At 65.7% G+C, this 57,671-nt stretch carries 45 protein-coding genes and 1 pseudogene (1 of these 46 only partly in view); 22 read left to right on the top strand and 24 right to left on the bottom strand.

Going from position 1 to position 57,671, the window contains the following annotated elements; all coding sequences use genetic code 11:
• Positions 1-14: 14 nt before the first annotated feature.
• A complete protein-coding gene (locus CFB89_RS32365) occupies positions 15-248 on the top strand; it encodes a flagellar transcriptional regulator FlhD (RefSeq protein WP_089471507.1) in 234 nt (77 codons plus the stop codon).
• A gap of 139 nt (positions 249-387) precedes the next feature.
• Here the strand turns inward: CFB89_RS32365 and proP are convergent, their stop codons facing one another.
• Together proP and CFB89_RS32355 are read right to left on the bottom strand one after the other, a co-directional pair.
• Positions 388-1,857, bottom strand: coding sequence for a glycine betaine/L-proline transporter ProP (gene proP, locus CFB89_RS32360; protein WP_089471506.1), 1,470 nt, complete (start codon positions 1,855-1,857; stop codon positions 388-390).
• 271 nt (positions 1,858-2,128) lie between these two features.
• Positions 2,129-3,157 carry a DNA topoisomerase IB gene (locus tag CFB89_RS32355; protein WP_089471505.1) on the bottom strand — a complete coding sequence of 343 codons (1,029 nt, stop codon included), beginning with the start codon at positions 3,155-3,157 and terminating at the stop codon, positions 2,129-2,131.
• A 370-nt stretch (positions 3,158-3,527) separates the two neighbouring features.
• Here CFB89_RS32355 and CFB89_RS32350 point away from each other — a divergent pair, with 370 nt between their 5' ends.
• The 4 genes from CFB89_RS32350 to yjfF are packed head-to-tail and all read left to right on the top strand — an operon-like array spanning position 3,528 to position 8,186.
• The gene (locus CFB89_RS32350) at positions 3,528-4,490 is read left to right on the top strand and encodes an ABC transporter substrate-binding protein (protein WP_089471504.1); all 963 of its coding nucleotides are present in this window, start codon (positions 3,528-3,530) and stop codon (positions 4,488-4,490) included.
• Positions 4,491-4,546: 56 nt separating this feature from the next.
• Complete coding sequence (locus CFB89_RS32345; RefSeq protein ID WP_089471503.1) at positions 4,547-6,061, top strand: sugar ABC transporter ATP-binding protein; 1,515 nt, start codon at positions 4,547-4,549, stop codon at positions 6,059-6,061.
• A complete protein-coding gene (locus CFB89_RS32340) occupies positions 6,058-7,101 on the top strand; it encodes an ABC transporter permease (protein WP_089471502.1) in 1,044 nt (347 codons plus the stop codon). Before CFB89_RS32345 ends, CFB89_RS32340 begins: the two co-directional genes overlap by 4 nt.
• The gene (yjfF, locus tag CFB89_RS32335) at positions 7,098-8,186 is read left to right on the top strand and encodes a galactofuranose ABC transporter, permease protein YjfF (protein ID WP_089471501.1); all 1,089 of its coding nucleotides are present in this window, start codon (positions 7,098-7,100) and stop codon (positions 8,184-8,186) included. Before CFB89_RS32340 ends, yjfF begins: the two co-directional genes overlap by 4 nt.
• A 642-nt stretch (positions 8,187-8,828) precedes the next feature.
• On the opposite strand, the gene CFB89_RS32330 is transcribed toward yjfF, so the two are convergent.
• On the bottom strand, positions 8,829-9,017 hold the full coding sequence (locus CFB89_RS32330) for a hypothetical protein (RefSeq protein WP_089471500.1): 189 nt from the start codon (positions 9,015-9,017) through the stop codon (positions 8,829-8,831).
• Positions 9,018-9,229: 212 nt separating this feature from the next.
• Here CFB89_RS32330 and CFB89_RS32325 point away from each other — a divergent pair, with 212 nt between their 5' ends.
• Positions 9,230-9,445, top strand: a complete 216-nt coding sequence (locus CFB89_RS32325) for a DUF3820 family protein (protein ID WP_089471499.1) — start codon at positions 9,230-9,232, stop codon at positions 9,443-9,445.
• Positions 9,446-9,600: 155 nt separating this feature from the next.
• Here the strand turns inward: CFB89_RS32325 and CFB89_RS32320 are convergent, their stop codons facing one another.
• Together CFB89_RS32320 and CFB89_RS32315 are read right to left on the bottom strand one after the other, a co-directional pair.
• On the bottom strand, positions 9,601-10,071 hold the full coding sequence (locus tag CFB89_RS32320) for a MaoC family dehydratase (protein WP_089471498.1): 471 nt from the start codon (positions 10,069-10,071) through the stop codon (positions 9,601-9,603).
• A 57-nt stretch (positions 10,072-10,128) separates the two neighbouring features.
• Entirely contained in the window at positions 10,129-11,202 is a 1,074-nt protein-coding gene (locus tag CFB89_RS32315) for a carboxymuconolactone decarboxylase family protein (RefSeq protein ID WP_256979822.1), read from the bottom strand.
• Between the two features lie 173 nt (positions 11,203-11,375).
• On the opposite strand from CFB89_RS32315, the gene CFB89_RS32310 reads away from it, so the two are divergent.
• The 5 genes from CFB89_RS32310 to CFB89_RS32290 all read left to right on the top strand — a co-directional run bounded on the left by CFB89_RS32310 (position 11,376) and on the right by CFB89_RS32290 (position 18,890).
• Positions 11,376-12,179, top strand: coding sequence for an SDR family NAD(P)-dependent oxidoreductase (locus tag CFB89_RS32310; RefSeq protein ID WP_256979821.1), 804 nt, complete (start codon positions 11,376-11,378; stop codon positions 12,177-12,179).
• Positions 12,180-12,247: 68 nt separating this feature from the next.
• Positions 12,248-13,504 carry a crotonyl-CoA carboxylase/reductase gene (gene ccrA / locus CFB89_RS32305; RefSeq protein ID WP_256979840.1) on the top strand — a complete coding sequence of 419 codons (1,257 nt, stop codon included), beginning with the start codon at positions 12,248-12,250 and terminating at the stop codon, positions 13,502-13,504.
• Positions 13,505-13,581: 77 nt separating this feature from the next.
• On the top strand, positions 13,582-17,415 hold the full coding sequence (locus CFB89_RS32300; RefSeq protein WP_373559886.1) for a type I polyketide synthase: 3,834 nt from the start codon (positions 13,582-13,584) through the stop codon (positions 17,413-17,415).
• 88 nt (positions 17,416-17,503) lie between these two features.
• On the top strand, positions 17,504-17,833 hold the full coding sequence (locus tag CFB89_RS32295) for an acyl carrier protein (protein WP_089471494.1): 330 nt from the start codon (positions 17,504-17,506) through the stop codon (positions 17,831-17,833).
• A 64-nt stretch (positions 17,834-17,897) separates the two neighbouring features.
• On the top strand, positions 17,898-18,890 hold the full coding sequence (locus tag CFB89_RS32290; RefSeq protein ID WP_089471493.1) for a beta-ketoacyl-ACP synthase III: 993 nt from the start codon (positions 17,898-17,900) through the stop codon (positions 18,888-18,890).
• Positions 18,891-18,982: 92 nt separating this feature from the next.
• Here the strand turns inward: CFB89_RS32290 and CFB89_RS32285 are convergent, their stop codons facing one another.
• A complete protein-coding gene (locus CFB89_RS32285; RefSeq protein ID WP_256979820.1) occupies positions 18,983-19,753 on the bottom strand; it encodes an EAL domain-containing protein in 771 nt (256 codons plus the stop codon).
• Between the two features lie 668 nt (positions 19,754-20,421).
• Here CFB89_RS32285 and CFB89_RS32280 point away from each other — a divergent pair.
• Positions 20,422-22,050, top strand: a complete 1,629-nt coding sequence (locus CFB89_RS32280) for a HAMP domain-containing sensor histidine kinase (RefSeq protein WP_256979819.1) — start codon at positions 20,422-20,424, stop codon at positions 22,048-22,050.
• Between the two features lie 162 nt (positions 22,051-22,212).
• Here CFB89_RS32280 and CFB89_RS32275 read toward each other — a convergent pair whose 3' ends face one another.
• On the bottom strand, positions 22,213-22,953 hold the full coding sequence (locus CFB89_RS32275) for a response regulator transcription factor (RefSeq protein WP_256979818.1): 741 nt from the start codon (positions 22,951-22,953) through the stop codon (positions 22,213-22,215).
• Between the two features lie 467 nt (positions 22,954-23,420).
• On the opposite strand from CFB89_RS32275, the gene uvrA reads away from it, so the two are divergent.
• Entirely contained in the window at positions 23,421-29,315 is a 5,895-nt protein-coding gene (uvrA, locus tag CFB89_RS32265) for an excinuclease ABC subunit UvrA (protein WP_089471489.1), read from the top strand.
• Between the two features lie 90 nt (positions 29,316-29,405).
• On the opposite strand, the gene CFB89_RS32260 is transcribed toward uvrA, so the two are convergent.
• The 13 genes from CFB89_RS32260 to CFB89_RS32190 all read right to left on the bottom strand — a co-directional run bounded on the left by CFB89_RS32260 (position 29,406) and on the right by CFB89_RS32190 (position 45,814).
• Positions 29,406-30,347 carry an amino acid ABC transporter substrate-binding protein gene (locus CFB89_RS32260; protein WP_089471488.1) on the bottom strand — a complete coding sequence of 314 codons (942 nt, stop codon included), beginning with the start codon at positions 30,345-30,347 and terminating at the stop codon, positions 29,406-29,408.
• A gap of 13 nt (positions 30,348-30,360) precedes the next feature.
• Complete coding sequence (locus tag CFB89_RS32255) at positions 30,361-31,668, bottom strand: dicarboxylate/amino acid:cation symporter (protein WP_089471487.1); 1,308 nt, start codon at positions 31,666-31,668, stop codon at positions 30,361-30,363.
• 425 nt (positions 31,669-32,093) lie between these two features.
• Positions 32,094-32,753, bottom strand: a complete 660-nt coding sequence (locus CFB89_RS32245) for an OmpA family protein (protein ID WP_256979817.1) — start codon at positions 32,751-32,753, stop codon at positions 32,094-32,096.
• Positions 32,754-32,930: 177 nt separating this feature from the next.
• Positions 32,931-36,704, bottom strand: coding sequence for a YadA-like family protein (locus CFB89_RS32240; RefSeq protein WP_089471485.1), 3,774 nt, complete (start codon positions 36,702-36,704; stop codon positions 32,931-32,933).
• A gap of 565 nt (positions 36,705-37,269) precedes the next feature.
• Positions 37,270-39,630 carry a CHASE2 domain-containing protein gene (locus CFB89_RS32235; protein ID WP_089471484.1) on the bottom strand — a complete coding sequence of 787 codons (2,361 nt, stop codon included), beginning with the start codon at positions 39,628-39,630 and terminating at the stop codon, positions 37,270-37,272.
• 42 nt (positions 39,631-39,672) lie between these two features.
• The gene (locus CFB89_RS32230; protein WP_089471483.1) at positions 39,673-40,455 is read right to left on the bottom strand and encodes a response regulator transcription factor; all 783 of its coding nucleotides are present in this window, start codon (positions 40,453-40,455) and stop codon (positions 39,673-39,675) included.
• A gap of 922 nt (positions 40,456-41,377) precedes the next feature.
• Positions 41,378-42,112, bottom strand: a complete 735-nt coding sequence (locus CFB89_RS32225) for an ABC transporter substrate-binding protein (protein WP_089471482.1) — start codon at positions 42,110-42,112, stop codon at positions 41,378-41,380.
• A 384-nt stretch (positions 42,113-42,496) separates the two neighbouring features.
• On the bottom strand, positions 42,497-42,703 hold the full coding sequence (locus CFB89_RS32220; RefSeq protein WP_089471481.1) for a hypothetical protein: 207 nt from the start codon (positions 42,701-42,703) through the stop codon (positions 42,497-42,499).
• A gap of 9 nt (positions 42,704-42,712) precedes the next feature.
• Positions 42,713-42,925, bottom strand: a complete 213-nt coding sequence (gene rpsU / locus CFB89_RS32215) for a 30S ribosomal protein S21 (protein WP_089471480.1) — start codon at positions 42,923-42,925, stop codon at positions 42,713-42,715.
• A 33-nt stretch (positions 42,926-42,958) separates the two neighbouring features.
• Positions 42,959-43,168, bottom strand: coding sequence for a hypothetical protein (locus tag CFB89_RS32210; RefSeq protein WP_089471730.1), 210 nt, complete (start codon positions 43,166-43,168; stop codon positions 42,959-42,961).
• 47 nt (positions 43,169-43,215) lie between these two features.
• Positions 43,216-43,500: a hypothetical protein gene (locus CFB89_RS32205; protein WP_089471729.1), complete on the bottom strand. Its 285-nt coding sequence runs from the start codon at positions 43,498-43,500 to the stop codon at positions 43,216-43,218.
• Positions 43,501-43,761: 261 nt separating this feature from the next.
• Positions 43,762-44,046, bottom strand: a complete 285-nt coding sequence (locus CFB89_RS32200; RefSeq protein ID WP_179233573.1) for a hypothetical protein — start codon at positions 44,044-44,046, stop codon at positions 43,762-43,764.
• A gap of 610 nt (positions 44,047-44,656) precedes the next feature.
• Positions 44,657-45,814, bottom strand: a complete 1,158-nt coding sequence (locus tag CFB89_RS32190; RefSeq protein ID WP_089471478.1) for a DUF4382 domain-containing protein — start codon at positions 45,812-45,814, stop codon at positions 44,657-44,659.
• Positions 45,815-46,025: 211 nt separating this feature from the next.
• Here CFB89_RS32190 and CFB89_RS35590 point away from each other — a divergent pair.
• Positions 46,026-46,136, top strand: a pseudogene (locus CFB89_RS35590) (AraC family transcriptional regulator); the annotation flags it as partial.
• 12 nt (positions 46,137-46,148) lie between these two features.
• On the opposite strand, the gene CFB89_RS32180 reads toward CFB89_RS35590, so the two are convergent.
• Both CFB89_RS32180 and CFB89_RS32175 read right to left on the bottom strand, forming a co-directional pair.
• Complete coding sequence (locus CFB89_RS32180) at positions 46,149-47,045, bottom strand: oxidoreductase (RefSeq protein ID WP_089471476.1); 897 nt, start codon at positions 47,043-47,045, stop codon at positions 46,149-46,151.
• A complete protein-coding gene (locus CFB89_RS32175) occupies positions 47,032-48,261 on the bottom strand; it encodes an MFS transporter (RefSeq protein WP_089471475.1) in 1,230 nt (409 codons plus the stop codon). The genes CFB89_RS32180 and CFB89_RS32175 overlap by 14 nt, the downstream gene beginning before the upstream one ends.
• A 138-nt stretch (positions 48,262-48,399) precedes the next feature.
• On the opposite strand from CFB89_RS32175, the gene gcvA reads away from it, so the two are divergent.
• Entirely contained in the window at positions 48,400-49,332 is a 933-nt protein-coding gene (gcvA, locus tag CFB89_RS32170; protein WP_089471474.1) for a transcriptional regulator GcvA, read from the top strand.
• A gap of 70 nt (positions 49,333-49,402) precedes the next feature.
• Here gcvA and CFB89_RS32165 read toward each other — a convergent pair whose 3' ends face one another.
• On the bottom strand, positions 49,403-50,569 hold the full coding sequence (locus CFB89_RS32165; protein ID WP_089471728.1) for a porin: 1,167 nt from the start codon (positions 50,567-50,569) through the stop codon (positions 49,403-49,405).
• 735 nt (positions 50,570-51,304) lie between these two features.
• A complete protein-coding gene (locus CFB89_RS32160; protein WP_089471473.1) occupies positions 51,305-51,769 on the bottom strand; it encodes a GNAT family N-acetyltransferase in 465 nt (154 codons plus the stop codon).
• 149 nt (positions 51,770-51,918) lie between these two features.
• On the opposite strand from CFB89_RS32160, the gene CFB89_RS32155 reads away from it, so the two are divergent.
• From CFB89_RS32155 to CFB89_RS32125, 7 genes are all read left to right on the top strand, one after another.
• Positions 51,919-52,581, top strand: a complete 663-nt coding sequence (locus CFB89_RS32155; RefSeq protein ID WP_089471472.1) for a GntR family transcriptional regulator — start codon at positions 51,919-51,921, stop codon at positions 52,579-52,581.
• A complete protein-coding gene (locus CFB89_RS32150; protein WP_179233572.1) occupies positions 52,565-53,803 on the top strand; it encodes a dicarboxylate/amino acid:cation symporter in 1,239 nt (412 codons plus the stop codon). Before CFB89_RS32155 ends, CFB89_RS32150 begins: the two co-directional genes overlap by 17 nt.
• A 169-nt stretch (positions 53,804-53,972) precedes the next feature.
• Complete coding sequence (locus CFB89_RS32145; RefSeq protein WP_179233571.1) at positions 53,973-54,374, top strand: hypothetical protein; 402 nt, start codon at positions 53,973-53,975, stop codon at positions 54,372-54,374.
• Between the two features lie 478 nt (positions 54,375-54,852).
• The gene (locus CFB89_RS32140) at positions 54,853-55,290 is read left to right on the top strand and encodes a tol-pal system YbgF family protein (protein WP_089471469.1); all 438 of its coding nucleotides are present in this window, start codon (positions 54,853-54,855) and stop codon (positions 55,288-55,290) included.
• Between the two features lie 86 nt (positions 55,291-55,376).
• On the top strand, positions 55,377-55,826 hold the full coding sequence (locus tag CFB89_RS32135) for a GNAT family N-acetyltransferase (RefSeq protein WP_089471468.1): 450 nt from the start codon (positions 55,377-55,379) through the stop codon (positions 55,824-55,826).
• 121 nt (positions 55,827-55,947) lie between these two features.
• A complete protein-coding gene (locus tag CFB89_RS32130) occupies positions 55,948-57,360 on the top strand; it encodes an HD domain-containing phosphohydrolase (RefSeq protein ID WP_089471467.1) in 1,413 nt (470 codons plus the stop codon).
• 83 nt (positions 57,361-57,443) lie between these two features.
• Positions 57,444-57,671, top strand: the 5' portion of a protein-coding gene (locus CFB89_RS32125; RefSeq protein WP_089471727.1) for a histidine kinase. It continues 1,542 nt past the right edge of the window; 228 of the gene's 1,770 nt are visible here — the first part of the coding sequence; the start codon lies at positions 57,444-57,446; its stop codon lies beyond the right edge, outside the window.

Genomic DNA, 57,671 nt, shown 5'->3' with positions numbered 1-57,671 from the left:
GCTCAGGAGCGGTCATGACCGAACAGGGCGATATCTTCGACGAAATCGCGGAATTCAATCGCGCGTATCTCGTGCTGGCCCAGCGCATGCTGCGGGTCCACTTCGAGCAGGGCAAGCGGCAATTGGGCATCTCGGATGAAAGTGCCGCGACGATCGTCTCGCTCACCGCCGATCAGATCGACGAACTCGCGGTGGGCGGCGAACTCGTTTGCGAATTTCGCGCCGACAACGCGCCGGGCCGCGCATGACGCGTTGTCCGGTTTTCTCGAACGGGCGTTCGACTCGCGCCGTTCAAGCGGATGGCTCGCGGCAATGCCGTTGCCCGTTCGAACGGGTCGCGCGAACGGCGACGCCCGCGCAAGCCGCGCGGCGTCGCCTCGACCCGCGTTACGCGCGCTCGCTGACCGGCGTGAACTTGCGGTCGCGCACACGGGCTTCGTCGGCGCCACCGCGCACGAGGCTCAACGCTTCCGCGCGGCTCGAGACGCACGGCCCGGAGCCGGGTAGCGGCTGGCGGGCGGTCTCGCGCAGCGCGAGCACCGACACGATGCCGATGAACGACGCGCCCATCAGGTAGTACGCGGGCATCATCAGGTCGCCGGTGCGATCGACCAGCCACGCGGTGACGAGCGGCGTCGTGCCGCCGAACAGCGACACCGACACGTTGAAGCCGATCGCGAGCGCGCCGTAGCGGATTCGCGTGGGGAAGAGGGCGGGCAGCGCCGACGGCATCACGCCCGTGAACGTCGACAGCAGGATGCCGTAGATCAGCATTCCGCCAAAGATCGGCAGCATGCCGCCGGTGCGGATCAGCATCAGCGCCGGCACCGACAGCACGAGCAGGCCCACGCAGCCGGCCATCATCATCGGCTTGCGGCCGACCTTGTCGGACAGGTGCCCGGCGTACAGCGTCATCGGCATCATCAGCACCATCACGAGCAGCACCATGAAGAGGCCGTGCGATTCGCGCACGTGCAGCGTCGCCGACAGGTAGCTCGGCAGGTACGACAGCGCCATGTAGTCGGTCACGTTGAAGATCAGCACGAGGCCGACGCATTGCAGCAGCGGCTTCCACTGTTCGACGAGCAGCGTCGCGAAGCGCTGCTTCGGCCGCGCGCGCTCGTCCGCTTCGCGTGCTTCGGCCTCCTTCTTGAATGCCGGCGTTTCCTCGAGCTTGAGCCGCACATAGAGACCCACGAGGCCGAGCGGGCCGGCGATGAAGAACGGCACGCGCCAGCCCCACGACAGCAGTGCTTCCTGCGACAGCGTGGCCGTCAGCAGCGCGACCGTCGCCGCGCCGAGCGTATAGCCGATCAGCGTGCCGAATTCGAGGAAACTGCCCATGAAGCCGCGGCGCCTGTCGGTCGCGAACTCGGCAATGAAGGTGGCCGCGCCGCCGTATTCGCCGCCGGTCGAGAAGCCCTGCACGAGGCGGGCGACGAGCAGCAGGATCGGAGCCATGATGCCGATCGACGCATAGCTCGGGATCAGACCGATCGCGAAGGTGCCGACGGCCATCATGATCATCGTGGCGGCGAGCACGCGCTGGCGGCCGATGCGGTCGCCGAGCGGGCCGAACACCATGCCGCCGAGCGGGCGCACGAGGAACGCGGCGGCGAACGTGCCGAAGGTCGCGAGCAACTGCGCGGACGGGTTGCTGGACGGGAAGAACACCTTGCCGAGCGTGACGGCGATGTAGCTGTAGACGCCGAAGTCGAACCATTCCATCGCGTTGCCGAACGCCATCGCGCCGACCGCGCGCTTGAGGACGGCGGGGTCGACGATCGTGACGTCATCCAGCTTGATGGACTGGCGCGAAGACCGGGTTTTCGCGGGGCGCGCTTGCGATGAACTCAATGATCTCTCCTGGAATGGCCTTGGCGGCGCGGCCGGCGGGAATGCAACGGGGCGTGCGGGCCGATGGACAGCGAAGGCGGATATCTCGGGGGTGCCGCGATGCCGGTGGCGTGACGCGCGCAGCGGACGACACCGGGCAGGTGTGTTTTGCGAACCAGTTTAGAGAAACGAGCGCGAGCGGCTATCGGTCATGCGCCCGGAACCCGGTGGTAAACGACACGCGGGGAAGCGGCGCCGGTTGCGCCCCGGCGGGCGGAAGCGGTGTGGACAGTCACCGCGCCGTGCGCCGGCCCGCGGATACCAGCAACGCCACGAACGCTGCTTCATCCGCTCGCAAGCCCCGCGGCGTACGTCGGACCGCGAGCGCGGCGAGCGTGCCGGCCTCGAACGCGTCGAGCACGGCCGGATGGATGTAGCAGCGCCGGCACACGGCTGGCGTGTTGCGCAGCAGCTCGGCCACCGCGCGCACGGTCTCGACGATCTGCTTGCGCGCGTGCGTGACGCCGCGATGCTCGATGCGCCGCAGCAAACCGAGCGCATGCACGCTGCCGGCCCAGGTCCGATAATCCTTCGCGGTGAAATCGGCGCCGCCGGCCTCGCGCAGGTAGTCGTTCACGTCGGACGACCCGACCGGATGGCGTACGCCGTCGTCGTCCACATACTGGAACAGCTCATGCCCGGGCAGCTCCGCGCAGCGCCGTACGATCCGCGCGACCCGCGCGTCGTCGACCGTCACGTCGTGTTCGATCCCGCTCTTGCCGGCGAAGCGCAGCCGCACCTGGCCGGGCTGGATCTTCAAATGGCGCTTGCGTAGCGTCGTCAGCCCGTACGAGCCGTTTTCGCGCGCATATTCCGCGTTGCCGATCCGCGCGAGCGTCGTGTCGAGCAAGCGGACGATCGTCGCGACGACCTTGTCGCGCGGCATGCCGGGCAGCGCCAGATCGCGCGTGACGCGTGCGCGGATACGCGGCAGCGCCCGCGCGAACGCGGCCATCCGCGCGTACTTGTTCGCGTCGCGCGTTTCCCGCCACAGCGGGTGATAGCGATATTGCTTGCGGCCGCGCGCGTCGCGGCCCGTCGCCTGAAGATGACCGCGCGGGTCCATGCAGATCCACACGTCGGTGTACGCGGGGGGAATCGCCAGCGCGTCGATGCGGGCGATTTCGTCGGCATCGCGCAGTCGCGCGCCATCCGGCCCGTAATACGCGAAGCCGTTACGGAGCGGCCGGCGCGTATAGCCGGGGCGGCGGTCGTCGACGTGGCGCAGCGGCCCGGCGGCGCTCGAAGCGGGCCGCTTCATGTCGGGACGCGCCGGCCGGCGGCGGTGCGCGGCGACCCGCGCTCACGGGCAGCGATCATGCTTGTCTCCTTGGGTTCGCGTGAAGGGCGGGCGCCTGACATGGGGCGCGAACAGCCATTGCGACGGAGCAAGAACCGTGCGCTGCACCGCCCGGCTCGGTTCGCCCGTTTAGGTGTTTATACGTATGCCGATTCCGACATCGGCCGAATCCAATATTTCATTGGAAGGTTATCGGACTTGTTCCTAGACTGATGCGGGGCATGTATACCGCGCCGGCAGGACACGCCGGCCGGCGCAGCCCGATCCGCGCCAGCGCCACGCAGAAACACAACAGCGCCGCGGCACACAACGACATCATCGGAGACGGACCATGACATTCATCAGGAAGCTGGCGGCCGGCGCGATCGTCGCCGCGGCGACGGTGCTGGCAGGCGGCGCGCACGCGCAGCAAAAGCCGATCACGCTCGGGTTCTCGCAGGTCGGCGCGGAAAGCGCATGGCGCACCGCGAACACCGTATCGGTGAAGAGCGCGGCGAAGGACGCCGGCATCAACCTGAAATTCTCGGACGCGCAGCAGAAGCAGGAGAACCAGATTCGCGCGATCCGCTCGTTCATCGCGCAGAAGGTCGACGTGATCGCGTTCTCGCCGGTCGTCGAATCGGGCTGGGAGCCGGTGCTGACCGAAGCGAAGGCCGCGCATATCCCGGTGATCCTGACCGATCGCGGCGTCGACGTGAAGGATCCGTCGCTGTACGTGACGATGATCGGTTCCGACTTCCTCGAGGAAGGGCGGCGCGCGGGCCACTGGCTCGAAGAGCGCTACAAGAACGACGCCGGCCCGATCAACATCGTCGAGCTGCAGGGCACGGTCGGCTCCGCGCCGGCCAACGATCGCCGCGCGGGCCTGCTCGAAGTGATCAAGAACAATCCGAAATTCAAGGTGATCGCGTCGCAGAGCGGCGACTTCACGCTCGCCGGCGGCAAGCAGGTGATGGAAGCGTTCGCGAAGACCTACGGCAAGCAGATCAACGTCGTCTACGCGCACAACGACGACATGGCGCTCGGCGCGATCCAGGCGATGGAAGAGGCCGGCATCAAGCCCGGCAAGGACGTGAGCGTCGTGTCGTTCGACGCGACCAAGGGCGGCTTCGAGGCGATGGTCGCGGGCAAGATCAACGTCGACGTCGAATGCAGCCCGCTGCTCGGCCCGCAGCTGATGACCGCGGTGAAGGACGTGGTCGCCGGCAAGCAGTTGCCCAAGCGCATCGTGACCAACGAGACGGTGTTCCCGATGAACGTCGCGGCGCAGGTGCTGCCGACCCGCAAGTACTGACCCGTCCGCCGGGCGGCGGCCTCGCGGCCGCCCGGCGACGCTTCGAGGGAGGATGCATGCAGAGTCCGCCGGTGGTCGAGATGATCGGCATCGACAAGTCGTTTCCGGGCGTCAGCGCGTTGCAGCGCGTGGACTTCCGGTTGTTTCCGGGCGAGATCCACGCGCTGATGGGCCAGAACGGCGCGGGCAAGTCGACGCTGATCAACGTGCTCACCGGCGTGCACGCGCACGATGCGGGCGAGATTCGCGTCGGCGGCGCGCCGGTGAATTTCGCCGCGCCGCGCGAGGCCGAGGCGGCCGGGATCCAGACGCTCTACCAGGAAGTGAATCTGTGCGCGAACCTGTCGGTCGCGGAGAACATCTTCGCGGGCCGGCAGCCGATGCGGCGCGGCGCGATCGACTGGAAAACGATCCACGCACGGGCGCGTGACGCGCTCGCCGAACTCGATCTGGCGCTCGACGTCACGCGTTCGCTCGATTCGTATCCGATCGCGGTGCAGCAGATGGTCGCGATCGCGCGCGCGGTGTCGGTCGACGCACGCGTGCTGATTCTCGACGAACCGACCTCGAGCCTCGACGACGGCGAGGTCGCGCGGTTGTTCGACGTGCTGCGCCGGCTGAAGGCGTCGGGTATCGCGATCCTGTTCGTCACGCATTTTCTCGAGCAGACCTATGCGGTGTCCGACCGGATCACCGTGATGCGCAACGGCGAGCGCGAAGGCGAGTATCTCGCGCGCGACCTGCCGGTCGACGTGCTGGTCGCGAAGATGACCGGCCGCGAGCGCATGTCCGACACGCTGCAGGCGGGCGCCGCGGCGGTCGAGCATGACACCGCGACCACCGCGCCGTTCCTGTCGATGCAGCAGGTCGGCCGGCGCGGAATGATGAGCGCGCTCGATCTCGACGTGCGCCCCGGCGAGATCGTTGGGCTGGCCGGGCTGCTCGGCTCGGGCCGCACCGAAACCGCGCAACTGGCGTTCGCCGCGGCGCGCCCGGATACCGGCGCGATCGAGATCGACGGCGCGCGCAAGCGGCTCGCGTCGCCGCACGACGCGGTGCGCAACGGCATCGCGTACTGCCCGGAAGACCGCAAGAAGGAGGGCATCGTCGCCGCGCTGTCGATCCGCGAGAACGTCATTCTCGCGCTGCAGGCGCGGCGCGGCTGGTGGCGGCTGATCGGGCGGGCGCGACAGCGCGAGATCGCCGACACGTACATCGCCCGGCTCGGCATCAAGGCGCGCGACGCGGAGCAGCCGATCGGGCTGCTGTCGGGCGGCAACCAGCAGAAGGTGCTGCTCGCGCGCTGGCTCGCGACGGACCCGAAGCTGCTGATTCTCGACGAGCCGACGCGCGGCATCGACGTCGCGGCGAAGTTCGACATCATGGAGCGCGTGCTGGCGCTGTGCGCGCAGGGGCTCGCGATCCTGTTCATCTCGTCGGAGATCGGCGAGGTCGTGCGCGTGAGCCACCGGATCGCGGTGCTGCGCGACCGCCGCAAGGTCGCGGAGCTGAGCGGCGCCGATGCGTCCGAGGAGCAGGTTTACCGGTTGATCGCAGGAGGCCAGTCGTGACGTGGCTACGCACGCTGTTTCGTCATTCGCTCGCGTGGCCGGTGCTGACGCTCGCGCTGCTGTTCGCGCTGGACGTCGCGCATCGTCCGGGCTTCCTGTCGATCGTGCTGCTCGACGGCCATCTGTTCGGCGCGCCGATCGACATCCTGAACCGCGCGGCGCCGCTCGTGATCGTGTCGCTCGGCATGACGCTCGTGATCGCGACGCGCGGCATCGACATCTCGGTCGGCGCGATCGTCGCGATCGCCGGCGCGGCGGCCGCGAGCGTGCTCGCGGCGGATCCGTCGCAAGTCGGCACGGCGCTGGCCGCCGCGCTCGGCGTCGGGCTGCTGGCCGGTGCGTGGAACGGGCTGCTCGTCGCGTTCGTCGGAATGCAGCCGATCATCGCGACGCTGATCCTGATGGTGGCCGGGCGCGGCGTCGCGCAACTGCTGACGGGCGGCCAGATCATCCCGATCGGCGCGCCGGGCTACCTCGCGCTCGGCGGCGGCTATCTCGCGACCGTGCCGTGCGCGGTGTGGATCGCGCTTGCGACGATCGGCGCGATCGCGCTGCTGGTGAACCGCACGGCGCTCGGGCTGTTCATTCGCGCGATCGGCGTGAATCCGGTCGCGACGCGGCTCGTCGGGCTGCGCGCCGGCGCGGTCGTATTCGGCGTGTATCTGTGCTCGGGCGTGATGTCGGCGCTCGCGGGCATCCTCGCGAGTTCGAACGTGCGCAGCGCCGACGGCAACAACGCGGGGCTGCTGCTCGAACTCGACGCGATCCTCGCGGTCACGCTCGGCGGCACGTCGCTGCTCGGCGGCCGCTTCAGCCTCGCGGGCTCGGTGCTCGGCGCGCTGATCATCCAGACGCTCACCTACACGACCTATTCGATCGGCGTGCCGCCGGAGGCGACGCTCGTCGTCAAGGCGGTCGTCGTGATCGTCGTGACGCTGATCCAGTCGGACGCGGCGCGCGCGCTGCTGGTCCGGCACGCGTCGCGGCTGCTGCCTTCCGCGCGATCGCGCGCCACCACCACCGGAGCGACGCCGCGATGACCCGTTTCCTTGGCCGCCTCGCCGATCCGCGCACGCTGCCGATCGTCGTGACGATCGTGCTGTTCGCCGCGCTGTTCGGCTTCGGGTCCGTGATGTACACGGGCTTTTTCTCGATGCAGGTGCTGACCGGGCTGCTCGTCGACAACGCGTTCCTGCTGATCGTCGCGATCGGGATGACGTTCGTGATCGTGTCGGGCGGCATCGACCTGTCGGTCGGCTCGGTCGTTGCGTTGACAACGATATTCTGCGCGGTCGGCGCCGAACGGCTGCACTGGCCCGTGTGGGTGATCGTGCCGCTCGTGCTCGCGTTCGGCGCGCTGTACGGCGCGGCGATGGGCGCGCTGATCCACTACTTCAAGCTGCAGCCGTTCATCGTTACGCTCGCCGGGATGTTTCTCGCGCGCGGTGCGTGCTTCCTGATCACGACGCAGTCGATCACGATCAACGAGCCGGTGTTCCATGCGATTGCGGGCATCAGCGTGCCGGTCGGAAGCGGCATGCTGAGCGCCGGTGCGCTGATCGCGCTCGCGACGCTGGCCGTCGCGATCTACGTCGCGCATTTCACGCGCTTCGGCCGCAACGTGTATGCGGTCGGCGGCAACGAACGCTCCGCGCTGCTGATGGGCTTGCCGGTCGCGCGCACGAAGATCGGCGTCTATGCGCTGAGCGGCTTCTGTTCGGCGCTCGGCGGCGTGGTGTTCACGCTCTACGTGCTGTCGGGCTACGGGCTGCAGGCGCAGGGGATGGAACTCGACGCGATCGCCGCGACCGTGATCGGCGGCACGCTGCTGACGGGCGGGGTGGGCTACGTGATCGGTTCGGTGTTCGGCGTCGGCATCCTCGGCACGATCCAGGTGCTGATCACGTTCGACGGTACGCTGAGTTCGTGGTGGACGCGGATCGTGATCGGCGCGCTGCTGTGCGTGTTCTGCGTGCTGCAGCGGGTGATCGAACGGCACGCGACCCGGCGCCGCACCGGTGGCACGGGGCTCGGCGCGCGGCGGCCGACGCAGGCTCCCGCCCCCGCGCGCCGGGCACCGCCCGAGCAGGACATCGGGCTGGTATCGACGATGCGGCGGTCGTAGCGCAATCGTCCAGCGCTATTCCGGAAAAGGGTTTTCCGCTGCGGAAAAGGTTTGTCTGGACGAACGTCCGCACACTGGCAACGGTACGGCTGGAATCGGCTTTTTTCACCGCTTCCGGTTGTCACGAAGATTGCCGTTGCCGTCGCTTTCATGGCAGCCGACATTCGATGTCACATCGAATGATGGCGTTCCCGGATGTTGGGAAGTCGGCAACAAAAGAGTAACGGGCACGGGGGTAGTGAAGACGTCATAACGCGCGAGATTTTCAGATCTACGAGTTGAAGCGCGAAATGACGGGTTGGAGTCGGTGCAAGGCGTCGAGCGAGAAGAAAATCGCCAAGTAAATCGGATCGATTCATTCGATGCCGGGGCCGTGCGGTGAATAGCCGGTTTTTTCCGAAAATCCGGCAAAACCGGTCGCCCGCCGAAAAGGAGTGAGCGACTTCATGCGAGCCGCCGGGCGGTGTATCGATGCCGGCGGCGCGCGCGGTGCTCTCGCGGATCAGGCCGATACGGGCTGAAGGCGGATGCGTTTGCTGCGGCCCCGGGCATGCGATGCCCGTCGCACGGACGCGGCCGCACGGCGACCGGCGTTCGGCACGCGGATCGCTTTCCGCACCGCGGCCCGTGGATTGACGGCACTCAGTGCCCGATCACGCAGACGGCGACGATCTCGTAACCCGGGTCGGCATGCGCGCTCGCGGCTTTCTCGGCTTCGTCATACGAACCGAAGGAGGCGGCATCTTCGATGGCGGGCGCCATGCCGATATCGCCGTCCTCGGCGGTGCACAGGAACTGTTCGCCGGTCTTCACGACGTAGATGGACATCATGATTCCCTCCAGGGTTTGCAGGGAGAGATTCCAGTCTAGCAGGCGTGAAGCAAGCCGGCGGCCGACGCGACTCCCGGCCGTCAATCAGGGCCGGCTTGTCGATTCGGCCTGCCGTGAAGGGCCGGATTCGCGGCCGTGGACCGGCTTGGAACGGCGAGTGCGCGGCCGGGCCGTGACGCGCGCGGGCGTCGAAAGCCGTGCACAATACGCGCATGCGCGCCCCCGATCTTGAATGCCTTGTCGCCGTCACCATGCCCTTCGGAAAATACCAGGGCCGGCTCATTGCGGACCTGCCCGGACCGTACCTCAACTGGCTGGCTCGCGAAGGCTTCCCGCGCGGTGAACTCGGCCGGCAGCTCGCGCTGATGCACGAGATCGACCATAACGGCCTGCGGCACCTGCTGGAGCCGCTGCGTAAACCCGCTTAGCGCGGCGTCACGTGCGGCGGCGCGACAGGCGCGCTCGTCGACCTCGCACGCTGCATGTTCCCCGCCGGCGGCGGCCGGCTTCGGAGTCGTTGACCGCATGACGGAACGAGTCGCCCGGTGCCGGGGCAGGCCGCCTGCCTCATCCGGGCCCGCCGTCAAACTTCCTGACCTTGTACGTTCGCCGCGTCTTTCCGTCGCTCCGCGGTGTTCGTCGGCATGACGACCGCCGTGCCTTCCACCACGACGAGCCCGTTCACTTCGCAGCGGGTTTCCAGCACGACCCGCCGTCGGCTCGCGAGAATCTCCTTGACCGTCACGGTCGCGCAAACCGTTTCGCCGAGCTTCACCGGGCGCCGGAACTGCAGATCCTGCGACAGATAGATCGAACCCGGGCCGGGAAGGCGCGTCGCAATTGCCGCCGATATCACCGACGCGGACAGCATGCCGTGGGCAATGCGGCCGCCGAATCGGGTCCGCTTCGCATAGGCGTCGTCGAGGTGCACCGGATTCTTGTCGCCCGACGCGCTTGCGAAGAGAAAAACGTCGCGCTCGGACAGTGTTTTCAGGAACCGCGCGCTCATGCCCGGGATGAGATCCTCGAGATCGTATCCGCCTTCGTCGTTCATCGTTTGTTCCCGTATCGTCCGTACACGTCGTGTTGAGGGGCGAGCGTCGTCGCTCGCTTAGGCCGCAGCGCTTTCGTGCCGCGGTGCCGCGCGCGCATCCAGCGACGCGAACAATCGATTCGCCGAGTCAAGCGCCCATTGCGCGGCCGGTACACCGGCGTGAGGCAATGCGCCGACGATGGCGGCCACGATTTCGCGCTGCGATGCGCCGAGCGACAGCGCCCCGCGCATGTGAGCCGCGAGTGCGTCGACGTCGGCATTGCGGGCGAGGCAGGTCAGGCAGGCGATGGCCGTCAGATGCCGTGCCTTCGCGTATTCGATCGAAGCCGGCTGCGACATCGACGCCTGAAGCGCGTCGACGCAACGGCGGAGTTCGTGTGACATATCGGCGTAGGTGAGGGGCGCGTCGATGCCGCGTTCCGGCGCTTCCGGCGCAGTGACGGCATTTGCCGTATCGAACACGGCAAGCGCAATGCGCGACACTGGCAGCACGAGCGGCCAGCCGATATAGCCGGTGAGTTGAATCAATACCTCGGTCAGTTCGCTGCGCGTCCAGCCGAAATCGAGACAGGCCTTCAAGTGCTGGCGGACCGCGTCGTGCCGATTTTCGAGCGCGATGACGATTGCGAGCGTTGCGAGTCCGCGCTCCTTGGGCGTCAGCGCATCGAACGGCCGCTGTCGACGCTGCAGCAGGTAGGCGAGCGCGGAATCGCACCCTTCGACAAGATCGGCCACGAGGTCGACGCCGACGCCACGCTCCCGCAGCAAAGCCGCGACGTGGAGCACGCCGGCCATCGCCACCGATACCCCTGCGTAGTCGAGGGTCTGCAACACCGTTTCCAGCAGCGCCTCGGGCGTCCAGCCTGTGTTCAACATGCCGCCTGCGTGGTATCTGAGCGCGGAATCGGCATTACCCATCGTGGTCAGCACCGCGACGGTAACCAGTTCGCGGTTTTTCAGCGACAGATTGGGGCGGGCAATGATATCCGCATAAGCGCCTTCGATGAGTAGCCGCCTGAAATCCGGATCCAGGCTGTCGAGCGCCGCACTCAGCGCACTGAAGCCGTCGTCGCCGATGGCATGGATGACGGACATGCCGAGTTCATGTCTGGAGATCGTTTTCGCATGCATGGCAAATCGATTCGGTTGAACGCTGAAAGGACTGACGTTCCGGATGATATTCGCGTGCCGGAAAATCAAATTTGAACTTTTATGAACTTTCAACTTCGCCCGGTTTTCGCCGTCTAGAATCGTCCCGTCTACGAGATGGCGATTGGGTTCACACAGGCGGAATGGATCGATGGATGGCCATAAGGAATCCGTCATATCAACGCAACCGGGAGAGTGCAGTGTCGAGATTTCAAGATAAGGTCGCCCTCGTGACCGGCGGAAGTTCGGGTATCGGTCGCGTCACGGCGTTGCGGCTGGCGGCGGAAGGCGCGCATGTCGCGATTGCATCGCGCCGTACCGACGAGGGGCTGGCCGTCGTCGAGGCAATTCGCAGATCGGGCTGGAAGGCGGTGTTCGTGAAGACCGATGTCTCCCGCGCCGACGATTGCGCGAATGCGGTTGCGCGAACGGTAAGCGAATTCGGTCGCCTCGATGTCGCCTTCAATAATGCCGGCGTCGAGTCGTTCGGCAAGCCGGTGGCCGATACCGACGAGGCGAGCTGGGATTTCGTCGTGGACATCAACCTGAAAGGGATGTTCCTGTCGATGAAATACGAAATTCCGGAAATGCTGAAAGCGGGGGGCGGCGCGATCGTCAATATGTCGTCCACTTACGGCATCGTGGCATCGGCATTCGGCGGCTGCGCGTATCACGCGTCGAAGGCCGGCATTCTCGGCTTGACGAAGGCGGCTGCGCTCGAATATGCGAAGCAGAATATCCGCGTCAATGCGATTTGCCCCGCATTCGTCGCGACGGCGATGGTCGAGAAGTTTCTCGGCGAGACCGGCATGACCGACCAGATCAAGGCATTTCATCCGGTAGGCCGCCTGGGGACCGAAGACGAAATTGCGAAGGCGGTCCTGTTCCTTGCGAGCGAGGAGTCCTCGTTCATGACGGGCACTGCGCTGTCGGTGGATGGGGGAATGGTCGCGGCGTGAGCCGAGAGCGTCATCTCGATCGAATCAACTCTCGTATGGATATCAATATGGATGCCAAAGTGTTGGATATGGTTGTCGAAGCGCGACGTGACCAGTCTGAGTTGTTCGAGATCGGCAGCCCGATTCCGCTGGGCGTCGTACCCGCGAAAATGCATGCATGGACGATTCGCCGCGAGAATCACGGTGAGCCCCAGCGCGCGTTCACGAAGGAAATCGTCGACGTGCCGTCGGTCGGCCCCAACGACGTGCTGATTCTCGTGATGGCGGCGGGCGTCAACTACAACGGCGTGTGGGCAGCGCTCGGCCAGCCGTTCTCGGTGCTCGACCTGCACGACGATCCGTATCACGTCACCGGGTCGGATGCCGCGGGCATCGTCTGGGCCGTCGGTTCGAACGTGAAGAAGTGGAAGGTCGGCGACGAGGTGGTCGCGCATTGCTCGCAGGTCGACGGCGACGACGAGGAATGCAACGGCGGCGATCCGATGCTGTCGCCGTCTCAGCGCATCTGGGGTTACGAAACATCCCATGGCTCGTTCGCGCAGTTCGCTCGCGTCCAGTCCACGCAGCTGATGCCGCGCCCGAAGCATCTCACGTGGGCCGCGAGCGCGTGCTACACGCTCACGCTGGCCACCGCATACCGGATGCTGTTCGGACACAAGCCGCACGTGCTGTCGCCGGGCCAGTCGGTGCTCGTGTGGGGCGCGGCAGGCGGATTGGGCACGATGGCGATCCAGCTTGCGGCGCTGGCCGGCGCCCGCCCCGTCGCAGTGGTCTCCGACGATTCGAAGGTGGAATTCGTCAAGCGCCTCGGCGCGGTCGGCGTGATCAACCGCTCGAACTTTTCGTGCTGGGGCGCGCCGCCGTCCGTCGATGAAAAAGAGACGTATGCGGCCTATGTCGACAGCATGAAGAAGTTCGGCAAGGCGATCTGGGACGCGCTCGGCGAAAGGCGCGACGTCGACATGGTGTTCGAACACCCGGGCCGCAACACCTTCGCGCCGTCCTGCTATGTCGTGAAGCGCGGGGGCATGGTCGTGTTCTGTGCGGCGACGAGCGGCTACGACCTGACCTGCGACGCACGTTACGTATGGATGCGGCAGAAGCGTATCCAGGGCAGTCACTTCGCGAGCCTCAAGGAAGCGGCGCAAGCGAACCGGCTCGTGATGAGCGGCAAGATCGATCCGTGCCTGTCGGAAGTGTTCCCGTGGAACCGCCTGCCGGACGCGCACGCGAAGATCCGCGCGAACGAACACCTGCCGGGCAACATGGCGGTGCTGGTCCAGGCGAGCAGTCGCGACGATCTCGACGCCGCGCGTCGCCACTAGCCACGAAGCATTCTTCTTGCTGAGAGAACGGTATGGACCGGTCAACTACAGAGGCGAGACGCGTCGCCGTCATCGGCATGTCGTGCCGCTTTCCCGGGGGCGCGTCGTGTGCATCGAGCTATTGGACGCTGCTGAATTCGGGCCGCACCGCGATCCGCGAAACACCGCGCGAGCGGTTCGATATCGACGCATTTTATTCATCCGATCCGCATGAACCCGGCACCACGTATTCGCGCGTGGCCGGCCACGTCGACGATCCCTTTTGCTTCGACCGCAAGCTCTTCCGCACGTCGGCGGCCGAGGCGATGGAGATGGATCCGCAGCAGCGCTGGATGCTCGAACTCGCATGGGCCGCGCTCGAAAACGCCGGCGTCGCGCCGGGGCAGCTGCGCGGCAGGAACGTCGGCGTTTTCATGACGACCGGCGAAGCCGACTATGGCCGGCGCACGGTATGGTCGGGCGATCCTGAGCGAATCACCACGTATTCGAAGCTCGGCAATCTGCGCGCGATGGCGCCGGGCCGCGTAGCGCACGTGCTGGGCCTGAGCGGGCCCGCGATCTTCGTCGACACGACGTGCTCGTCGTCGCTCGTCGCGATCCATCTTGCCGCGCAGAGCCTGCAGGCTGGCGAATGCGACGTGGCGATCGCCGGCGGCGTGAACCTGATCCTCGGGCCGGAGGAAACGATCGGCGTCGCGCGCCTCCAGGCGATGTCGGCGTCCGGCCAGTGCCGTCCATTCGATGCGAACGCCGACGGCTATATTCGCGGCGAAGGCGGTGGGGCGCTCGTGATGAAGCGACTGGACGATGCGCGCTCGCACGGCGATCGTATCGATGCCGTGCTGGTGGCCTCGGCCGTCAACAGCGACGGCGCGAGCAACGGCCTCACGGCGCCCAACGGCGCGGCGCAGGAGGCCGTCATCCGTCGTGCGCTGGCTCGCGCGGGTATCCGTCCGGAAGCCGTTGCGTACGTGGAAGCGCACGGCACGGGCACCGCACTCGGCGATCCGATCGAGCTCTCCGCACTGCGCAACGTCTATGCGCGCAACGTCATGCGCGACAAACCGGTCCTGGTGGGCTCCGTCAAGTCGCAACTGGGCCATCTGGAGGGCGCGGCCGGCATGGCCGGCTTCATCAAGGCAATGCTGATCCTCCGTCATCGACACGTGCCGGCGCAGGTGAACTTCGCGACGCCGAACCCGCGTTTTCAATGGGAAGGCGCGCAGCTCGAGATTCCGCGCGAAGGTATGCCGCTCGACGAAGGCGACGCGTTGGTCGGCGTGAGCGGCTTCGGCATCACCGGCACGAACGTCCATCTGATCCTTGCCGCGCCGGACGCGACACCCGATACCGCCGCGCAAGTCGCGCGGGAACGCGTGCTGACGCTGTCCGGACGATCGCCGGAGGCACGCCGGCGCGCCGCCTCCGCATGGCGCGCGTGGCTCGCGGACACGCGCACGCCGCTGCGCGATGCGTGCCATACGTCGAGCGTGCGGCGCGATCACTTCGATCATCGCGTCGCGGTGGTCGGTTCGACCAGGAAGGAACTGGTCGCGGCGCTCGACGGGTTTCTCGCGGCGGATCCGACCGGGCAATGGCATGCGGGCGAGCAACCGGCGCAACGCCGCGTGGCGTTTCTGATTCCCGGCCAAGGGGCGTGGCAGCCCGGCATCGGGGCGAATCTGTACGCCGGGAACGGTTTGTTCCGCAAGCATGCGGATGCGTGCATCGGCCAGCTCGACGCCGAGACGGCGCGCGAGGTTATCGACGCGATCCACGGCCGTACCGCTGACGCGGTGCGCCATCATCCGGGCCAGCTCGCGCATTTCATCGTGTGTTACGCGCTGGCTCGTACATGGACGGACCTCGGCGTACGGCCCGACCTGCTGATCGGGCATTCGCTCGGCGAGCATGTGGCGGCCGTGATCGGCGGCGTGATGTCGCTCGGCGACGGTCTCAAGGCCGTGGAGGCGCGTGGCCGGCTGTTCGACACGGCGACGCCTACCGGCGCAATGCTCGCGGTCGCCGCCGGCGCCGACGAGCTGGCCGCACGCTTCACGTTCGGCACGGACCTGTTCGTGGCCGGCATCAATGGGCCCGGGCAAACCGTCGTGAGCGGGACGAAGGCCTCGGTCGCCCAGGTTCAGGACGCGATGATCGCGGCCGGCAGGCGCGTGTCGCTGCTCAAGACCTACGACACGCCGGGCCATTCGCCGATGTTGCGGTCGATGCGCGACGCGTTTCGTCGCGCGCTCGAACCGCTGAAATTTGCGTCGCCGTCGATTCCGATCGTTTCCACGCTCACCGGCGAACGCGCGACGGACGCGATCGCCGACGTCGAGCACTGGCTCGATCTCGTGGAGCAGCCGGTGCGCTTTCACGATGCGCTGGTCGCCGCATCCGACGGCAAGACGCTGTTCGTCGAAGTGGGGCCCGGTGCGGCGCTTGCCAAGCTCGCGCGCGCGGTCGCCGGCGGCGATTGGCAATGCGCGATCTCGTCGCTCGCCGACGGGCCGGAAGGCGACGATGAAACGGAATCGACCGGCTTTGCGCACGGCTGCGCGCGTCTTTACAGCGTCGGGCAGAAGATCGCGTGGAGCCGCCTGTATGGCAACGCGCCGCGGCCGGCCGAAGCGCCGGGCTATTCGTTCGAGGCCGAGCGCTTCGAGTTGCCGTTCCCGTCTCGCGCGGCTGCGGGCTCGGCGTCGCGCCCGCAGCGGCACGACGTCGTGGCGAACGACGCACGCGGGCCAGCGGCGCCGCAAGCGTCCGGCGTCGGCGATGCGATTGCTCGTGCGAATACGGGGCAGGTGCTTGCGACGTTGCGTGCCATGGCGGCGGCTGTCGCAGCCGATAACGTCACCCTCGCGGACGACGTTTCGCTCGTCGGTCAGGGCCTGGATTCGCTGGCGTTGACCGAACTGCGCGTGCGCCTTCAACAGCAATTCGGCCGGATGCCGCCGGTTTCGATGCTCGCGCGCGGCGCGTCGCTGTCGTCGCTTGCAGCGTGGCTGGTCGCGTCGCACGACCACGCGCCCGATACGGAAATCCGAGCGCACATTGCGCAGCCGGAGCCCGCCGAGGCGGACGAGCGCGAGCTCGTCGTCACGCTGCGTACGGGCGCCGGGCCGCTCGTCGCGCTCGTGCATCCGGTCGGCGGAAACGTGCTCTGCTATCAGGATCTGGCCGCCGTGTGGCCCGGCGATCCGACGATCGTCGCGGTCCGCCATCCGTATGCGGACCCGGGGCGCGCACCGACGTATCTTTCGATCGGGCAACTGGCGTCGCGCTATCGTGCGGCGCTGCTCGCGGCGCACGGCAAGCTGCCGGCCCTGCTGGGCGGTTGGTCGTTCGGTGGCATCGTCGCGCACGAGATGGCTGCGCAGTGGGAAGCGCAGGGGCTTGCCGCGCCGCCGTTGATGATCGTCGACAGCCCGTTCCACGACGGCGAATTCGCGATGCGGCTGCGCGAGCTCGATGGCGAATTTTCCGCCGTGGAGGTCACGCAGGTCGTCGAATCATGGCTTGCCGATCCGCGCTTCGATGCGATGCTCGATCGCGACTTTTACCTCGGCGACGTACGGCGGCGGGCGGACCCCGCGATGTTCGCGCATATCGCACGGCTGCACGCGGCCAGTGCGCTGGCGCTCGCGCGTCACCGGCCGCAACAGGTGCACACGCGCATTGCGTACGCGCTTGCGGCGCGCACGCCGGGCAACCCGTCGGGCGCGCAGGCGACGGAGAGCTTGCGGCTGCTCACGCACGGCGACATCACGGTGAGCGTGTTCGACGACGATCACAACTCGATCGTGCGCGAGCCCTCGGCGCGGCGCGTCGCGGATTGCTTCGGCGGCGGCGCCGGCACCGCGGATGGGGTGGCCGACTCGCTCGCACGGGCGGCGTCCACCTAGCGTGTGCCGGCTTCAACCCTTTCACCCATACGAGGCCCGGTCCGTGCCGCGCCTTTCTTTCTCAATCCCACAGTAGGAGATCGATGCCATGAGCGACCAACTTCAAGCTGCAAACGTGAGCGGATCCCCCGCGACCGCACAGACCATTCTCGCGTGGATCCAGGAGTGGGCTGAAGCGAACAATCTCCAGGTACCGACCGATCTCGACCAGACCTTCGCCGACGCGGGATTCGATTCCATGCATTCGGTCGAACTCGCGTTCTTCCTCGAAGAGCGGCTCAAGATCAAGATCGACGACACGGTGCTCTACGATTATCCGACCTTCATGTCGCTGGCCGAACACCTCGTGTCGCTGGTCGGGCAGGACGCCGCCGCCGACACGGCGCCCGGCGAAAGCGCGAGCGCGGGTAACTGGTAACGGCACGCCGGCTGCGATCGGTCGGTCGCCCGGCGCCTTATCGACCTTCACCGGAGTACGGAAGATGGCGGACATCACTCGCGCGGACAACAGGATTTCGCGCGTCGTCGGTTGCGGCTCGGCGCTTCCCGAGCAGCGGATGACGAATCATGACATCGCGCGCCTGGTGGACACGTCGGACGAGTGGATCACGCAGCGCACCGGTATCAAGGAGCGTCGTATCGCGGCGAGCGGCGAGCATACGTCCGATTTCGCGATCGGCGCGGCCAAGGCCGCGCTGCAACAGGCCGGCCTCGGTGGCGCCGACGTCGATCTGATCGTGCTCGCGACCTGCACGCCCGATCGCACGATGCCCGCGACGGCCGTGCGCGTCCAGCAGGCAATCGGCATGCAGCGCGGCGCGGCGTTCGACGTGCAGGCCGTTTGTTCGGGCTTCGTCTACGCACTGTCGGTCGCCGACAACATGATCCGGCTCGGGCAGGTGCGCACCGCGCTCGTGATCGGCGCGGAGACGATGTCGCGCATCGTGGACTGGCAGGATCGCAACACCTGCGTGCTGTTCGGTGACGGCGCGGGCGCGGTGGCGCTGCGTGGCGAGCGGCGCGACGGCGACGCGCCGCGCGGCGTTCTCACCACGCATCTGCACTCCGACGGCCGGTATCACGACAAGATCCACACGGACGGTGGCGTATCGTCGACGCAGGGCGCCGGCAAGATGCATCTGGAAGGGCGCGACGTGTTCCTGCATGCCGTCGTCAACCTCGCCGAAGCGTCGGAGGAAGCGCTCGCGTCGCAAGGCTTGACCCAGGACGATGTCGACTGGATCGTGCCGCATCAGGCGAATCAGCGCATCGTGCAGACGCTCGGCGTCAAATTGAATCTGCCGATGGAGAAAGTCGTGCTCACCGTCGGCAAGCACGGGAATACGTCGGCCGCGTCCATTCCGCTGGCGCTGAGCGACGCCGTGTCCGACGGACGGATAAAGGAGAACGACCTGATTCTGACGCCGGCGATGGGATCGGGTTTTACGTGGGGTTCGGCGTTGATCCGGTGGTAGATAGCGGTCCGCTTTCACATTGGAATCGTGTGACCTGCCCGAACCTGCCGGCGCGTTGCGCATGGGGCGGGCAGGGCGGCCGCCATGCCTGTCTACGCGAGGGGGCTGCGCTGGCGGCTCGCAATGAAACCATCGACGTCGGCTGCGCACAGCGGTTCGCCAAGGTAGAAGCCCTGGCCCTCGACACCGGGCAGCGTGCTGGCCCATTCGAGTTGCTCTGCCGTCTCGATGCCGGTAATCACGATCTGCTTGCCATGACCTTTTGCAAGATGCACCAGGGTTTCGAGCACACGTGTGGATTCGCCGTTCTGCAGCACGTCGCGGATCAGCGAGCGATCGAACTTGACGATGTCCACAGGCAATTGCTGCAGCAGCGTCAACGAGTTGAAGCCGGCGCCGAAGTCGTCGAGCGCGACACGCACGCCAATCGCCTGCACCGCGTGGATGGCTTCTACCAGCCAGTCGAGCCGGGCCGGCGGCACGACGGCGGTCAGTTCGATCTCGAAACGGTACGGATCGATTCCGTGCGATTTCAGCAGCGTAGCTAGTTGATCGGGAAAATCCGTATGCCCGAGTTCCAGTGGCGACAAATTGATCGCAAGCGCCAATTCGTCGTATCCGGCCGCCCTCCACTGCGCGAGCGTGCGCGTCGCGTGCCGGGTGAGAAGGTCGGTGAACCGTGCGGCAAGGAACGAGTCCTCGATCACGCTGAGGAACGACACCGGTTCCAGTACGCCGCGCTCGGGATGTCGCCAGCGCATCAGACACTCGAAGCCGGACAGCCGGTATGCCTGCAACGAGAATTTCGGCTGCAGCAGGAAAAAGAATTCGTCCTGACGAAGTCCCCGTTCGGCATCGTTCAATGGATGGTTTGACGCAAATGTGCTGTTTGTGAACATTTATGCAGGCCGATGGAGGCGATGGCTTCGTCGTTTGATCGACCAATTCTATGGAGCGGGACTGAAATTTTCAATATCGAAAAGTGATCAAATGTAAATTTGTTTAACGGAATTGATGTCGAATGCGTGATCTTTGTCTGGTATATGTTTTATGGTCGGCATGGCGGCCTTTGTGAATTTTTTTGATCTGAAACGTGATGGGTTTTTTGGTGTCGGGGTGAGGAGGTAAGCTTTGGATTGCAATATTGATCGGCATGAAAGCCGTGGTTGGATGCCAAAAATGTCGATTTCAATTTCAACTTAATTTGAAATAAATTTCAATTAATATGCAAATGTAATGCAATTTTTTCATTGAGAGTGGTTCTTTATCTGTCTGGCGATTTATCTTAAAATAATGATATCGGGTTGGTGTGCTTGTTGGTTTATTAAACTAAGACATCTATAAAAAACAAATTAATTCAATTAAAATTTTCTTGTATCGTTTTTATGTATTAGGGTCGGGGGATCTGCGACGTTTGATTCGGTCGTTTCAAATGTTGCCCAATGCGATATTGATGGAGCATCATCTGATTGACATGTTCGGAAGATTGATTGGGCCACGACGGCCCCGTTCATGTGACGAGGGCGGGCAGGTGCCCGAGCATGCGCCGTCGAACCTTGCAATCGAGTGGGTAGGGCTGACGTTGGCGCTCATGCTGATTTGCCTGATCTTGACGGAGACACACGCATTGCAGCGTGTCGACGAGGTCTTTTTCGGGCCAGCGATGCCCGGCCGCTTGGGTATCGCCGCTGAACTGCTGTTCAACGAGCTGATCGTTGCAGCGGTTTGCACGCTGCTTTACAGGCTCGGTCCTTCCGCCGGCTTGTGCGCGGCGATGGGGATGTCGAGCGCGATTGCGGCGACCGCCTTCGCCATCTTCACCTGGCAAGGCCGGATCATGCCGCCCACGACCGGCATGTCGATCTGCGTACTCGCTTACCTGCTGTGGTCGTGGCGACGTCTGGAAGCCTTGTTGCGCTTCACTGCGCTGCTGACGAACCGGATGACGGCCGAACCCGTGCTGCATGCGAAGCCTGTCCGGGCCGGGCATTGCATGGATCCGGTTCAGCGGCAGTTGAATCGCGTTGCGATGCTGGACACGCAAGTGCGCCGGTATCGCGCGCTGAGCGACGCGTGGGTCGACAGTCTGCCGGAGGCGACGCTGATCGCGTCGGCTACCGGAATCGTGCTGCTCGCGAACGCGCGCGTGATGTCCTTGTGCGCGGATCGCGATGCGCATTCGCGGGCGGGGAACTCGCCGGTAGGACGCGCGGTTTCGGACGTGCTGTTCCAGATCACGGGGTCGCACCGGGCCAACGAGTTTGCCGCGCAGGCGCTGGCGTCGCTCGATCACTGGCCGGATGGCGACGCGCTATCGGCACGAACGAAATCCCAGTTCGATCAAGGCATCGAGATAGCCAATGCGCGCGACGGTCTGTCGTTGTTGATCAAGTGCGCGCTGATCCGTCCATCGTTTTATGGCGAGGGCGCGCTGGTGTTCCATGTCGCGGATGTCTCGTCGGTACGGATGGCCGAGCGGCAGCGGGACATGGCGCTGCGCTTCCTGTCGCACGACATGCGATCGCCGCAGGCCTCCATCCTCGCGCTGGTTTCCCAGATGCAGCGCGACCCGTCGCGGTATACGCCGCAGCGATTTGCGGAACTGGTGTCGCAGTATGCGACGCGTGCGCTCAGCCTGTCCGACGATTTCCTGTTCCTGGCCAAGGCCGAGAACCTGCCGCCGAAGCTCGCCGAAGTCGATCCTGCGCTGGTGCTGGGGGATGCCGTGGACGATCTGCTGCCGCAGGCAAGCGCGAAATTCACGACGGTCAATCTGACGGCGGAGCCGGGGCTCAGCACGATCGCCGACGTGCAGTTGCTGCGACGCGCGTTCGTCAATCTGATCGGCAATGCGATCAAGTTCGGGCGGGAAGCGTCGACGGTCGACGTCGAGTTGTCCGCCACGGATCGGCACGTGAAGATCGCCGTCACCGATTACGGAACGGGCATATCCGAACGGGATCAGGAAAAGCTGTTCCGGGAATTCACGCAGCTGGACGGGCATGCGTCGATGTCCGGGCATGGGCTCGGCCTGGCATTCGTGAAGACGGTGGTGGATTCGCTCGGCGGAAAGCTGCAGGTCCGATCGAAGCTCGGCGAAGGGACGACGTTCCTGATGTTTCTGTCGAGGCACGACCATGATGCCGCGTTGGGAAACTGATCGCGGTGCGGCTGTGTTCCGGCGTCGCGCGAACGGAAAACGGGATGGGCGCCGCCGGCCGATCGTCGCGACGCCCAGAACGCGATGAAGCCATACCCAGGCGCGGCATGCGATGCACTGCGCCGTCCCGCGGGCAACGCCCCTACGATATGCGACGCGTGCTCACGCCCGATCCTCGGCCAGCACCCGGGTGTCGCAAGGAACGTCGATCGTCGCCTTGGTCTGATCTAGCCGATAGCCGAGCGTATAGATCGCCGACAGTCGCAAGCCGTTTTCGATGCCGAGCTTCAGCTTTTGCCGGATCCGGTAGATATGCGTATCGAGCGAACGCGATTCCGTGCCCAATTCGCGCCCCCACGCCGTCGTTGCGAGCAGCTCCCGCGACATGATCTTGCCGAGGTTCTGAAACAGGCACGTGACGAGCTGGAATTCCTTGGTCGTCAGTTCGATCTTGCTGTCGCGCAGCCGGACCGCGCGTTCCACCGGATCCAGCACGTACTCGCCCGCGCGGATCGGCTCGTCGCGCTTCACGTTGCGCGCGACGCGGCGCAACAGCGCGTTGACGCGTGCCGCGAGCTCCTCCGCGCGAAACGGCTTGGTCAGATAGTCGTCGGCACCCGCCTCCAGCGCTCTGACGACATCGAGTTCCTGGATCCGGCTGGTCAGGAACAGCACGCCGTATTCGATGTCGGCGCGCGTGCGAATCCAGTTCAGCACTTCGATTCCGGTCATGCTGGGCAAGTGCCAGTCGAGCACGACCGCGTCGACGGATTGGGATCGCAGGAACCGCAACGCCTGTTCGCCGTCGACGACGACCTTGATCGTGTGACGGTACGGAGCCAGCGCGCTCTGGACTTCCTCGGCCTGAACGGGATCATCCTCTACCACCAGTATGCGCATCATGCACCCCGACTAACGTGATCGGCCTGTCGACCGGCGCCTGCAAAATATCGGGCGGCGAGCAGGCAAACGTTTGCTTTTTGGTCCGTCTGGAACAACGGTTAGGGAATATAAAGCATCAGGAATGGATGCGATTGTGACATTTTGTGAATTCGTCGGACAAATTTCATCGGAGGTAAAAAGAGACGAAACGTGTTTTATTTCGCGAATTTTTTACTTGGCAGGCAGGTGCTTTTTGGGGCGGCAAGCGCGGTTTCGGGCCATCGGACGGAAACCGACCCGCGCGATCGCCTGGCTGTTTCGCCGAGTGACGGCGGCGATGGAAAACTGTATGAATATACAGTATAGTATCCGTCGAACTCGCGCCGCACAGGTCCAACCCTTGCGGCTCGTGCGCCGCGCCTGCGGGCATCCGCCGCAGCGTTCCGGCACCGTGAATTCCGGCTAACTCATTCAGACGGGCAGGCAAATTGTCATCCAGCAATCTGATCCGCATTCGCGGAGCACGTCAGCACAACCTCAAGAATCTCGATCTCGACCTGCGCACCGGCGAAATGACGGTCGTCACCGGCCCGTCGGGCTCCGGCAAATCGAGTCTCGTGTTCGACACGCTGTACGCGGAAGGCCAGCGGCGCTACGTCGAAACCTTCAGCGCGTATGCGCGGCAGTTCCTCGACCGGATGGATCGCCCGCAGGTCGAGCGCGTCGACGGCGTGCCGCCCGCGATCGCGATCGACCAGACCAACCCGGTCCGCAGTTCGCGCTCGACCGTGGGCACGATGACCGAGCTGAACGATCACCTGAAGCTGCTGTACGCGCGCGCGGCCGAGCTGTTCGACCGCAAGACCGCGCGGCAGGTGCGGCACGACACGCCTGAAACGATCTACGCGGAACTCGTCGCGCGCACGCAGGCGGCCGATCCGCGCGTCGTCGTCACGTTCCCGGTCGAATTGCCGGAAGCGGTGTCCGACGAGGAAATCGCGCAGTGGCTGTCGGCAAGCGGCTACACGCGCGTGCAGGCGCAGCGCGAAGTCGCGTCGTCCACCGGGCCGCGCAAGGTGCTCGACGTGGTGGCCGACCGCTTCCGCGTGCAGCAGGCCGACAAGGTGCGGGTGGTGGAGGCGATCGAGGCGTCGCTGAAGCGCGGCGGTGGCCGTGTGAACGTGTACGTGCTGGCGCCGGAAGCGGAAAACGCGACGGCGGAGCCGTCGATCTGGCGCTTCTCCACCGGGCTCCACGATCCCGACAGCGATCTGCGCTACGCGGAGCCGCAAGCGGCGCTGTTCTCGTTCAACTCGGCGTACGGCGCGTGCGAAACCTGCCGCGGCTTCGGCCGCGTGATCGGCGTCGATCTCGGCCTCGTGATTCCCGACGCGCGCAAGACGCTGCGCGGCGGCGCGATCAAGCCGATGCAAACTCCCGCATGGAAAGAGTGCCAGGACGACCTGATGCGCTACGCGGCGAAGGCCGGCATCCGGCGCGACGTGGCGTGGTCCGAGTTGACGGATGCCGAGCGCGACTGGGTCGTCAACGGCTCGCCGGACTGGAACGGCAAGTGGCAGAGCCAGTGGTACGGCGTGAAGCGCTTCTTCGGCTATCTCGAATCGAAGGCGTACAAGATGCACATCCGCGTGCTGCTGTCGAAATACCGCAGCTACACGCCGTGCGACGTATGCGGCGGTGCGCGCCTGAAGACGGAATCGCTGCAATGGCGGCTCGGCTCGAAAGAGAATGCCGACGGCGTGCTCGCGCCGGCCGCTCGCTTCATGCCGCGCGGGGTCGACTGGAGCCGCGCGCAGCTCGAAGCGCTGCCGGGCCTGACGGTGCACGACCTGATGCTGCTGCCGATCGAGCGCATCCGGCGTTTCTTCGACGAAATCGTGCTGCCGAGCGCGCTGCTCGACGATGCATTGAAGCTGTTGCTCGCCGAAGTGCGCACGCGCCTGAAATACCTGTGCGACGTCGGGCTCGGCTACCTGACGCTCGATCGCCAGAGCCGCACGCTGTCGGGCGGCGAGGTGCAGCGGATCAACCTGACGACCGCGCTCGGCACGTCGCTCACGAAAACCCTGTTCGTGCTCGACGAGCCGAGCATCGGGCTGCATCCGCGCGATCTCACGCGGATCGTCGAGGCGATGCAGCGGCTGCGCGACGCGGGCAATACGCTGGTCGTCGTTGAGCACGATCCGTCGGTGATGCTCGCGGCCGATCGATTGATCGACATGGGGCCCGGCCCGGGCGAGCGCGGCGGCACGATCGTGTACGACGGCACGCCGGGCGACATCCGCTCGGCGCACACGCTGACGGGCGAGTATCTCGGCGGCCGCAAGCAGGTCGCGCATGCGTCGAACTGGGCGCGTCGCCCGGTCGACGCGAACACGCCGCGCATCGTGCTCGAAGGCGCGACCGAGCACAACCTGCGCGACGTGACGGTCGAGATTCCGCTGCAGCGGCTCGTCTGCGTGACGGGTGTGTCCGGCTCCGGCAAATCCACGCTGCTGCAGGACGTGCTGTATCCGGCGATGGCGCGGCACCACGGCAAGGCGACCGAATCGCCGGGCGCGTACCGCAGCCTGACGGGCGCCGACCAGGTCGGCGACGTCGTGTTCGTCGACCAGTCGCCGATCGGCAAGACCACGCGCTCGAACCCGGCGAGCTACGTCGGCGCGTTCGACGAAATCCGCAAGCTGTTCGCGAAGGCGCCGCTCGCGTTGCAGCGCGGCTACGGCGCGGGCACGTTCAGCTTCAATTCGGGCGACGGCCGTTGCCCGACCTGCGGCGGCTCGGGCTTCGAACATATCGAAATGCAGTTCCTGAGCGATGTCTACCTGCGCTGCCCGGACTGCGACGGCAGTCGCTATCGTGCCGAAATCCTCGAAGTGCGCATCGAGCGCGACGGCCGCGCGCTGAACATCGCCGACGTGCTCGATCTCACCGTCAGCGAAGCGGCCGCGTTCTTCGCGGCCGATGCCGAGGTGCTGCGCGTGCTGCAGCCGATCGTCGACGTCGGCCTCGAATACGTGAAGCTCGGCCAGCCGGTGCCGACGCTGTCGGGCGGCGAAGCGCAGCGCCTGAAGCTCGCCGGCTTCCTCGCCGAATCGGCGGCGGTGGCCAACGGGCGCCGGGTCGCGACGGAAGAGGCGCGCATCGCACGCACGAAGCTGTTCATGTTCGACGAACCGACCACCGGGCTGCACTTCGACGACATCGCGAAGCTGATGCAGGCGTTCGGCAAGCTGCTCGCGGCCGGCCATTCGCTGATCGTGATCGAGCACAACCTCGACGTGATCCGCGCGGCCGACTGGCTGGTCGATCTCGGCCCGGAAGGCGGCGACGGCGGCGGCCTCGTGCTGTGCGCGGGCACGCCCGACGACGTGAAGGCCTGCGTCGAATCGCATACCGGCGTGGCGCTGTTGCAGTACGACCGCGAGATGGACGGCGAAGCCGTGCGCGCCGACGAAGGCGTGCCGCTGCAGGCCGTGCTGAATGCGGCGCGCGCGCGCCGTGCGGTCGAAGGCGAGGACGTCGTGCGGATCGTCAACGCGCGCGAGCACAACCTGAAGGCGCTCGACGTCAACATCCCGCACGGCAAGTTCAACGTGATCACCGGCGTGTCGGGGTCCGGCAAGTCGACGCTCGCGTTCGACATCCTGTTCCACGAAGGCCAGCGCCGCTACCTCGAATCGCTGAACGCATATGCGCGCTCGATCGTGCAACCGGCCGGCCGCCCCGAGGTAGACGCGGTGTACGGCATTCCGCCGACCGTTGCGATCGAGCAGCGGCTGTCGCGCGGCGGACGCAAGAGCACGGTCGCGACCACGTCCGAGGTGTGGCACTTCCTGCGGCTGCTGTACGTGAAGCTCGGCCTGCAGCACTGCATCCACGACGGCACGCCGGTCACGTCGCAGTCCGTCGAATCGATCGCCGCGCAACTGCTGCGCGATCATCGCGGCGAACACGTCGGGCTGCTCGCGCCGCTCGTCGTCAATCGCAAGGGCGTGTATACGGATCTCGCGAAGTGGGCGAAGGCGCGCGGCAGCACGCATCTGCGCGTCGACGGCGAATTCGTCACGGTCGATCCGTGGCCGAAGCTCGACCGCTTCCGCGAGCACACGATCGAATTGCCGGTGGCCGATATCGTCGTGTCGCCGGACAACGAGGCCGAGTTGCGGCGCGGGCTCGACGAGACGCTCGAACTCGGCAAGGGCGTGATGCACCTGCTCGCGCCGCTCGACGGGCTGCATCACGCGATGCAGAACGATCGATCGACCGCGCAGGTCGGCGCGGTCAAGGTGCTGTCGGTCAAGCGCGCGTGCCCGGTATGCGGCACGAGCTATCCGGAGCTCGATCCGCGGATGTTCTCGTACAACAGCAAGCACGGCTGGTGCACGACCTGCGTCGGCACCGGCGTCACGCTCACGCGCGAGCAGCGCGCCGCATACGACGACACGGTGCTCGCCGGCGACGATCGCGGCCGCGAGCAAACCTTGCCGTCGGACGAGCAGGAACCGGAAGGCGTCGGCAACGAGCCGTGTCCGGATTGCCACGGCACGCGGCTGAACCCGTCCGCGCGCGCGGTCACGTTCGACGCGCATCCGATCGTCGAGGTCGCGCAGTGGACGGTGTCGGACACGCGCCGCTGGATCGACGCGCTCGAACTCACCGGGCGCGACGCGCAGATCGCGCGCGACATCGTCAGCGAGATCGGCAGCCGCCTCGCGTTTCTCGAGGAAGTCGGCCTCGGCTACCTGAGCCTCGATCGCGCGGCGCCGAGCCTGTCGGGCGGCGAAGCGCAGCGGATCCGGCTGGCCGCGCAGCTCGGCAGCAACCTGCAGGGCGTGTGCTACGTGCTCGACGAGCCGACGATCGGCCTGCATCCGCGCGACAACCAGATCCTGCTCGACGCGTTGCGCAAGCTCGGCGACAAGGGCAATACGCTGGTCGTCGTCGAGCATGACGAGGACACGATCCGCCGCGCGGATCACATCATCGACGTCGGCCCGGGCGCCGGCAAGCGCGGCGGCACGCTGGTCGCGCAAGGCGCGGTCGCCGATCTCGCCGCGCAGCCGGATTCGGTGACGGGGCGTCTGCTCGCGCAGCCGATGCTGCATCCGCTGCAGCCGCGCCGCAGCGTGAGCCTGCCGGGCAAGAAGGGCGGTGAAGCCGTGCCGGAAGCCTGGCTGACCGTGCATGGCGCGAGGCTGCACAACCTGCGCGACGTCACGGTCGGCATTCCGCTCGCGCGGCTCGTCGCGGTGACGGGTGTCAGCGGTTCGGGCAAGTCGACGCTCGCGCGCGACGTGCTGATGACGAACCTGCTCGACGCGGTCGGCCGCTCGGTGCTGTCGTCGCCGGCCACGCGGCGCGCGCGCAAGGCCGCGCAGCAGGACGCGCCGGCCACCAATCGCCGCTCGAGCGTGCTCGCGCGCAGCGCACCGCGGCCGTCGCTGAACGTCACGCATGCGTGGCAGGGCTGCGAGTCGCTGAGCGGCTGGGAGCAGATCGACCGTGTGCTCGAAGTCGATCAGACGCCGATCGGCAAGACGCCGCGTTCGTGCCCGGCGACCTATATCGGCGTGTGGGACACGATCCGCAAGCTGTTCGCCGATACGCTGGAAGCGCGCGCCCGCGGCTATACGGCGTCGCGTTTCTCGTTCAATACCGGCGACGGGCGTTGCCCGGCCTGCGAAGGGCAGGGGATGCGCACGATCGGCATGAGCTTCCTGCCCGACGTGAAGGTGCCGTGCGACGTGTGCCACGGGCAGCGCTTCAATCCGGAAACGCTCGCCGTCACGTGGCGCGGCCGGAACATCGGCGACGTGCTGACGATGGAGATCGACGAGGCGGTGGAATTCTTCGCGCCGATCTCGAACATCGCGCATCCGCTGCAACTGATGAAGGACGTCGGGCTCGGCTACCTGACGCTCGGCCAGCCGTCGCCGACGCTGTCCGGCGGCGAGGCGCAGCGCATCAAGCTCGTCACCGAGCTGACGAAGGTGCGCGACGACATCACGCGGCGCGGCCAGAAGGCGCCGCACACGCTGTACGTGCTCGACGAGCCGACGGTCGGCCTGCACATGGCCGACGTCGCGAAGCTGATTCGCGTGCTGCACCGGCTGGTCGATGCGGGGCATAGCGTCGTCGTGATCGAGCACGACCTCGACGTGATCGCGGAAGCCGACTGGATCATCGATCTCGGGCCGGAAGGCGGCGTGGGCGGCGGTACGATCGTCGCGGCGGCGCCGCCCGAAGCGCTCGCGAAGGTGAGCGCGAGCCATACCGGGCAGGCGCTGAAGCCGGTGCTGGCGCGAACGGCCGGCGAAGACGCCGAGGCGGAGCAGCAGGGCGCGGCGCGGGTCGGCTGAACGCGTTGCCTCCGGCGGGCGGCCCCGGTGCCTGGTGAGGGCATCGGGGCCGTTCTCGTTTCGTCATTCATGTCGACGATGGCGCCGCGCTCAATTCGCGTTGACGCCGATCGCCTCGATGAGGGTCTCCAGTTGCGGGCTCATCGGCAGGTTGAGACTCAAGCCCGACGGAAGCGGGCGCAGAAACCAGCGCTTGTACTGACGCGCGATCTCGCCGTCGGCGGCCAGCTCCTGGAACGTGGTTTTCACGACCTGCGCGAGCTGCGGATCGTCCTTGCGGAACATGATGCCGTACGGGTCGTAGGATAGAAAATCGCCCACCACGTCGTACTGGCCGCCCTTGCTCGCATTCTCTGCAATCAGGCCGTACAGCAGCACGTCGTCCGTCGCGAACGCATCGGCGCTGCCGTTCGCGACGAGCGCGAAGCCCTGCGCATGATCGGGCACCACCTGTAGCTGGATCCCGAGCCTGAACCGGTCGTTCAGGTCGCGCAGCGCCTTCTCGTTGGTCGTACCGGCCGTCACCGCGACTTTCTTGCCCGCGAGATCGCGGAACGAGCGGATCGGCGTGCCGCGTTTCACCATCACTTTCGTGCCGGCCACGAAGAAGATCGGCGAGAACGCCACGCGCTTCTGGCGCTCGAGGTTGCTGGTCGTGGAGCCGCACTCCAGATCGACCTTGCCGCTGACCACCGCGTCGATGCGGTTGTCGGACGTGACCGGCACCCAGCGGATCGTCAGGCTCTGGTTGATCGCATCCTCGATCGACGACACGAGTGCCTTGCACAGCTCGATCGAATAGCCGATCGGCTGGTTGCGCGCGTTCAGGTACGAGAACGGGATCGACGCTTCGCGATAGCCGAGCGCGATCGTGCCGCTGCCGCGCACTTTCGCGAGCGTGCCGGTCAGTTGGGCCGGCGCGAACGGCTCGGCGCGCGGCGGCGTCGAGGGCGCATCTTCCGCGTGAGCCGTTGCGCCCGCGGCAAGCAGGCCCGCGAGCGCGAGCGCACGCCAGAATCGCTGCATCTTCATCGCGGGGCCTCCGTCAGGCTTCGGTCGGATGGGCGATCGTCGCTTCCTGCTCCGCTTCGATGCGCGCCGCGTTGGCTTCGGCTTCCGCTTCCGACAGCAGTTGGCCTTCCCATTTCGCGACCACCGCGCTCGCGATCGAATTGCCCACCGCGTTCGTGGCCGAGCGGCCCATGTCGAGGAACGTGTCGACGCCGAGAATCAGCAGCAGCCCGGCCTCCGGCAGCCCGAACTGGTGCAGCGTGGCCGCGATCACGACGAGCGATGCACGCGGCACGCCGGCCATCCCTTTCGACGTGAGCATCAGCACGAGCAGCATCGTGATCTGCGTGCCGAGCGACAGGTGCATGTTGTACGCCTGCGCGATGAACAGCGACGCGAACGTGCAGTACATCATCGAGCCGTCGAGGTTGAACGAATAGCCCATCGGCATCACGAAGCTCGAGATCTTGCGCTTCACGCCGAAACGGTCGAGCGCGTCGAGGATCTTCGGGTACGCGGCTTCGGAGCTCGCCGTCGCGAACGACAGCATGAACGCTTCCTTGATCAGCACGAGCAGCTTGAACACGCGACGGCCGAGGAACAATAGTCCCGCACAGACGAGCAATGCCCAGAGCAGGAACAGGCTGAGATAGAAGTCGCCCATGAACACGGCGAACTTCAGCAGTACCGACAGCCCGTTGACCGCGACGGTGGCGGCCATCGCGGCCATCACCGCGAGCGGCGCGAGCTTCATCACGTAGCCGGTGATCTTGAGCATCACGTGCGACAACTGGTCGATCGCGGCGATGAGGACCTTGCCGCGATCGCCGAGCGCGGCGAGCGCGACGCCGAAGAACATCGAGAACACGACGATCTGCAGGATTTCGTTGTTCGCCATCGCCTCGGCGAACGACTTCGGCACCATGTGGCCGACGAAATCCTTCAGCGTGAACTTGGACGTCGCGAGGTTCGCGGATGCGCCGATGTCCGGCAGCGGCAAGCCGAGATTGTCGCCGGGCCGCAGCAGGTTCGCCATCAGCAACCCGAGCAGCAGCGAGACCAGCGACGCGGTGACGAACCAGGTGATCGATTTGGCGAATACGCGCCCGACCGAGGCCGCGTCGCCCATGTGCGCGATGCCGACGACCAGCGTGGAGAAGACGAGCGGCCCGATCACCATCTTGATCAGCCGCAGGAACACGTCGGACACGAGCGAGATGTACCCGGCGACTTCGGCGGCGGCCTTCTTGTCCGGAAAGCTCGTGAAGACCATGTAGCCGATCGCGATGCCTGCCACCATCGCGATCAGGATCCAGACGGCTGCAGCATTCTTTTTTCGCATCGTGAGCCTCCCATGCAGCGGTTTCGCAATCGGGGATGGGACGACGATACAGGACCAGAATCGCGATGAACAGTGCAACCGGGTTCGGGTTTGCGCTAGCGCCGGGTCGCGGCCGATCGGGCGATCGGCGAGGGCGCCGGTGGCGCTTCGGGCCCGAAGCTGGCGCAACCCGTTGCCGGTTTGTGCGGAGCAGCACATCGCCTGTTCGGAGGTCGCTGGATCGGGGTGCCGGGCGCCGCGTCGCCATGTTCGCCTGTCCGGTGCCCATCGACCGCGGACGCTGCGTTGCCGCGATGTTGCAGTCGTCATGTGCCCGAGGATCGGGCACGCGCGTGCTGAAATCGCCCGCCCGTGCCGCGAGCCGGACGATTCCGGCGGTCAGCGAATGGGCGCGTTCGTGCAACCACGCGCCCGGAAGCCCAAATTTAGCGCTGCCCGTACACCGTAATGGTCACGCGCCGGTCTTTCTGCAAGCACGAGATGACGGCGGGCGTTTCACCGGGCGGGCAATGCGATACCGGTTGCGACGATCCAACGCCTTCGGCCCGAATGCGTGCGGCGTCGATGCCGTGCGTCACCAGATAGCGTTTCACGGTTTCCGCTCGCGCCAGCGCCAGCGCACGGTTGCTTTCGTCCGAACCGATGCGATCGGTGTGGCCGACCACGTCGATGTTCGTCATGCCGGCTTCGGCGCGGATCTTCGCGATCGCGGCGTCCAGCTCGGCACGGCCGCCCGGCAGCATCGAATCGACGCTCGACTTCGCAAAGGGAAACAGCGCCTCGCCTCCGATCGTGAACTGTTCGAGCGGTGCGGGCCTGGCGGCGACGGACGCCGCCGGCGCTGCGTCCCGTACGAAGTCCGCGCACTGCGGATCGCGCCAGTACGTCGCGCTCACGCGCATGTTCCTGTCGAACTGTATCTGGTACTGGCAGGACACCACCGTGTCGCCGCGGCGGAAGTCGAACAAGTAGTTCCAGACATGACTGCCCACGAACCACTCGTGAAACTGAGGCGGCCCGATGAGCTCGTAGAGCTGGTCCTTGTTGAGGCCCGTACCGACGTTGCGCAGGTTCGCGACGTTCACGAACGTGCCGCCCGCGGGCGACGCGGACGCGGCGTCCGGAAACCGGGGCGGCGTGTGGGGCACCGCGCATCCCGTCATTGCGACCGCCGTCGCGACGCACGCCGCGAGCAGCCCAGCCTGTTGAGTTTTCATGGTTCGCTTGTCGTTCCGTTTCATGTTTCGCATCGCCTCGTACGCCTACCACTGATAGCCGGCGCCGACCACGGCGCCGTACGTGCCGCGCGTGTTGGTCGACACGGCCGCCTTGTAGATCCAGTGGTTGTTCTCGGAAATGGTCGAGATGCCGAGCGCCTGGCCCGACTGGCCGCGGTACGCGCTGCCCGCGATCGCGACCATGCTCTTGCCGGGGCCGGACGGTTGCGGCAGGCCGGCCACGGCCATCGCCGTCGCGGTGCCGCCGTCCGCGTCGCGGCGATAGCTGTCGAGGCTGTTGCGCAGGCCCGCGACCTGGCCGTCCGTGTAGCTGTTCGCTTGCGACAGCGTGCTGCCTACGCTCGCGTTCAACTGATTCACGTTCACCGCGTCGGTGCCCTGCGTGCCGGCCGCGACGTTCACGACCTGGCGCGCCGAATCCGTCGAGCCGACCGCGACCACGTTCGAGCGTCCGCCGTCGTTGCTGCCCGCGCCGAGCGCCGTCGAGTTGTTGCCCGATGCGGTCGAACCCACGCCGATCGCGGTCGAGCCATTGCCGGACGCCGTCGAGCTGTTGCCGACCGCCGTGCTGTTCGAGCCCGATGCGACCGCCCCCGACCCGCCCGCCGACGAATTCGACCCGCTCGCCCCCGGCGGCACGTTGCCGCCGGGCGGGTTCGTCGTGTACTGCCCGCCGAGGTTGGTCGTGCGCTGGTCGATCAACGTCGTCAGCTGGTTCGCGACCGAATCGAGCTGCGACACGTTCACCGCGTCCGTGCCGTTCCTGCCGGCGGCCAGCCCGGTGATCTGCCGGTTGCCGACGTTCACTTCGCCGGCCGACGACTGCGGGCTGCTCAGCCCGTACGCGACGTAGTTCGTCAGCGCGCCGACCGTGGTCAGCGAACCGGCGCCCAGCGCGACGCTGTTCGCGAACGTCGCCGAGGCCCCTGCGCCGAGCGCGAGCGCATCGGTCGCGCTGCCGCGCGCGCCCGAGCCGAGCGCGACGCTGCCCACGCTGACCGCCACCGCGTTCGCCCCCTGCGCGACCGACTGCGCGCCGGTCGCGCTCGCGCCGCTGCCCAGCGCGATCGCATCGGCCTGCGCGGCACTCGCCGCCTGGCCGATCGCGATGCCGCCCGGCGCGGTCTGGTCGACGATCGCGCCGTTGCCGATGCCCACGCCGTTGTCGCCGTTGACGACCGTCGTCGGCCCGACCGCGACCGATTCCGCGCCGACGGCGAGCGAATCGCCCGCCGTCGAGTTCGCGTGGAAGTACTTCTGGCCGGTGACCGCGAACGACTGCAGCGCGCCGGTCAGCTGCCGCACCGTCACCGCGTCCTGCTGGCCGGTGCCGTCGGCGACGTTGGTGATCTGGCGGTACGTCCTGTTCGTCGCATCGCCGACCGATACCGCGCCGAGCAGCGTCTGGTCGGTGGTGTCGAACGGGATCGACGCACTGCCGTTGCGGATGATGCCGGACGTGGGCACCGTCGCGCGATCGGCGAGCGAACCGGCGCCGAGCGCGATGCTGCCGTCCACCTGCGCAATCGCGTTCGGGCCGATCGCGACGCTGTCCAGGCCGCGCGCCTGGCTGTCCGGCGCGGTGGAGTTCGCGTGGAAGTACTTGATGCCGTTCGCGTTGATGTTGTCGATCGCGGAGCCGACGTTGTTGTTGATCGTGGTCGAGCCGTCGCTGTTGTACGTCACGTAGGACGGCGCGGAGACGGTGCCGGTGGTCGGATCGTAGGTGGCGCCGCCGCCGATCGCGCCGGCCGTGCTGTTGCCGAGGTTCGTGTTGTTGTTGGTGATCGAGCTCAGGCTGGTGGACAGCGAACCGATGCCGGTCGACGTGGCCGTGGATAGCGAGGTCAGGTTGCTGTCGGTGCTGGACAGTCCGGTCGACAATGACGTGATCGTGCTGTTGGTCGAGCTCAGGCTCGTGGACAGCGAGCCGAGCCCGGTCGAAGTCGACGTGGATAACGACGTGATACTCGACGCCGTCGACGTCGACAACGCGTTGATCGCCAGATTCGACGAATAAAGCTGGCTACCGTTGATCGCGTCGGTCGAACTCGCGCTGATCCGCCCGGCCGCGACGTTCTGGATCTGCCGCGGCGCTGCGCCCGAGCCGACGCTCACCACGTCGCCGGCCGCCGGCGTGCCGCCGGCGAAGTTGTACGTGGTGCCGCCGATGACCGCGCTTGGCGTTTGCACGGCGGCCGACACCGTCGACGCGTTGCCGAGCACGACCGCGCCGTCGAGGCCGGTGGGCACCGTCACGCCGTTGCCGACGACGAACGCATTATTCGAATTGATCGTGTTGTTGTTGCCGAGCGAATACGAGCCCGAGCCCGTGACGGTGCTCGGATCGCCGATCGCGGCGGAATTCGCGCCGCTGACGACGTTGCCCGTGCCGATGCTCAGGCTGTTCGCGCCGCTCGCCTGAGCGCCTACGCCCATTGCGATCGCATTCGTACCCGATGCGTTCGCGTTCAGACCGACCGACGTAGTCCCGCTTGCCGTGACGCCGATGCCCGCATTGGTTCCGATCGCGACGTTGTCGTTACCCGATACAAGGCTGCCCGCGGAGGCGGCCAGCGTGCCGTCGTACGTGACGGTACCGTTGCCGCTACCCAGCGCGACGTTGCGCGTGCCGGTGACGCCGGAGCCCGCGCCGCGCATCGCGCTCGCGATGCCACCGCCGATCGCGGTGTTCTGCGCGCCGCTCACGAGCGTGCCGGTCGCGACACCGACCGCGATCGAGCCGGTGTTGGCGGTCGTCGAGCCTGCGCCTGCGCCCTGGCCCGCCGCCACGGTGCCGTCGCCGGCCGCGACTGCCTGCCCGCCGATCGCGAGCGCCGTGTTGCCGCTCGCCTTCGCGCCGTTGCCGAGCGCGGTGGCGGCTGCATTCGTGGCCTGCGCGGTGGGGCCGAGCGCAACGGAGGAGGTGGCGGAAGACGTGCTGTTGGTGCCGATCGCAATCGATTGCGTGCCGCTCGCGACGGCGTGGGTCATCAACCCCATCGAGTTCGTGCCGGTGGCAGTCGACTGATAGCCGACCGCAATCGCGTTGCCGCTCGACGCGGTCGCGTTGCTGCCGAACGCGACCGCACCCGAGGCGGTCGCCTGCGCGGCGCTGCCGACCGCGGTCCCGCCCAGATTGTCTGCAACCGCGCTCTGGCCGACCGCGACCGAATTGTCACCCGATGCGGCGGACCCGGACCCGACGGCGATGGCAGCCGAGCCGGACGCGGCCGCGCCGTTGCCGCCGGCGAATGCGGCTGTGTTCGACGCGTTCGCGAAAGGGCCGACCGCAGTGCTGGCGGCGCCCGATGTCTTCGCGGCCGGTCCAATCGCGGCGGAATTGGTACCGCCCGCGGACGCCGACGTACCGAAGGCCGATGCGGCTTGAGCCGTCGCCTGCGAAAAGATGCCGACGGCCGTGCTGTTGACGCCGTTCGCCGTGACGTTCGCGCCGATCGCGATCGCCCCGCTCGTCGTCGCGGCATTCGCCGTACAGCCGATCGCGATGCCGTTGTTCGTGTTCGCGGTCGCCGTCCCCGGGCAGTTCGTGCCGGAAACCGCCACCTGCGCCGCCGCGCCGCCGGACCACATCGCCATGCTCCCGAGCACGGCAACGGTCAGCGACTTCAGCGTGACCGACGTGCCGGTGCCGCGCGCGTCGGCCCCGGTTCCGGTTTTCCCCTTGCCGTTCGCCCGATCGAGTTCGGACACCGCGACGATTGCGCCGCGCGCCGCGTTCCACACAGTGCGGTAAGTTCTATTCATGGATTTCTGCCGGTGAGCGGCGCGCGCCATTCACGCACCGGGCCAACCCCGAATACCGGGGTGCGTGGAATGTCTGTCGAGCCGGATGAAAACTGTATTTATCGGGAAACGAGTCTTGCAATAAAACGATTTATATCGATCGATTTCAATCGGAAGTAGTGAATTGAGCCAATCGAATTTTTATACCTTTTCATGGGCATGTTTGATTAATCGAAATGGGCAAGAACCCGCTGATCCGTAGAATAAGGGAAAGGTATTCAGCGACGAGAGGGAGCAAATCTGAATAATTGTGAGCGAAATGTGAACAAAGAGAACTGGCGTGCTCGAGAACCCGCCTGGTGCGGCTTTGCGGCATGTCCGGGCATAGTCGAGCCTTGGTTTTAGGCTGCTTTCGATGGTTTTTTGCAACAGGATTAATGCGTTTTGTTGCGGGTTTTGATAACCGCCGACATGCGCGGAAAGACCGTAAATTTGTTAAATCGAGACAATGGAAATTCGGGGCGTGGCGCGGCGACCTCGCGGAGACGCTTTCGAGCCGGTGAGGGAATCGGGAAAAATTGCGGCGTGCGTGGCCCGCGGCGCCACGCGCCGGATTTCAACGATCGCGCGGCGCTGTGTTTCGAGGCAACAGCAACGTGAAGGCCGACCCGCGGCCGACGGCGCTTTCGACGCGAATTTCTCCGCCCAGCGCGTCGACCACCTGCTTGACGAACGCGAGCCCGAGGCCATGCCCGGCGTTCGCGTCGCTCGCATCCGCGCGAAAAAACTCGGTGAACAGGTTCGGCAATTGCTGTTCCGGTATGCCGACACCTGTATCGGCGACCGTCACGCGCAAGTGTTCTTCGCTTTCGCCGGTCGCGATGGTCACGGTCGCGCCCTCGGGGCTGAACCGGATCGCATTGTCGATCAGATTCGCGAAGGCGCGACGCAGCAGTAGCGCATCGGCGACGACGAGCATTCCCGGTTCCGCGATCAACCGGATTCTGATCCGCTTCGCGCTCGCATGCGCCCACAGGTCGTCGGCCGCGTCGCCGAGCAGCGGCGCGAGATCGACCTTCGTCGCTTTCGGCGAGCGAGCCTGCGCGCGGGCGAGCAGCAGGAACTGGTCGGCGAGCGTGAGCGTCTTGCGCGCGTAATGACCGACGAGATCAGTGAACTGCGCTTCGGGCAACTCGGCCGGCGTATCCCGGCGCTGCTCGATCAGCGCGAGTATCGCGGCTTGCGGCGAACGCATGTCATGCGACAGGAAGCGCAGCGCGGTGTCGCGCTGGCGTTCGGCAGCGCGCATCGGCGTGACGTCGGCCACGTGAAAGATCAGCATCGCGTCGCTCGCTTCGTGCGCAGGGACGATCGCGCATTTCACGAGCAGCGAGCGCTGCTTCGCATCGACGATCTCGAGGCCGTCCATCGGCGCGGACGGTTCGCGTGCGTCCGCACCGCCGTTGTGCTCGGCCAGCGTTCGCAGCGCGCGCTGCACGTATCGCGACACGTCGTTCGATGCGGTCATTTCGCGCAGTACGTGGGCCGCATGTCGGCCAGCGGCCGGCGGCCGCGAACCGCGCGGCGCGGCATCCTTCCCGTACAGGTCGAGCGCCAGGCGGTTCGCGAGCATCACGGCTCCCGAAGCGGACGCGAGGAGCGTGGCTTCCGGCAGGCTGTTCATCCATTCGGAAATCAGGTGCGCGGAGCGCCGCAGGCGCGCGATCATCGCGGTCATCACGATGACCCGCCGGCGGAACGGATCGATCGCATTCATGCGAACAGGGGCGTCGCCCGGCAGGCACGGGTCTGCGATCGCGCGTTCGGCTTCGCGGGTCAGATAGCGCAGCAACGTTTCCTGCCTCCGCCATGCGCTGAGCGCGTATGCCAGCAAGCACGCGGTCACCGTGGTGGCCGGAAAGCAGAACAGATGCGCAGTCTTCAGCACCAGCAGCGACGCGGCGCATGCGGCGAGCGCGATAGCCGTGGAGGCGAGCAGCGCGGCGCGCGGGCCGAGCGCGTACAGGGCCGCGCAAAGCCACGGCAGCACGGACAGACTGAACAGCAACTGGGCAGCCCACGATCCGCTGCGCACGAGCGACCCGCTTGCGAGCGCATAAGTGGCTTGCGCGACGAACTCGACGCCGGCGCGCGGCGGCGGCCTCTGGCCCGGCGTGACGAACTGCGTGTCCGCGGTGCTCGCGGTCGGGCCGACGAGCACGATCGCGTGCTCGAACAAGCCGGGATCGACGCGGCCTGCGAGTGCATCGAGGAACGAGACCGTGCGATACGACGGGGTGGAACCGAGCGGCACGTAGCGGCGGCATGCGCTGGTCCAGCGAATCGCGTGACGTGCCGGCGGCTCGTCGCATTCCGCGAACGGCACGCCGCTCGCGCGGAGCAGCGATGCGCTCATGTGCTCGTAGTCGATGGTCGGGGGACCTTCGCGCAGATGGAAGCTGCGCGACACGCCATCCGCGTCCGGCGCGGCATTGACTTGCGCGATCGAGAATGCGCCGCGCGCGATCGGCTCGAGCGGGGGCGCCACGTTCGGCAACCCGTCCCCATCGTCGTCGGCGACCACGACCGGCAGCACCACGCGGCCGTTGCGCTCGATCGCGCCCGCCAGCCACGCGTCGCCGGCAGGCAGGATTCTGCCCGGATGCGTCATCGCGACGTCGAGCCCAATGGCGGCCGCACCCGCCGCGGTCAGCCGGTCGATCAGCGTCGCGTAATCGGCGCGCTTGACCGGCCATCCGCCGAGCGCCTTCGCGCTCGCGCCGTCGATCGCGATCAGCACGATCTTCTGCGGCGACGACCGCTGCAGCAGCGGCTGCACAATGTCGAAGAAGAACAGGTCGGCGCGACGCAGCACGCCGGACGACGTCAGCGCCACGCACAGCAGCAGCACGCATGCACCTATCACGATGCATTCGCGGATGGAACCGTCGGGAAAGCGCGCATCGTCGGTCAGCATCGGATGTGGCTCATCGCGCGAACGCGGACGCCGACAGTGGCGTCATTCGCACTCGAGCCCTGCGGGCGCGAGCGGAGGCGGCGACGCAGGCTGCACGAGCGGGCGGTGGTGCACTGACGCGCCGGCGTGATAGTGGTCCGACGGCACGGCCTCGAGGCGATAGCCGTGCGTGTAGACGGCGCTCAGGCGCAATCCGTTCTGGGGCCCGAGCGCTAGCTTTTGCCGTATCCGATAGATATGGGTATCGAGCGTGCGGGACTCCGGATCGAGCTCGCGTCCCCACGTGCTCATGCAGACCAGCTTGCGCGACAGCAGCTTGCCGAGGTTACCGAAGAAGAGTTCCGCGAGGTCGAATTCCTTCGGGGTGAGCTTGAGCGGCGCGCCGCGCAACAGGATCGTGCGCTCGCGCGGATCCAGCACGTAGTCGCTCGCGCGGATCAGGCCGAGGCGATCGGCATCGCGCGTCGAGCGTTTCAACAGTGCGTTCACCCGGCTCGCGAGTTCGGCGACGCGGAACGGCTTCGTAATGTAGTCATCGGCGCCGGCGTCCATCGCCAGCACGATGTCGTCTTCGAGCGTCTTGCTCGTCACGAACAGGACGGCGGGCGACGTGCCGAGCGTACGGCGAATCCAGTACAGCACCTCGAAGCCGCTCATCGCGGGCAGCAGCCAGTCCAGGATCACGAGGTCGAACGGCTCCGCGCGCAACAGTCGCTGCGCCGACTCGCCGTCACGCACTTCAACCACTTCGTGTCCAAGCGGCGCGACGACGCGCGTCGCGGCTTTCGCATGAACGGGATCATCTTCGACTATCAGCACACGCATCGGGGCGTCATCCTTGTCATCAGCAGGTGGGCAACACCGCCCACGTCGTCATTTCGTCTTCGGACGCGGCCGCGCGCGGTTCAGGGGCGATGCGCGAACGGAGCGTCGCGGGGCACGCGGATGGCGCACGGGTCGCCGACAGACCGATGGGCGCGGCGGCGGCCCGTGCGCCGGGCACGTCAGAGGAACGGCTGCGTCATGCATGCTGTGCACCCTCGGAGAAACATCGAGCCGCGCTGGACGCGCCGCGCGCACTGCCGCAGCCAGCGCGTGCGGCGAACGCGTTACATGGTCACGGCCATTTGCGGTGAACCTTCTCGTTCCGAACCCGATGTCGAACGACGTCGGAGCAGGGGGCGCGGAAGCGCTAATTGAGGTACGCATTGAGCATGTTTAAGGGCGTTCCGCCGGGCTCTCAGCATCTGGATGCTCATGGTTGCCATGCTCTCGTCAGGCTGCAGGGTGTTTCGATTGTGCTTTGGCCGGCCGCGCAGCGGTCGTTTTTACGCGCAGCGAATATCGGTTTTCTGTTCGGCAATTCGGCGAGCAAATTTTGCCGATTCGATGATATGGTCCGCTGCTCCAGTGACAATGGGGTAGGTCCAAGTGTCGGCGGATTTTCGCACAAGGGTAAGGGTTTGTCATGCGACGACAGACGTTTTAGTCGTCGCCGCAGCCCGGTGCTCGACGCTCACATGCCCGTGATCGATGGCAGCGCGCCGATCCGCTCGTTCGGGCCGATCGACGACGCGCTGCCGCGCGCAGCATCGCCCAATTCGTCAGTACGACGACCGGTGCCGGCAAATCCCGAGGCGACGGTTCGCCGGGGGCGTGACCCGTCGGCGTTCGAGTACCGCGAGAGTGGTGCACTTCCTGCGTCGTCGGCCCGGGTGCGCATGCGGCAACGGCACGCGGTGTTCGATCAGGCCGCCGGCGCGACCGAGGCGCCCGTGATGCCGTGCCGGCGCAGCGAATCGGCGACGAAGCCCGACGCCTTCATTTCCTCGACGAAGGCGCTCAGTGCCGCGGCGGCCGCGTCGCCACGGCTCTTCGGCACGCCCATCGCCTGCCGGATCACCATGAAGCGTTCGTCGAGCAGGCGCAGGCCGGGCGTTTTCGCGGCGTCGGTTTCGAGCTGCTGCTTCACGCCGGCCGCCACTTCCAGGTGCTGCTCGACGAACGTCGCCACCACGGCCTGCGACGTCGGCGCGCGCACGATCGTCGCGGCCTTCAGTTCGCGGGTGAGGAACAGGTCATACGCGCTGCCCTTGCCGACGGCCACGCGGTTGTTCGGCTGGTCGACGTCCGCGTTGGTGCGGATCGGCGATGCGTCGGGCACGAGATAGAAGCCTTCGATCAGCACGTACGGCGCGGTGAATGCGACCGTTTCGCCGCGCAGCGGATCGACCGCGAAGAAGCCGAAATCGGCGCGCTCGTCGGTCAGCGCTTGCACCGATTTGCCGGCGGTGTCGAATACCACGAGTTCCAGGTCGGTCGACAGGCGCTCGGCGAATGCACGGGCGAGGTCGATCGATACGCCGAACGGTTCGCCCGTTGCCGGGTCGCGGTTCGCGAGGATCGGATTGCCGAGGTTGATCGATGCGCGGAGCTTGCCGGTGGGGGTGAAGGCGGAGACGACAGCAGGTGCGATGGACATGGGCGGACTCGCGGGAGGCGTAGGGTCGGTCGGATGACGGGATGCGCGACGGCGCGTCGACGTCGAGCTTATCACCGGACGTCGTGCATCGCGTATTGCAGGCCTGCCTGCGTGGAGACGACGAGAGGTTGAGTCGGCCCGCGGCCTTCATGGCCGGTCGCTGCATCCCTGTCACGGGCTGCGTACATGTGTGGAGAGGAAGCTGACGCCGGACGCCGAGCCGCACGCGATCAAGGCAGGCTGCAGCGTGATCGGCAACGACAACGACGCACTTCCGTCGCTAGTGCGTGGCGGGCTCGGGATTCGCGCACGCGGCGACGGGCTGGATGATGAAAAACCTCGACGCCGGCAATCCGACGAGCGGGCTGCCGCGCCGGTGTCGGCTCACTCCTGAATGCTGAGCGCCTTCTCGAGCGCGGCGATCAGCTTGAACGCATTGCCGCGCGCGATCAGAAGCCCGCGGCTGGTGTACTCGCACCCGAAGGCGTAGAAGCTCGGCAGCAGTGTCACCATGTCGTTCTGCCGATCGAAATCGACTTCGCATTTCGTCAGCGGGAAGAACGGAGGCGCCTCGGCCGGTGTGTTGTACACGATGTGCGCCTAGTACATTTTCCGGGGCGGCAACAGGCGCTTTGTCTGCAAGCGCTGTCGGGCAACGGCGCTGGCTTTTTTCCGCTTGCGCTCCGTCGTCGGCTTCTCGTAGCTCGTACGACTGCGCAACTCGCGAATCAGCCCGGTTTTCTCGATGTCGCGCCGGAATCGTCGCAGCGTGACATCGATCGGTTCGTTCAGCTTCGGCGTGATTGTCGTCATGTAGATCCTGTCTGGAAAGGTTGGAGCGGAAAGTTAGCCGAGCCGCGTCATGACGGCGCTGGCTATCTCGTCGGATTCGAATTCCGAATAGCCTGCGCCGATCGATAGCGCACGTACCGCCATGAACATGTGCAGCTCGGGTTGATGGCACATCGCCGAATCGGCGATTCTGGCGGGCACGGCGGTGTCGATCCGGGCGACTTCATGCCGCCTGATCAAGCCGAGCAGTTCGTCGATGATCATTTCGACCTCCAAAATACCAAAAAACCGTATGGCATTGACGAGCCGCGTCAGCACGCGCTGGCGAAGAATCCCTGTTTGCCGTGATTGTCGTCGATGATGTTCTCGGCATAGCGCACCGATGCGCGGCGCGCGTCACCGGCGTTGTCGAATGGCGACGTGTCGCCCAGTATGAAGGTCTGGCTCTGCGTCAGCGTATCGGTGGTGCCGCGCAGGCAAATCTTGACTGCCGCGTCGAACCCGGCGTCGTAGTTGTGCGGGCAGCCATTCAGCGCCGGCACGTGAGGATAAATGAGTGGATAAATCTCGAATCCACGATAAACGTGCATGCTCATGACGAACTCCTGGCGTTCGGCCACGACGAGTCGCATGGGCGAACACATCCGGCCAGTATTCCCGTTGTGGGGCGGCCGATGGGTGAAGGGGACAACGTTGCAGCGCGAAGGAGGGGCGATGCAGCAAGCGGGCGGGTGGAGGGGCGAACGGTCAAAGGACGGCTGATCGCGCGGATGGACTCATCATACGCGCATCGTTTGCCGAGCGGTCGATTTATTCCAGGGCGGCGCAGGCACGCGGCGGCACGCCCGGCGACGACGTCAGAGCGTGGCCAGCAACTGCAACTGACGTTCGGTCTCGTTTCCCGCGACCAGCGAAAAGAAACCGGTCTCGCGACGTTCGACTGCCGTGAGCCCCTCGCTGTCGGAGAAGACGTTCCACGCGCTGTCGTCGACATGGGCGAACGCGCCGCGCGTGCGCGCGAATGCCAGCAAGAGCGGACTCGCCTGGCGGCGCAGCACTTGACGATCCGCATTCAACACATAGGGTGGCCAACCGGCCCGCAGGACGAGATAGTAAGGAATGGAGCCGGGATCGATGGTCATTGGGGCGGTTTCACGTATGGGCCTGCATCTGCCGTCCGGCTGCATCCGGAACGGTGTCGGCGAAAGCGTGCGATGGGGGGACGGGCGTTCGCCGTGGCGTGCTTTCAGTGTATGCGTTGAACCGCTCGAGTCGCAGGATATCGTAACGATGTCCTGCGGCGTCGGTCCGGCGACGAGGCGATCCGGCCGCCAGGTGCGGCGCCCTCCCGCGTCGAGTGGAACCGCCTGCTGCCGAAGCGTTGTAGCGATATCTACTGACGTAGCCGCCGAGGATGGCGGAATGACTGACGACGTGGAAAGAACAGGGCATTCGTCGAATCCTCACGCGTGGACGTCGGTCGGCTCGCGCGATGGATGAAAAAATGCCCGCGATTGCCGCGGGCATTTCGTCAACAGTTGCCTTTCTTGGCCTGTCCCGGCGGACAGAATCCATTTCCCGGCCCGCCTTGCGGCGCGACCACGACCGGTGGGCCCGGAACATAGGCGACGCACCCGCCGAGCGCGCCCACCATGCTCGCCGCTGCGAGCACTGCGATCACCCCTTTTTTCACTTCGTTCTCCCGTTGGTAGGAAAGGGCCGTTCGGCCCTTTCGATGATGCGGTCAGCGCGTCAGAAACTGAAGTTGACGTTGGACTGACTGGTCGTTGCGTTCACGTTCGCCGACTGCGTCGCGCCCGATGCCGCGTCGGCCTCGATCGTGTATTGACCTGCGGCGGCCGGCGCCGCGGCAAGCGCGACCGGCAGCGAGCCCGAGTAGGTGCCGACGATCGGTGCAGCCGCGGGCACGGACAGCGCGTAAGCGCCGGTGTCCATGTTCGCGTTGATCGACGTGATCTCGTAGGCGTTCGCGTCGATCGTCTGCAGCGCGCGCACGAAGGCGTTCGCGCTGGCCGTGACCGTACCGCTGACGGTGCTCATCGTCGAGGCCGGCAGCGTGATCGGCGCGCTCGACGCCGACACCGCCGTGGTCGTGTTCACGACCACCGGAACCGAGCGGACGATGCCCGACGCGAAGTTGTTCTGCACGATCACGACATCGTAGTTGCCCTGCGTCGAGCTCTGGATCAGCGGCGACAGCACGAACTTCCCGGAACTGTCGGCCACCGTGCCGCGGACGACCTTGCCGCCTTGTTCCGCATAGACGGTCGCGCCGGCTTCGGCGGATGCGACGTAACCGGAGATCGCGCCGCTCACGACGGTCGGGATCGCGGTGACGACGGGTTTCAGTGCGTACGAACCGTTGCCGCGCTGGACGATCGACTTGCATGCATTGAAGTCGAGCACGAGGTCGACGAGCGTGTTGGGCTGGACCGTGAACGGCTGGATGATCTTGTAGCCGCTTTGCGTCGCGCTCGGCGTGGCGAGCGCCTGTTCCGTGCCGCCCGTCGGCACGACCGAGTTGGCGAGGGTGTTGCCTTGGTTCTGCGCGAGCACCAGCCGGACTTGCTGATACTGGCCGGCAGGCAGCGCGGTCTGGCCGAGATCGGCGAGCACGCCGTTGGTGAGCGACAGCAGGTCGATTTTCTGCGGCGTCGCGAGGGAAACGGTCGACCAGCCGGCGTCGTTGTCGGCGGCGTTCGCGTTCGCGTTGACGCGGACTTGCGAGACGGTGACGTACACGTGGTCGAAGCCGCACGATGGCGCATCCGTCATCGCGACGTGCAGCGTACCGGTTTGCGTGCCGCCACCGTCGTCGCCGCCGCCGCAACCGGCGAGGACGAATGGGACGAACGCGGCGCACAGGGCGCTCTTGATCATATTGTTCATATGTCACCCCCATGGGATGGTTATTGTGGGTGACGGAAGAATAGCCGGGGCGCGGCTCACTATCTGGGTATCTTTGAAACGAACGGTAACTATTTGTTAGGTCGGTAAATCTTTACCGGCATTGATGTCGCTTCGGAGCGCGCCGGACGGCTGGCGAAGGCGATTGCATCGTACGTCGCCGCTCTTTCGTCATACGTTAACGCGCTTTGCCATTGCCACGGCGGGTGGCCGCTTTGCTTCGCAGTATCTGGCCGCGTGCCTCATTGCGCGGCTGGAAGATGAAGACGCCGCACGCAGCGCGCTGCACTACGTCGCGCTATAGCGCGCCTCGCCATCAGCCCGGACCATCGCTCGCGGCCGCGAGAAGCGGCACGACCAGATCGCTGATCGGCGTCGGAATGCCGTGCGTTCGTCCGTAGCGCTGCACGACGCCATTCCGGCAGTCCCATTCGAGCGGACGGTTGCCTTGCCGGTCGGCAAGAATCGACGTCCCCAAATCGGGCGGAAAGCCATGGAATCCGTCGACGATCTCCTGCGGCACTTCATCGCCCAGCTTCGCCCCCTCCGCACGCGCGACCTCGAGACATTCCCGCAAGTACGCGAGCGACAGGTCGGTGATGTCGCTTCGCGCGAACATGCCGGCGCGGCGACCGGTCAGCACCATGAGCCCCGCCACTGCATTCTGCAAAAGCTTTCGCCACGCGAGCGAGATGAAATCCTCCGCCACCTCGGGCGAGCATCGCGTGCCGCGCAAAGCCGAAACCACCACGTTGCTCGCCGGCGTATCGGGCAGCGTGAGCCGAGGCGTGGCCCGCAGCCACACCGACGTGCCCGATTCGCGCTGCGCGGGAAACCAGACGACCGACGGCACGATCGTGGCGCCGGCCGCATACGGTGCGAAGGCGGCTTTCTGCTCGACGCCGTTTTGCAGCACGCAGACGACGGTATCCGCATCGCATAGCGCGGAGACCCACGGTGCCGCGCTCGCGATCTGCGTCGACTTGACCGCGACGAACACGAGATCGAACCGTTCGTGGACCGCTTGCGGATCGGTCAGCACGGGCCCGGGCACGACGATCTCGCCGCCATCGAAGCGCAACGTCAACTGCTCGTGCGCCGAGCGGCCACAGATCACCGGGGTGCGGCCGGCTTCATGAAGGGCCGCGGCGACGGTCGTTCCGATCGCGCCCGGGCCGACGAGGGCGACGCTCGGGTAGTCAGGCTTCGTCATGGTGTTCATCCCGTGAGTGGTCTGTCAGATGCGGGCGCAGTGCGAGAGCGAGCGGAAAAATCGCCAGCGCGGTCAACGCGGTCGCATACGTGGCGCCGTGCACACCGATCCTGTCGCCCAGGAAACCGTAGAGAACGGGCGAGATCGCGCCCGATGCGATCGTCCCGGTATAGAAAATCGCGAATGCGCGCTCGGTGCGCTCGGGTGCGGACATCTCCGGGACGGTTCCATACAGCACCGACGACGTGCCGTTGAGCATCATGCCCAGAATCGGCAGCAGCACCATGGTAAGCGTCAACGGAAGATAGATCACCGCGACGATGCACGCCGCCGTACCGCCCTCGGTGAACAACACCGTCCTCACCGTCCCCATGCGCGCGCCGAGCCAGCCGCACATGAATTTGCCGGCCGCACCGCCGATGAAGACGAGTGCAAGCGCCGTTCCCAGCAGTTGCGGCGAGACGCCCTTTGCCTTCAGCAGGAAAGGCAGAAAGGTAAGCAGTCCCATGCGTACGGCCGTATCGAGCACGCCGATGGAAAACAGCGCGGAGAATCCGCTTCCTCCGGTGCCGCCGCGTCGAGCGGGCGCTGGCTCTTTTGCCGTCGCCTGCGCGGCGGCGCGGGGCACGGCGGGAAACCAGAGCGCGATGCCGGCGGCCACGACGCAACCGAGCCCGGCGACGATCCATAGCGCATGGCGCCACGGCATCATGGTCACAAGCAGCGAAATGGCGGCCGGCAGTGCGGATTTCCCCAGGTCGCCGGAAAAGTTGTAGATGCTCAGCGGGCCTCTCGCATCGCGCCCATAGACGCGGGAGACGGCGCCCGACGCGATCGGATGCTGCGTGCTGGAGCCGCCGCCCGAGATCGCGAGCGCGACGCCCAACCCGAGCAGGCCACCCGACATGCCCGCGAGCGCGTAGCCGAGCGCGGCGAGCAGCGTACCGATTGCGAGCGTCGCGCCGCTGCCCAGACGTTGCGCGACACGCCCCGCGGACAACTGCAGCGTCGCCATCGTGCCGGCGTAGACGCCGCGCAGGATGGCAAGGGCCGCGAAGTCGAGCCCGAATTCCGACTGCCACACGGGGAGCAGCGCGTAGATCATGTCCGTGTAGCCATCGTGTATTGCATGCGCCACGCAGGACAGCCACAGCACGCGCGGCCTCGACGGTGCGGTTTCCCGCACGACGGGAGGGGAAAAAACGGGCAAGCGCATTGTCATTCTCTCCGTACGAGCGATGAATGGGAGGCGCTCGCGGTGGGGTTTTGAGGCTCGACGCGTAAATTCTATGACCGAGGCGCCAGCCATTTCAATTGAGCTAAAATCCCGTCACCAGAGAGAAAAAGTCACGTCATGGATGAAAGCCGAGGGGCTTCGAAGCACCGGGACGAGTTGCCTCCGCTCAATGCGCTGCGCGCTTTCGACGCGGTCGCGCGGCACGGCAGCTTCGCCGGCGCCGCGGCGGAACTGCACGTCACCCACTGGGCCGTCGGAAAACAGATCCGGTTGCTGGAGGACTGGTTCGGCCTGCCGTTGTTCGACCGTCGCCCGCGTGGCGTCGTGCTGACCGACGAAGGGGCCGCGTTGCTGAACGACGTCAGCCACGCGTTCGAGCGCCTCGGCACCGCGGTGGTGCGGCTGCGCCATAACCCGTTCGCGCACCGGATATCCGGCGTCGTGCGGGTGAACGTGCCGATGAGCTTTGCGCTGTGCTGGCTGCTGCCGCGGCTCGCCGATTTCCATGCGCGGTACCCCGATATCGACGTCAGGGTCTCGACCACGTCGCGCAAGCTGCGCTATGTCGCCGACGCTTTCGATATCGGCGTGCGCTCAGGTCCCGAGCAAGGGCCGGGCGTCGTATCGCGTCCGTTGATGCCCGACCCGCGTGTGCCGGCTTGCAACCCCGCGTTGCTGCGCCGGCATCCGATACAGAGCGTGACCGACCTGCGTCATCACACGCTGCTGCATTCGGCCACGACGCGCTCCGCCTGGTCGCACTGGTTGAAGGAAGCGGGTGCGCCCGATCTGCGGGCCGCGCGCCACGTCGAATTCGATCACGTGAATCTTCAGCTGGGCGCGGCGATCGAGGGGCTCGGCGTGGCGCTGGCATCGTTGCCGCTGATCGGGCGCGATCTTGCCGAAGGGCGCCTCGTGTGTCCCATCGCGTCGCCCGTCTGGCGTGCCGACGACTACATGCTGGTGACGAACGCCGATCGCGCCGACGACGCGGCCGTGTCCGCGTTCGACGCGTGGATGGAAGGGATGGCGAGTCAGGACGGCGGCTAGATTCGCCGTCAGACCAGGCGGCACGACACCGGAGCCGTGCCGCCACTGCTCCGGTGTCGCGAGTCGGCGATCAGAAGCCGTGGAACATGCCGATGTTGACCTGAACCTGGTTGCCGCCCGACGAGGTGTTGCCGAAGTCGGCAGCGGAAGCCTGCGCACCCTTGGCATGCACGTAGGCGCCCATCGCGTACAGCGCGGTGCTCTTCGACAGCGAGTACGTCGCACCCAGCGACACCTGGTTGATCGAGGCCATCGTGCGACCTTCGGCGGCTTGCGCGGGCGTGGCCGCGGAGCCGTATACATACGTGTAGCCGGTCGCCAGCGACAGCGCCGGCGTGACGCGGTACTGCAGCAGCGCACCGAGCACGTTGAAGTGGATCGACGCCTGGCCGTCGTTGCCCTTGTACTGGGCGTTCGAGTAGCGCAGGCCAGCCGTGTACGGCCCCACCTCGTATTGCGCGGCGACTTGCGCGATGCCCGCGCTCTTGAACGCGTTGCCGCCGTTGTAGCCCGAACTCGGATAGCCCAGCGCGCCGCCGAAGCTCGGTTGCGCCGTTGCGTTCAACCATCCGTTCTCGCCCTGGTTGACCGCATGAAAGTAGCCGCCGGCGACCGTCAGGCCGCCTTGAGCGTAGGTGGCGGCACCCGACCACGATTGCCCCGAGCCCGTTGCGCCGGCCACGCCGCCGAACGAGTACGCGGCTTCGGCCTGGAAGCCGTGGATGATCGGCGAAATGTACTTCACCGCGTTGTTCTGGTTCGTCGTGTTGTCGTTGTTGTCGACGTCGCCCGGCGTCGAGAAGGTCGACGCCGAAATGGCGTCACCCGTCAGGACCTGAACCATTTCCGTCACGGCGTCAAGCTGGCGCCCCATGCGCACCGTGCCGTACTGATTGGACGCGAGGCCCACGTAAGCCTGGCGGTTGAACAGCGAACGCGTGGAACCGATCGGCCCCTGGCCGCCTATGCCGCCTGTCCCGATGCTGAAACCGTTCTCGATCTTGAATACCGCCTGGAGACCGCCGCCGAGATCCTCCTGCCCCCTGAGGCCCCACTTGTTCGAACCCGCGGCGCCGCCATCGAGGCCGTACCGGCTGTGGCCATTGATGTTCGACGTGTAACCGATACCTGCATCGAGCATGCCATACAGGGTGACCGACGACTGTGCCATTGCTGCCGACGATGCTGCGAAGGCGGCAACAGCGATAACGCTGATGTTGATCTTTTTGTTTTTCATCTGCATTTCACTGTCAGGAGTGGTTTCGGGATGGGGTGAAACGGCTTTTGTCGTATCCGATGCAGCGGGCGGCGCATGGCCTGCAAGTCGCGTCGGTCGCGACGGCCGGCGCCGTATTCGCCAAATCGGCATGCCAAGTCTGCTCGCTTCGTGGTCCTTACAATTGTCCTTGCTCCGTTGTCGCATCGCTCATCCTTGCGGACTGGCTAAGCGTCCGGTTCAGCCGCCGGCGACGGGCGCCGATCCAGCCTGGCCGCACTTTGCAAGTGGAAGGACCATATCAGGAACATAAATTCCGGTCAAAATTTGTTTGATATAAGTTAATCTCGTTTGATCGCCGGGCACCTTACGGGATTTCCCTGATAAGAACCGGCACGAAGGCGACGCGTTATCGAGATCCGCGCCATCACGCTGACGGATCTCGACCACGGCAAGCGAATTCAGCTTAGGTGGAGCGGGGAGCAATAACCGGATTCGACGGGCGGCACGATGAGCGTCGATCCGGCAGTACCGGTTGTCATCGTTCCATTTATTCCGGGATTGCAATAATTGAAACAGAGGGAGCGATTGTTGAATGCCGGTTCATATTGGCCGCAAGCGGGTTTTCCGCGTGTCACGGAATGGCGGATGGCTTTATGCGGGCGAACCGGCTCATGCGGACGCCGGACGAAGCGGATTTTCCGGGGGCGGTAGCCAGGCCTCCGATTCCAATCGAACGTCAATCGCGCACGAAACTCAGCATTCGATCCGGCGTTGCATTAAATAGAATTTCATGTCGTCGCGGCCATGCATTGCAATCGGTATCGGATCGCGTTCAAAGCCGAGCATTTCGTAGAACGGGTATGCCGATTCGCGCGCCGTGCACCAGAGCAGCACGCCACGCTGTTCGCGCACATGGCGAATGGACAGATTGACCAGCAGGCGTCCGAATCCCAGGCCGCGTGCCGACGGATCGACGGCCATGCCGCGAAGGCGCCACGCCTCAGTGTTCGAAGCGCCGGATGGTGCTTCTTTACATACCGACGCCACCGCAACGATCCTGTCGTTGTCACGAACGGCAAAATGCATCGTCGTTGGGGCGTGGTCTCCGTGTAGCGCGCTTCCCTCTTCATCTCCCGCCATCAGGATGGCAGCCCTGAGGGGATAGGTTTCTTCCGCACGGACGGCACAGATGGTAAAGCGCACATCTTGTGAGGTCATATAATTATCGGCTCTCTTCGTAACGCGTATTTTCTTCCAATTTTCTTTCGGCATACCCACTCGCAAAATTAGCAGTTGCCGGGCATGGCCAGTAAGGGTAATTTCCTACCTGTTTCTTTTTTCGAATCATACGCCAACTGCGATCACAGATGACGTTGAAAGTATCGACAGATGCAGAACGGGCCTACGACGAGATCCGATCGAGGATTTTCGACGGCCGTCTTGCGCCTGGGCAGAAAGTATCTCACCGAGGCCTGTCGGACGAACTGGGTTTTGGTCAAATGCCGGTGCGCAGCGCATTGCATTTGCTCGAATCCGAAGGGTTGGTCGTCGTGATCGAAAAGAGTGGCACCTATGTCGCGTCGCCGACTACCAGTGACCTTCGCGAAATTTTTGAAATGCGGCTGGCCCTGGAGAGTACCGCAGCGTTTCTTGCAGCGAAGTCGGGCGTAACGGCAGGCCTTCGCGAGGCCGCGGCAAAAATGCAGGAACTGATCGACCGGGACGTCGCGGACATCATGCTCGAGCAACGTATCGGCTGGGTGTTTCATCAAGAGTTGTTTGCTGCCGCACGGAACGTCCGGATCTCGTCGGCGTATGGTTTATTGCGGGCCCAGACCTTGGCCCTGAACGAGCTCCCGCGTGGCGACGCGGAAACCGTTCGGCGCGGCACGATCGAGCACCTGCACATCTTTCACGCAATCGAAGCGAACGACGGCGAACTTGCGCGTCAGCATATGTGGAATCACATCGTTGACGGCACGCCGGCACGGATAAAACTGCTAAAGGCACGGCATGAACACGAAAAATAAAGGGCTTTCCCTCCCGATGCAAATGTTGGGGGGACTTGTGCTGGGCGCCGCTTGCGGCGTGTTTGCCCCGGGCTTCGCCGCGAAGCTGGGTTTTCTCAGCACGATGTTCGGCCACGCGATCAAGATGGTCGTCATGCCGCTGATCTTCCTGTCGGTCACGGTCGGGGTCTTTCGCGCGGGCCGGTTGCGCGAGCGGCTCGGAAAGGTTGCCCTGTCCAGTATCGGCTTCTTCATTCTTATGACCGGCCTGGCCGCCTCGTTCGGCCTGCTGCTCAACTTTGCATTTCGACCGGGTCTCGGGGCAAGCCTCACCCACTCCGGATCGATGCCCGCCGCGCTCGCGTCCAGCATCGACTGGACGAAATTCCTCGTCGATTTGATCCCGGCCAACATCGTCGCTGCGCTGGCTGCCGGGAATTCGCTCCCGGTGCTCGTCTTCGGCGTCATTTTCGGCGCGGCATTGTCGGCTGCCCCGGAGCGTGCCGAGCCTGCGATTGCCGTTTTCGAAGCGCTGCTGTCGGGGCTGTTCAAGATGATCCAGTGGGTGATCGCATGGTCGCCGCTCGCGATCTTCGCCGCGATCGCGCAACTGTTGGCAGCCAAGGGCTTTACCGGCGCGCACTCGCTCATCGAGCTGCTGGGGGTGGCCTATCTCGGCATGGCGATTCTTGCGCTCGTGCTCACCGTCGTCATTCGCGTCGCCGGTCAGTCGCCGCTCGCCGTGCTCAGGAAGGTGAAGGAACCGCTGATCCTGGGTTTCACGACGCGTTCGTCCGAAATTACCTACCCGTTGCACCTGAAGAAGCTGGTCGAACTGGGCGTGCCCTACGGCGTGGCGTCCACGATCTTGCCGCTTGCCTATATTTTCAATCGCGACGGCGCGGTCCTCTACACGGCCCTCGCGGTCGGGTATCTGGCCGACGCTTATCACCTGGTCTGGTCCTGGCCGCTGGTGATCACGGTTCTGATCTTGACGATAGTCACCATCGACGGAGCAGCCAATGTGCCGTCCGGCGCGATCGTCGCGATCACCATCGTTCTCACGTCGATCGGGTTGCCGGCCGATGCGGTGCTGCTGCTGTTGGGTGTCGACGCGTTTTTCGACATGGGGAGAACCGCTCTCAACGTCTACGGGAGCACGGCGGCTGCCGCCGTGGCGGTGAGGCTGTCGGGTTCGGAGAGTACACCCGCGGAAACCGTGACGGGTCAGGCAAGCGTGTAGGAGCTCCGGAAGCGTGGCGGTGCGCATTTCATGTTGCGCCCGCCCGTTGCAAGGCGCTGGCGTAGCGCCACGCGAGCATCCGGGCACGACGGGAAGACGGCATGGGATGGGCGAGTGCCTTTATCAATTTACAGTTAGTAGAACGGTGTATCGTTGCAGGAGAAACGTGATGATTGGTTCGGAATCCGCGGATTTTTTCATGCTGCGCTTGGGCACGCCGCATCCGTCGTGGACATTCACCGATGACAGCAACATGATCGGCATTGTCGATTGCGACGGGGTGGTGAGCGCCATGTTCGAGCTGGATCGCAACCAGGTCGCACAGATCAGGGGGCTGGGCCGATCGGTGGAGAGAATCCGGTGTACTTGCGAGCGTGCTGGCCGGGAGCTCCACTTTTATCTCCATGGCAGACAGGTGTCTCAAGGGCTGTGGGCCGGCGTCGCATCGGCCGATCCCGACTATCTGCCGACCGACGCGATGATCGCAACATGGGAAGGACCGAAGTCTGGCGAAGCATTCGAGCGTGCGGGCATGAGCGCTCGCGTGACTGCGTCCGCTAGCCCGGCCTGAACTGCGATCACAGATTGCTGCGCGGGGCGGGCGGAAGTCCCGATTTTTGGGGCGGTCGTTGACATCCCGTTTGTTTGTAGGCGTACGCCGTTCAAAGTATGTGGTTCTGGCACACTCAACCTCGGATCGCCAGGACCTTTTGCTGGCCAGCTTACTGGCCAGCGTTTTTTATTCCTTGAGCCGATCGCATCGGCTCGCTTGCTTCACGCTCGCCGATCGAGGAGAGGCGTGCCGCGCTGAAGTCCGCGTCGAACGAAGACGTCAGGACGCGGTTGGCCTCCCTCGTCGGTGAAGCGCGAGATAACGTCGCCGCCTGGAAAGGCGGCGATCCCGCACAAAGCACAAGATCGGCTCGATCGGGAATTTCGTTTCGGGTGTGGGGGCGGTTGCAGTTGCATCGTCAGCGACCGTACGTCAGACACTGTCCAGCCGACCCACGATCACTCGACTTCACCACCCTCGCTGAAAGAAGGCTCCCATGGCAGAACTCGACGACGCAATTCACCAGCAGATCGACGCATTGGCCGCGGCAGGCGATGCGTTGGCCGAAGACGGGGACTACGAAGGCGCGCTGGCGAAATATCGGGAAGCGTTCGATCTTCTTCCCGAACCGAAGACCGACTGGGAAGCCGGCACCTGGTTGTTGGCCGCGATCGGCGACGCGAATTTCCTCCAGGAAGACTACGGGGCAGGACGCGACAATCTCGGTTATGCGATGCGTTTCCCCGGTGCGATCGGCAATCCGTTCCTGCATCTCAGGCTCGGGCAGTGCCAGTTCGAACTCGGCAATCTGGATCGTGCCGCAGACGAGTTGATGCGCGCCTACATGGGCGACGGGCCGGCGTGTTTCGAGGGTGAGCACGGCAAGTACCTGCGATTTCTGGCCACGCGAGCGCAAGGGATCGAGGCGCCCTGACGAGATCGCGCGCCCTCGATGCCCGGATGGCCCCGTACCGCCCGGCCGAGCGCTTGCTTGCCCCTGCACCCCGCCTGCCAACGACAATGACCCTGACCTTCCTTCTCGTCACGCACACCGACGCCGAAGCCCTCGTCGCGATCCGCATCGCCGCGATGCGCGACAGCCTCGAGCGCATCGGCCGTTTCGATCCGCAGCGTGCGCGCGACCGGTTTCTCGCGTCGTTCGACCCGGCGCTATGCCGTTTCATCGAAACCGACCATGCGCGTGCGGGCTTCTACACGCTTCGCCCGATGACGGATCACTGGCTGCTCGACCACCTGTACATCGTGCCCGCGCATCAGCGGAAGGGCATCGGCGCTGCCGTGCTGCGCAAGATCCTGGCCGACGCCGACGCACATCGAATGTCCGTTCGCGTCGGCGCTTTGCGCGGCAGCGATTCGAACCGCTTCTACGAACGGCACGGCTTCGTGCGAACCGACGAAGCGGAATGGGACATCCATTACCGTCGCGAACCGGGCGCGACGACGACGTAGCATTTGCGTGACGCATTCCGGTTGAAATCGACACGCGAGCATTAGCGTTTTCACCAATGTGGAAGACGCGGCATCGGCCGATGTTGCAGAGAGGGCGTAAATAATTGATCCGAGGCCGATTATGACGACATCTGCAACAAACGGCGTGAATGCCGTGCCGCCCGAAACGCCCGACACGGCAGCCGCAGCCGGCGAAGCGGCCCGCTTACCGTCGATTCTGCTGGTCGACGACGAACCGAACGTACTGTCCGCGCTCAGGCGCGTGTTCCGGCCCACCGGCTACGACATCGCGACCGCCGACAGCGGCGAGGCCGCGCTCGAGATTCTGGCGTCGACGGAAATCGACCTGATCGTGTCCGACATGCGGATGCCGCATATGAGCGGCGCGGAATTCCTGGCGCGCGCTCGTGGGCTCTACCCGGACACGATGCGCATTCTGCTGACCGGCTATGCGGAGATCGCGTCGGTCATGCAGGCCGTCAACGAAGGGGGCGTGTATCGCTACCTGAACAAGCCGTGGGACGATCACGACCTGCTGCTGACCGTCGAGCAGGCGCTGGAGCAGCGCCGTCTGCGCCGCGAAGCGTCCCGGCTGGCGGCGCTGACGGAAGCGCAGAATGAAGCGCTGCGCCGTTTCAATACGGATCTCGAAACGCAGGTTCGCGCGCGCACCGAGGAGCTCGGCCAGACGGTGATGTTCCTCGAAGCGGCGCAGCGCGACCTGAAAAGCAGCTTCACCGCGATGGTTCAGGTATGCGCGAGCATGATCGAGCTGCGCTGCGGGGCCGCGAGCGGGCATGCGATGCGCGTGGGCGAGATCGCGCGCCGGCTCGCGCTCGCCGCCGGGATGAGCGAACTGCATGCGCAGGACGTCTATTTCGCGGGGCTGCTGCACGGCATCGGCAAGCTGTCGCTGCCGGACGAATTGCTGCACAAGCCGCTCACGCGGATGACGACGGACGAGCACCGCGTGTTCCAGGAGCATCCGCTGCGCGCGCAGATGGTGCTGACGCCGGTCGCCCAGTTGCACAAGGTCGCGTCGATCGTGCTGCACCAGTACGAGCGCTTCAACGGCCGCGGCACGCCGGACGGTCTGGTCGGCGACGCGATCCCGGTCGGGTCGCGGATCGTCGCGATCGCACGCGATTTCGAAGGGCTGCGCCACGGCGAAATCGGAGCGCCGCATTCGATCGAGCAGGCGATCGACGTGTTGCACTCGCAAGCAGGCATGCGTTACGACCCGCAACTGGTCGCAGGCTTCGTCGAGTTGATGCGGGATCCCGAGAGTCTCGGCATCGCGGCGTCCGTCGCGGAAATCCGGTCGGCTCAACTGCGCGAAGGGATGGAGCTCGCCGACGATCTGCGCACGCATCGCGGCGTGTTGTTGATGACGAAAGGCAGCGTGATGTCCGCGCACCAGATCGAGCTCGTACGCCGCTTCGAAACGCGAGAGGGCACGCCGTTCGACATTCTCGTGCTGGCCCACCCGGCCGGGCAGGCGCATGCCCCCCACACGGGCGCGCCGCCGGGCTGACGTCGAACGGCGGCCTGATGGCCGCGGTGCGTGCGACCGCCCGCACCGCGGCGATGCAATCAACCGGTTCCGGGCGTCCGATCATGCATGGCATCTACAACCTTCCGCTCGTCCTGCTGTCGCTCGCGATCGCGACGCTGGCCTCCTATACGACGCTCGACCTCGCCGCATTCATTTCGCTGCTCGACAATCCGAAGTTGAAGCGCGCCTGGCTGGGCGGCGGCGCGGCCGCGATGGGCACCGGCATCTGGTCGATGCATTTCGTCGGCATGCTCGCGTTTTCGTTGCCGGTACCGCTAGGCTATGCGTGG

Source organism: Burkholderia sp. AU16741, from assembly GCF_002223345.1.
In the GTDB taxonomy this organism is placed as follows: Bacteria; Pseudomonadota; Gammaproteobacteria; order Burkholderiales; family Burkholderiaceae; genus Burkholderia; species Burkholderia sola.
This window is presented reverse-complemented; position numbering and strand designations above follow the sequence as displayed.

Coding starts and splice junctions, on each gene's coding strand:
- CFB89_RS32365 (WP_089471507.1), top strand. CDS start 15: ATGACCGAACAGGGCGATATCTTCGACGAAATCGCGGAATTCAATCGC.
- CFB89_RS32355 (WP_089471505.1), bottom strand. CDS start 3,157: ATGAAGCGGCCCGCTTCGAGCGCCGCCGGGCCGCTGCGCCACGTCGAC.
- CFB89_RS32350 (WP_089471504.1), top strand. CDS start 3,528: ATGACATTCATCAGGAAGCTGGCGGCCGGCGCGATCGTCGCCGCGGCG.
- CFB89_RS32345 (WP_089471503.1), top strand. CDS start 4,547: ATGCAGAGTCCGCCGGTGGTCGAGATGATCGGCATCGACAAGTCGTTT.
- yjfF (WP_089471501.1), top strand. CDS start 7,098: ATGACCCGTTTCCTTGGCCGCCTCGCCGATCCGCGCACGCTGCCGATC.
- CFB89_RS32330 (WP_089471500.1), bottom strand. CDS start 9,017: ATGATGTCCATCTACGTCGTGAAGACCGGCGAACAGTTCCTGTGCACC.
- CFB89_RS32325 (WP_089471499.1), top strand. CDS start 9,230: ATGCGCGCCCCCGATCTTGAATGCCTTGTCGCCGTCACCATGCCCTTC.
- CFB89_RS32320 (WP_089471498.1), bottom strand. CDS start 10,071: ATGAACGACGAAGGCGGATACGATCTCGAGGATCTCATCCCGGGCATG.
- CFB89_RS32315 (WP_256979822.1), bottom strand. CDS start 11,202: ATGCATGCGAAAACGATCTCCAGACATGAACTCGGCATGTCCGTCATC.
- CFB89_RS32310 (WP_256979821.1), top strand. CDS start 11,376: ATGGCCATAAGGAATCCGTCATATCAACGCAACCGGGAGAGTGCAGTG.
- ccrA (WP_256979840.1), top strand. CDS start 12,248: ATGGTTGTCGAAGCGCGACGTGACCAGTCTGAGTTGTTCGAGATCGGC.
- CFB89_RS32300 (WP_373559886.1), top strand. CDS start 13,582: ATGTCGTGCCGCTTTCCCGGGGGCGCGTCGTGTGCATCGAGCTATTGG.
- CFB89_RS32295 (WP_089471494.1), top strand. CDS start 17,504: ATGAGCGACCAACTTCAAGCTGCAAACGTGAGCGGATCCCCCGCGACC.
- CFB89_RS32290 (WP_089471493.1), top strand. CDS start 17,898: ATGGCGGACATCACTCGCGCGGACAACAGGATTTCGCGCGTCGTCGGT.
- CFB89_RS32275 (WP_256979818.1), bottom strand. CDS start 22,953: ATGATGCGCATACTGGTGGTAGAGGATGATCCCGTTCAGGCCGAGGAA.
- CFB89_RS32260 (WP_089471488.1), bottom strand. CDS start 30,347: ATGAAGATGCAGCGATTCTGGCGTGCGCTCGCGCTCGCGGGCCTGCTT.
- CFB89_RS32255 (WP_089471487.1), bottom strand. CDS start 31,668: ATGCGAAAAAAGAATGCTGCAGCCGTCTGGATCCTGATCGCGATGGTG.
- CFB89_RS32240 (WP_089471485.1), bottom strand. CDS start 36,704: ATGGCGCGCGCCGCTCACCGGCAGAAATCCATGAATAGAACTTACCGC.
- CFB89_RS32235 (WP_089471484.1), bottom strand. CDS start 39,630: ATGCTGACCGACGATGCGCGCTTTCCCGACGGTTCCATCCGCGAATGC.
- CFB89_RS32230 (WP_089471483.1), bottom strand. CDS start 40,455: ATGCGTGTGCTGATAGTCGAAGATGATCCCGTTCATGCGAAAGCCGCG.
- CFB89_RS32225 (WP_089471482.1), bottom strand. CDS start 42,112: ATGTCCATCGCACCTGCTGTCGTCTCCGCCTTCACCCCCACCGGCAAG.
- rpsU (WP_089471480.1), bottom strand. CDS start 42,925: ATGACGACAATCACGCCGAAGCTGAACGAACCGATCGATGTCACGCTG.
- CFB89_RS32210 (WP_089471730.1), bottom strand. CDS start 43,168: ATGATCATCGACGAACTGCTCGGCTTGATCAGGCGGCATGAAGTCGCC.
- CFB89_RS32205 (WP_089471729.1), bottom strand. CDS start 43,500: ATGAGCATGCACGTTTATCGTGGATTCGAGATTTATCCACTCATTTAT.
- CFB89_RS32200 (WP_179233573.1), bottom strand. CDS start 44,046: ATGACCATCGATCCCGGCTCCATTCCTTACTATCTCGTCCTGCGGGCC.
- CFB89_RS32190 (WP_089471478.1), bottom strand. CDS start 45,814: ATGAACAATATGATCAAGAGCGCCCTGTGCGCCGCGTTCGTCCCATTC.
- CFB89_RS32180 (WP_089471476.1), bottom strand. CDS start 47,045: ATGACGAAGCCTGACTACCCGAGCGTCGCCCTCGTCGGCCCGGGCGCG.
- CFB89_RS32175 (WP_089471475.1), bottom strand. CDS start 48,261: ATGCGCTTGCCCGTTTTTTCCCCTCCCGTCGTGCGGGAAACCGCACCG.
- gcvA (WP_089471474.1), top strand. CDS start 48,400: ATGGATGAAAGCCGAGGGGCTTCGAAGCACCGGGACGAGTTGCCTCCG.
- CFB89_RS32165 (WP_089471728.1), bottom strand. CDS start 50,569: ATGAAAAACAAAAAGATCAACATCAGCGTTATCGCTGTTGCCGCCTTC.
- CFB89_RS32160 (WP_089471473.1), bottom strand. CDS start 51,769: ATGACCTCACAAGATGTGCGCTTTACCATCTGTGCCGTCCGTGCGGAA.
- CFB89_RS32155 (WP_089471472.1), top strand. CDS start 51,919: ATGACGTTGAAAGTATCGACAGATGCAGAACGGGCCTACGACGAGATC.
- CFB89_RS32150 (WP_179233572.1), top strand. CDS start 52,565: ATGAACACGAAAAATAAAGGGCTTTCCCTCCCGATGCAAATGTTGGGG.
- CFB89_RS32145 (WP_179233571.1), top strand. CDS start 53,973: ATGATTGGTTCGGAATCCGCGGATTTTTTCATGCTGCGCTTGGGCACG.
- CFB89_RS32140 (WP_089471469.1), top strand. CDS start 54,853: ATGGCAGAACTCGACGACGCAATTCACCAGCAGATCGACGCATTGGCC.
- CFB89_RS32135 (WP_089471468.1), top strand. CDS start 55,377: ATGACCCTGACCTTCCTTCTCGTCACGCACACCGACGCCGAAGCCCTC.
- CFB89_RS32130 (WP_089471467.1), top strand. CDS start 55,948: ATGACGACATCTGCAACAAACGGCGTGAATGCCGTGCCGCCCGAAACG.